Raw genomic sequence first — 57,347 nt, 5'->3', positions numbered from 1 at the left:
GCTCAGCGAGGTGAACAGGACGTTGTCCGCCTCCGTCATGGTGCGCCCCGGGGAGTGCACGTAGACCGCGTCGGCATCCAATTCCTCGAAGTACAGGCCCCGCTCGTGGATTTCCTTGACGTCGTCTCGCTCCGACATGTCCCTCACGCCCCTTGTCCTTGTGTGGGAATTTCCCCGCCGCCCGCCTCCCCTTCACGGGAGCGGTGCGGCGGAGAAAGCGGCCCACGAAGATCCTTGTTCTCGTATCCTACAAACTTTCGGGGCGTTCGCCCCCGAAATGCCTAAAGACCCAGCGAGCGGGCGATCAGCAGCAGCTGGACCTCGGTGGTGCCCTCGCCGATTTCCAGGATCTTCGAGTCCCGGTAGTGCCGGGCCACCAGGGACTCGTTCATGAACCCGTAGCCGCCGAAGATCTGCGTGGCGTCGCGGGCGTTGTCCATGGCGGCCTCGCCGGCCACCAGCTTCGCGATGGCCGCCTCGGTCTTGAAGTCCTGGCCCGCCAGCATCTTCGCCGCGGCCGCATAGTAGGCCAGGCGGGAGGTGTGCACGCGCGCGGCCATCCGGGCGATCTTGAAGGAGATCCCCTGGTTTGAGCCGATCGGGCTGCCGAAGGTCTTCCGCGTCTTGGCATAGGCAGTGGCCTCGTCCAGGCAGCCCTGGGCCGCCCCGGTTCCCAGCGCGGCAATCGCGATGCGGCCCTCGTCGAGGATGGACAGGAAGTTGGCGTAGCCGCGCCCGCGCTCCCCCAGCAGGTTTTCCTCGGGGACTGACGCATTCTCGAACCTCAGCGGGTGGGTGTCCGAGGCGCGCCAGCCGACCTTGTCATAGGCGGGGTCCACGGTGTATCCCGGGGTGTCCCGCGGCACCAGGATCGTGGAGATCTCCTTGGCGATCGAGCCGTCGGCCTTGGTCCGGGTGCCGGTGACGGCGGTGACGGTGACCAGCGTGGAGATGTCGGTGCCGGAATTGGTGATGAATTCCTTGGACCCGTTGACCACCCACTGCCCGTCCTGCAGCGCGGCGGTGGTGGCGGTGCCGCCGGCATCCGAGCCGGCGCCGGACTCGGTCAGCCCGAATCCCGCAAGTTCCGCCCCGGAGCACAGCGCCGGAAGCCAGCGCTCCTTTTGCGCCTGGGTGCCGAAGCGGTGGATGGGCATGGCCCCCAGGCTGACGCCGGCTTCCAGGGTGATGGCCACCGACTGGTCGACCCGGGCCAGTTCCTCGATGGCCAGGGACAGCGCGAAATAGTCCCCGCCCATGCCGCCGAAGTCCTCGTCAAAGGGCAGGCCGAAAAGCCCCATCCCGCCCATCTGGGCGATGACGTCGTAGGGGAAGGAATGCGCCGCGTCGTGCTTGGCCGACACCGGCGCCACGACCTCGTTGGCGAACTCCCGCACCGTCTTGGCGAGTTCCAGGTAGTCGTCGTTGAGTTCCAGGTTGATCATTTTTCCCTGTGCACCTTTCACTGGTTGCCGGGGCCGCCCGATGGCCGCGGGCCGGGTGGGCCGCGAGGCCAAACGTTGCTTGGTTGCGCTTCGCTTGGGCTTTGCCGGTTGACCACGTATTGTTAGTGATCATTAACTGAGTCCGAGGCTAGTGGCGCGCGCCACACTTGTCCAGCCTCCGGGAGAAAGTTGCACCGGCGGTCCTGTGGCGGCCGCCGGGCCGAGACACGAAGGAACGGTGGAGGGTGAACGACATTCCCAAGGACCCTGCATCGACCGACCGCGAACGCGCCAAGGCACAGCGACGCGAGGACCTGCTGACCGAGGCCACCAGGCTCTTCGCCATCCACGGCTATGCCGGGGTTTCGCTGGAGGACCTCGGGGCCGCCTGCGGCATCAGCGGGCCGGCGGTGTACCGGCACTTCTCCGGCAAGTCGGCGGTGCTCATCGCCCTGCTGGTGGGCATGAGCCAGGACCTGCTGGACGGCGGCCAGAAGGTTGTCGGCGCCGGCGGCACCGCCGACGAGACGTTGAAGCGGCTGATCGCCTTCCACACCGACTTCGCCCTGGCCCGCCCGGACATCATCCAGGTCCAGGACCGCAACCTGGAGACCCTGCCGGCGGCCGAACTGCAATTGGTTCGCAAGCTGCAACGCGCCTACATCGCCCTGTGGACCGAGCAGCTGCACCTGATCCACCCGCAGGAAACCAACGCCGTCATCCGGTTCCGCGCCCACGCGGCCTTCGGCCTGCTCAACTCAACCGCCCATTCGGCGCACTCCCCGCGCACCTCCAAGGCGGGATTGCGGCGGCTGCTGAACCAGATGGCCGCATCCGCCCTGTTCACCCCGGTAGGCTAGGGCCTAGACGTTGACCACAAAGAGAGAGGCAGTGACCGTGCATCTACGGCCTTTGCAGCCCGAAGACCTGGATCAGTTCTTCGAACACCAGCAGGATCCCGAAGCCAACCTCATGGCTGCCTTCACGGCCCGGAACCCGGCGGACCGCGGGGTCTTCGACCACCACTGGGGTTCGATCATCAACGACCCCAAGGTCATTGTGCGCACCATCGAGCACGACGGCGAAGTCGCAGGCTCGATCCTGGTCTTCGAGAACGAGACGATCCCGGAGATCAGTTTCTGGACCGCCAGCCGCTACTGGGGCCAGGGCATCACCACCTCGGCCGTTGACGCGTTCCTGGCCGAGTACACGGCCCGCCCGCTGCGCGCCCGCGTGCCGCAGGACAACATCGGCTCCATCAAGGTCCTGGAACGACGTGGTTTCAAGGTCATCGAGGAGTCGGCCGATTTCTCCAACGCCCGCGCCGCGGTCGTGAAGGAATTCATCATGGAGCTCAGCTAGCTCCCTTCTGCAGACTTCGCCCCCTGGGGGCATGACAGAGGCCGGGATCCCCGCGGGGATCCCGGCCTCTGTTGTGTCCAGCGCGGATCAGCCCTCCGGCGTCTCCAATTCGAGCAGCAGGCGGCGCGCCTCGCGGCGCACTGCCTGTTCGCGGGGCTCGGGCACCGGGGCCGCCGCCAGCAGCCGGCGGGTGTAGTCGTGTTGCGGGGCGTGCAGCACGTCCGAGACCCTGCCCTGCTCCACCGACTTGCCGTCCTTCATGACCACCACGTGGTGCGCCAGCAGGTCCACCACGGCCAGGTCGTGGCTGACGAACAGGCAGGCGAACTCGTAGCGGGCCTGCAGCTCCTGGATCATTTCCAGCACCGCCGCCTGCACCGAAACGTCCAGCGCGCTGGTCGGCTCGTCGGCAATCAGCAGTTCCGGGTCAAGGGTCAGCGCGCGGGCGATGCACACGCGCTGGCGCTGGCCGCCGGAGAGCTCGTGCGGGTAGCGGTTGAGCACCGAGCGCGGCAGGTGCACCGCTTCCAGCAGCTCCCCGGCCCGCCGGATGCGCTCGGCGCGGCTGCCGACCTTGTGCACCACCATCGGCTCGGTGATGCAGTCGCCGATCGGGAAGCGCGGGTTCAGCGACGCCGCGGGGTCCTGGAAGATCACCCCGATCTTGGCGCGGACGGCCCGGGCAGCCTTGGGCCGCAGCGTGGCCAGGTTGGTGCCGTGGACCGCCAGCACGCCCGAGGCCACGGGCAGCAGCCCCAGCACGGCCTTGGCCACGGTCGACTTGCCGGAGCCCGACTCCCCCACGATGCCCAGGATCTGCCCGCGGGCCAGTTCGAAGGACAGGTCATCGACCGCCCGGAACTTGGTGCCGCGCATGTCGTATTCGAGCACCAGGTTCCTGGCTTCGAGGACCAACGTGCGGTTCGGGTCCACCGGGGCGACGGGCTCGGGCGTCCAGCCCCCGGTCACGTCCACGGCCTTAAGCCGGGGCACCGAGGCCAGCAGCTTCTGCGTGTAGGGATGTTCGGGGTGGTTGAGCACCTGCTCCACGGTGCCGGTTTCCACCAGCGAGCCGTGGAACATCACCGCGACGCGGTCGGCCAGATCGGCGACCACGCCCATGTTGTGGGTGATGAGCAGGATGCCGGTGTTCAGCTTGTCCTTCAGCTCGCGCAAAAGGTCAAGGATCTCGGCCTGCACCGTGACGTCCAGCGCGGTGGTCGGCTCGTCGGCGATGATGACCTTCGGGTCGCAGGAGATCGCCATGGCGATCACGATGCGCTGGCGCTGGCCGCCGGAGAACTGGTGCGGGTACTGCCTGATGCGCTTGGCCGGGTCGGGGATGCCGACCATGTCCAGCAGCTCGATGGCCCGCCTGGTGGCATCCTTGCCGTAGGCAAGGCCGTGCAGTTCCAGGGACTCGGTGAGCTGGCGCTCAATGGTGAGCACCGGGTTCAGCGCAGTCATGGGTTCCTGGAAGACCATGGCAATGTCGGTGGCGCGCATCTTGCGCATCCTGTTCTCCGCCATGCCCACCACGTTGACCCCGCCGACCAGCGCCTTGCCGGTGATGTAGGCATTGGAGGGCAGCAACCCAATGGCGGCGGTGGAGGTCACCGACTTGCCGGAGCCCGATTCGCCCACCAGGGCCACCACTTCGCCGGGGTACACCTCCAGTGACAGGCCCTTGACCGCGTGCACGTCGGAAAACTCGGTCTCGAAGGAGACCGACAGGTTCTCGAAGCTCAGCGCCGTTCCCCTGTCATTTGCCGGGGGTGAGGTGATGCTCATTCGGAAACCTCTTCCTTCTTGCTGCGGCGCCTGGCCTTGCGGGTCTGGCGCGGGTCGAAGGCGTCGCGCAACCCGTCGCCCAGGAAGTTGACGCTCAATGCGATCGCCAGGATGATCATGCCCGGCCACCAGAACAGCCAGGGCCGGTTGGTGAAGGCGTTTTGGTATTGGCTGATGAGCAGGCCCAGGGACGAATCCGGGGCCTTGACCCCGAAGCCGAGGTAGGACAGCGAGGTCTCCAGCAGGATGGCCCCGGCGATCGCGAACGTCGCATTCACCACGATGACGCCAATGGTGTTGGGCAGCAGGTGCTTGAGGATCACCCGGCTGGTCTTTGCGCCCATGGACTGGGCTGCCGCAACGTATTCGCGTTCGCGCAGCGAGAGCACCTCGCCGCGCACCAGCCTGGCCAGGCCGGTCCAGGTGACCAGGCCAAGCACCAGCGCCAACACCACGGTGGTGTTGCCGGTGCGCGAGGCAATTTGCCCGAGCACCGCGGCCAGGACCAGCAGCGGAATCACGATGAACAGGTCGGTCATGCGCATCAGCACCGCATCGACCCAGCCGCGGTAGTAGCCGGCGACGGCCCCGACGACGGCCCCGATCACGGTGGCCACAATCCCGACGATCACCGCGATGATGATCGACTGCTGGGTGCCGCGCATCACCAGGGCGAAGTAGTCCTTGCCCGTGGAGTCCTGGCCGAAGGGGTGTTCGCCCCAGGCAAGTCCCGTGCCGCCCAGCCAGGTGGGCAGCAGCGAGAACGTGGGCCGTCCCCCGTCGATGACGCTCCCGGCCATCGTGTAGTCCTTGTCCCACCAGCCCGGGATGCCCGCATAGCCGATGGAAGAGAAGGCCATCACGGCGATGAAGGCCAGCGCGACGGTGGAGATCATGGCCGCCCGGTGCGCGAGGAAGCGTCGGCGGACCAGTTGGCCCTGGCTCAGCGAAACGCTGTCCTTGCGTGCCAGCGCCGCGTCCTCGGCCTCGGCCAGCAGGACGGCGGGGACCTCGGTGGGTTCCTTTTCGATGGTCATGCCCGGCCCTCCCGTGCGCTTGCGTGGTTCGTGTACTTGTTCATACCCTGATCCTCGGGTCCAGAATGGCGTAGAAAATGTCGGCCAACATGTTGAACAGGACCGCGGCGGTGCCCGTCACCAGGAAGAAGGCCATCACCGGGGCGGGGTCAACCTGCATCAGGCCCGTTCGGAACAGCTCGCCCATGCCCTTCCAGCCGAAGACCGACTCGGTGATCACCGCTCCGCCGATCAGGCCGGCGAAGTCGAAGGCCGCGATGGTGGCAATGGGGATCATCGCGTTGCGGAAGGCATGGCGGAAGATCACCGTGCGTTCGCTCAGCCCCTTGGATCGGGCCGTGCGGATGTAGTCCTGCTGTCCGACCTCCAGCATCGAGGAGCGGGTGTAGCGGCTGTAGCTGGCCAGCGAAATGATCGCCAGCAGGATGGTGGGCAGCAGCAGCTGGGTGCCCTTGTCCAGGAAATCCTCCCAGAAGGTCCCGACGAAGTTCGGCGTTTGCGACCCGATGGTCGCGATCGGCCGGGGTTTGAGCGCCAGGAATCCGGGCCAGGCCCGGAAGATGTGGTCAAGGGTAGTCAGCCCGGCCATGACGATGCCGGTGGCGATTCCCACGCCCATCGCCGGGACGGCCAGGTGCCCGCCCAGGTACTTGCCCAACAGCGCCGGAATAACCACGGCGAGGACGGCTCCGATGGCCAGGACGAACCAGTTCGGGTTCTCCAGCAGGCCGAAGGACGCGAAGTAGACGATCGCGCCCAGGGCAACGGTGGCCAGCGCCGGGTAAAGCACCTTGGTGTTTCGCAGGCCCACCGACATGGCGGTGCCGCTCAGGGCCACGCCGAGCCCGAGCACCAGCACCCCGCCGAAGCCCAGCTGTGGGAAGCGGAAGAAGTTCAGCCAAGTGAGGTAGGGGATGACTATCGCCACGAAGGCGGCCGCCACGGCGAAGGTGGCAATGCGCCGTCTGGGCGTGCCACCCAGGAAGACCTGCATGAGGAAGCCGACAAGGACCGCGATGGCCGCAATCTGCGGCACCGAGAAGGCAGGGTCCTTCATCCAGTCGTTATAGCCGATGGCGAGGTATTCCTTGAGCAGCACTGCGGCCCAGAAGACCGGAAGCGAGAAGAACATGAACGTCAGGAACGTAACGCCGTAGTCGAGGCCCGAGTACTGGCGCACAGCAGTCAAGACGCCGATGGCGATCCCGAGGATCGCGGCGAGCACCGTGGCCAGCAGGACCAGGCGCAGGGTGGAACTGGCCGCCAGGCCGAGCAGCGCACTGACTTCCACGCCTTGGCGGCTGGTGCCCAGGTCGCACTGGAGCGCGAAGCACTTGCCGACGCCGACCAGCCAGGTCCAGTAGCGCTGGTACCAGGGCATGTCCAGGTTCATGAACTCGATGCGCCGTTGCATCAGGTTTTCGCGGTTTTCCGCATTGCTTTCCCGCAACTCCGCCAGCGGGTCGCCGGAGTTGATCACGAGGACGTAGAGCAGGAGCGAGGCCGCGAATAGGATCCCTATCGACGCGCCCAGCCTGCGGAGAATGAATCTCAACACTGCAAGTAGCTACCTTTCTAGCCGATGTGCCCGCGGCCCGGGGCCAACGGACACGTGGGGCCCGACGCTGGTTGCGCCAGGCCCCACGTTCTTACCGTTTTACCGTCGATCGGCTATTCGGCGCGGACCCACTGTTCCGCGTTCCAGACCAGCCCGTTCTGGGTGGCCGTCTTGCGGACGTTGAGCACGTCCGCGGCGGATGCCCCCAGGCCCGGGTGGGCGAAGACCGGGATGCCGAAGAGGTCATCCCACAGGAGCTTTTCGATCTTCTTGGTTTCCTCCGCGTGGACGTTGGTGTCCAAGGTGGTGGTCAGACGCTCCCAGGCCGCGTCGACCTCGGTGTTGGAGTACTGGCCGTAGTTCTGCGGCTTGTCCGTGCCGTAGATGTTCTCGCCGGAGGTGATCTGGCCGGATCCGGCCCAGGCGAACAGGGCAACCTCGTAGTCGCCGCGTTCCATGGTGCCGCCGGGTGCGAAGAAGTCCGCGTTGCCTGCGTCGACGACCTCGAAGCCCGCTTGGTCGCAGGAGGACTTGATCATGGCGACTTCCTCGGCACGGCGCGGGTTCGGCGCGGAGTACCCGATACGGACCTTGGGCTTGTCGACGCCTTCGGTCTCGAGGATCTTCTTGGCTCCCTCGATGTCGACGTTGTCGTACTGGCCGGCGTAGGCGGCGGCCACGACATCGTCGTAGCTGTCCTGGAACGGGAAGACCTCGCGGGCGTTCATGACCTCGGCCTCCGGGTTCAGCGGCTTGATCAGGTTATCCACGATCTGCTGGCGCGGAACGCACATGGCGAAGGCCTTGCGCAGTTCCAGGTTGTCCGAGAAGAGCGCGCCCTTGGCGAAGTTGAAGTCGAGGTGCTCCCATGTCAGGGTGTCGCCCTGGTGGATCTGGACCGAGTCGCCCAGTGCCGTCAGCTGCGCGAGCGTGTCGACGGTTGCCTGTGGCTCGATGACATCGATGTCGCTGTTCTGCAGCGCCTGGACCATGGTGTCGGGCGCCGCGAAGCGGATGACCAGTTCCTTGGTTGCCGCCGGGGTGCCGTAGTAGTTCTCGTTGGCCACCAGGGTCACGGACTGGCCGGCTTCCCAGCTGCCCAGCTTGTACGGTCCGGAGACCGGGATGAGGTCGGCCGCGGGCAGCTTGCCCGGCGAGGTGTTCCAGCCGGTGTTCCAGAAGGAAGCGGCCTTCTTCAGCGCGGCGGAGTCCCCCGAGCGAATGGCCTCAACCATTTCCTCGGTGCTCATGCCGGCCTGCTTCGCCACGACGTGGGCCGGGCTGTAGATCATGGTCTGGATGGCGTAGTCCGGATCCGGGTTGGCGTAGGTGACGGTGAATTCCTTGCCGGCCGCGTCGCCCTCGGGACCCTTGGGGATGGTCTGTCCGAGGTCCTGTGACACCGAGTTGAACAGCGGCTTCTTGCCGTCGGCGAGGTTGGTGTTCTGCACGCCCCAGGCCAGCACTGCGTCGGCAACCGTGATGTCAGTGCCGTCTGACCACTTGGCCTCGGGGTTGATGGTGTACTTGATGGTCATCGGGTCTTCGCTGACGACCTCGTATTTGCCCAGGTCCTCGTTCGGGTAGACCTTTCCGTCCGTGCCGAAGTAGTAGAAGCTGGCAAAGAGCCTGTCGGTGATGGCGGAGTTGTAGGTGCTGTAGGACTCGGGGGTCAACCCGTTGTAGCTGATGAAGTCCTCGGCGCCGACCGAGTAGCTGACCGAGTCGTCCTTGGTCGTGATGTCGCCGAGGTCGGCCAGGCCGGTGTTCGCCGGTTCGACGCTGAACTTGCCGCTCGAAGCGGCCGGCGACGACTCCGAAGGCGTTGCGTTCTGGCCGCCGGGGGCACATGCACTGAGCGCCAGTGCGAGCGCAGCACCCACCGCAACAGCCTTGGAAATACGTTGGAAACGCATTTCTCCTCCTAATTAGCTTGATCCAAATGAAGCCGGGATTCCACCCGGATGCGGTCCATGCAGTGTGCGATGCCCCACAATTTAGAACCATAGCGCCGATTTCGCCGGTTGGATATAAAAACACCGCTTCATATTTTTGGGGCAATCGGCGCTCCACTTGGTGACCCGCGTCACCACCGACGCCCGCAACAAACGTGACGGGCGCTACAACCGCTAAAAATCAAGGATCTACTTCACATTGAGTTTTGCCAATTACTACCGGCAAGTAGTCGGGTTGGCGCTCGGGCAATTTATAACAGTTTGGAAACATGGCCCGAACGGGCCTTCGCCGCCCGTGAATCGGCCTGTCGGGCGGGATCCCGGCTTAAGCAACCGGAGGGGCAAACCTTCCGGTTTGCCCCTCCACCTGCGTTCTTTTATTGCGGAAACCTTACCGACTCCTCACATCCATTTACAGCCTCAACGTGGCACCGGGGATGGAGCGGAGCAGGTTCTTGGTGTACTCGCTCTGCGGGTTGTTGAACACCTCGTCGGTGGTGGCATACTCCACGACACGGCCATGCTGCATCACGCAGACGTCGTCCGCGATCTGGCGCACCACGGCCAGGTCGTGGGTGATGAACAGGTAGGTGAGGTTCAGTTCCTCCTGCAGCTTGTTGAGCAGGTTCAGGATCTGGGCCTGCACCAACACGTCCAGGGCAGAGACCGCCTCGTCGCAGATGATCACCTCCGGGTTCAGCGCCAGGGCACGCGCAATGGCAATGCGCTGGCGCTGGCCTCCGGAGAGCTCATTGGGGAAGCGATGCATCGTGGAAGATGGCATCGAGACGTGTTCCAGCAGCTCCTTCACCCGGGTCTGCCGGGACTTGGCATTGCCGATCCCGTGGATCCTCAGCGGTTCCTCGATGGTCCGGTAGATGCTGTACATCGGGTCCAGGGAACCGTAGGGATCCTGGAAGATCGGCTGGACGCGCCGGCGGAACTTGAACAGGTCCTTTTCGCTCCTGTTGCTCATTTCCTGCCCATCGAAGATGACGGACCCCGACGTTGGCTCCAGGAGGCTCAGCACCATTTGGGCCACGGTGGACTTGCCCGAGCCGGACTCCCCCACAATCGCCGTGGTGGTGCCGCGCTTGACCGAGAGGGACACGTTGTCCACAGCGGTGAAGTCCTCGCTGCGTCCCAGGCCCTTGCGGATCTTGAAGACCTTGGTCAGGTCCTTGATCTGCAGGACATCGTCGTCGGTGATTTCGTGTTCGGCCTTCACCACGGCGTTGATTTCCTCAGCGACCTCCGTCCGCTGCGACTGCAGCCGCTTGGAGGCCAGCGAGGGTGCCGCCGCAACGAGGCGCTGGGTGTAGGGGTGCACCGGGTTGCGCAGGATCTCCAGTGCCGGGCCGGACTCGACGACCTGGCCCTTGTACATGACCACGATCTTCTCGGCGCGCTCGGCGGCAAGACCCAGGTCGTGGGTGATCAGCAGCACCGCGGTGCCCAGTTCGCTGGTCATGGTGTCCAAGTGGTCCAGGATTTGCTGCTGCACCGTGACGTCCAGCGCGCTCGTGGGCTCGTCGGCGATCAGCAGGCGGGGCCGGCAGGCCAGCCCGATCGCGATCAGCGCGCGCTGGCGCATGCCGCCGGAGAACTCGTGCGGGTACTGCCCGGCGCGCTTTGCCGCGTCGGGCAGCCCCGCGTCGGACAGGACCTGGGCGACGCGTTCCTTGGAGTTGCTTCCCGCCAGGCCGTTGGCCTTCAGGGTTTCCTGGACCTGGAAGCCGATCTTCCACACCGGGTTGAGGTTGGACATCGGGTCCTGGGGAACCATGCCGATCGAGCTGCCGCGAAGCTCGATGATGCGCTTCTCGTCGGCGTGGGTGATGTCCTCGCCGTCAAAGATGATCTGGCCGGCGGTGACCTTGCCGTTGCCGGGCAGCAGGCCGATGGCCGACAGCGCGGTGGTGGACTTTCCGGACCCCGACTCCCCCACGATCGCCACGGTCTCCCCGGGCATCACCGTCAGGTGGGCTTTGCGCACCGCGTTGACCGGCCCCTCGGGAGTGGTGAAGGTGATGGCCAGGTCCCTGATTTCCAGCAGCGGAAGGTCGTCCTGCGCCGAGTCGAACATGGTGGGTTTCTTCAATAATTCGCTCATGGTGCTAGCCCTTACGTGACTTTGGATCGAGTGCGTCGCGCACGGCGTCCCCGAGCATGATGAAGCTCAACACCGTGATGGACAGTGCCAGTGCCGGCCACATGAGGATCTCGGGGTTGTTGCGCACGGAGATCTGCGCCGAGGCAATGTCATTGCCCCAACTCATGATGCTCGGTGGCAGCCCGAGTCCCAGGAACGACAGCGTCGCCTCGGCGACGATGTAGATGCCCAGCGAGATGGTCGAAACCACGATGACCGGTGCCAGGGAGTTCGGCACCACGTGCTTGACCAGGGTCTTGAACTTGGACAGGCCAAGCGAGCGCGAGGCCATGACGTAGTCCGAGCTCTTGGCCTCGATGACCGCACCGCGGGTGATGCGGGCCATTTGTGGCCAGCCGAAGATTGCCAGGGTGATGATGACGGTCCAGATGCTGCGGTTCTCCCGGAATGCCGGCAGCTGCATGATGATGATCGCACCAAGGATCAGCGGCAGGGCAAAGAAGATGTCGGCCAGTCGGGCCAGGATCGCGTCGAGCCAGCCGCCGTAGTAGCCTGCCAGCGCGCCGAGGATGCCGCCAAAGACGACCACTGCGATGGTCGTGAACAATCCGACCAGCACCGAGGCCTGGGCACCGTACATGATGCGCGCATAGATGTCGCAGCCCTGGAACGTGAAGCCCAGGGGGTGTCCGGCCGAGGGGCCCTGGCGCGCAAACTCGAGGCTGCAGCTGGTCGGGCTGGTGCTGGTGAACAGCCCGGGGAAGGCGGCCACGGCGATCACCAGGAGGATGAGCGCCGCGGAGATGATGAACAGCGGCTGGGTGCGCAACGAGCGCCAGGCCTGGGCCCACATGCTCAGTGGCGTAGCCGTTTCGTCGACCTTATCCACTGACTGCAGCGGGGTTTCCTCAAGCGGTGCCACATAGTGCTCTATCCGGCGGCTGGAGATCTTTCCGGCGCGGACACGTGGAGCCGACGCGGTCGGTTCGATGATTTCGGGAGTTGGATTCTCAGACAAGGCGGATCCTTGGGTCAAGCCACGCGTAGAGCAAATCAACGACGAGGTTAGCGATAACAAAAACAACCACGAGGACGCTGACGACTGCCACGACGGTTGGGGTTTCACCCTTGAGTACGGCCTGGTAAACCAGGTTGCCGATACCCGGGACGTTGAAGATGCCTTCGGTGACGATCGCGCCGCCCATGAGGGTGCCAAGGTCGGCCCCGAGGAACGTGACCACCGGGATCAGCGAGTTGCGCAGGATGTGGACCATGACCACCCGGCGGCGGCTCAGGCCCTTCGCAGTTGCGGTGCGCACATAGTCTGCCTGCTTGTTCTCGATGATCGAGGTGCGGGTCAGTCGCAGCACATAGGCCAGCGAGACCAGTCCCAGGACGGTGGCTGGCAGTATCAGGTCGCCCCAGGGCGCAGTCGAACCAACGGTGGGTTTTGCCCAGTCGAGTTTTACCCCGACGATAAACTGCAGCACGAAACCCAGGACGAAGGTGGGAACGGCGATGACGATCAACGAGGCAACCAGCACCGTGGAGTCAAAGAGCTTGCCCTTCTTCAGCCCGGCGATGACGCCGAAGATGATGCCGAAAAAGGCCTCAATGGCCAGCGCCATCACAGCGAGGCGTGCAGTCACCGGCATCGCCCGGGCAATGACGTCTGCCACGGGTTGGCCCGAGAATGTCTGGCCCAGATCGAAGGTCACCAGGTTCTTGAGGTAGAGGAAATACTGGACCCAGAACGGCTGGTCCAGGTTGTACTGGGCGCGCAGGGCGGATTCAACGGCCGGGCTCATCGGCTTGCCGCCGGATAGGGCGGCGATGGGGTCTCCCGGTGTGGCAAAGACCAAGAAATACACCAGCAGCGTTGCCCCGAAGAATACAGGGATCAACTGCAGGAATCTCTTGAAGGTAAACAAAATCATGGAACTGCCACCGTGGGTGTTGTGGGGGTGATCGATTCGATCAAGGGACTACTCCTTGTAAGGAATTTTGGGTTGGCGGGCGGGGATGCCTTGCCGGTTCACGCAAGTAAGGGGGACCCAGGTCGGGTCCCCCTTTCTCGCGTTTTGGAGCTGTGGTAGGACGCTTTACTTGCCGACAATGGCGTTGTAAACCGGTACCCCGTTCCAGCCGAACTTCACATCGGTGACCTGATCGCTCCAGCCACCCTGGACAGCCTGGTACCACAGCGGGATCACCGGCAGGTCCTTGAGCAGGATCTGCTGGGCCTCGTTGAAGATCTTGTTGCCTTCCTCGACGGAGGTGGCGGCAAGGCCCTCGGCCAGCTTCTGGTCGAATTCCTTGCTCGAGTAGTCGCCGTCGTTGGAACCGGCACCGGTGCCGTACAGCGGGCCAAGGAAGTTGTAGAGCGACGGGTAGTCTGCCTGCCAGCCGGCGCGCGAGGCCCCGGTGAGCTTCTTGGAGACCACCAGTTCGCGCATTTCCTTGAACGTCGGGATCGGGTTCAGCTCGGCCTTGATTCCCAGGGTGTTGGAAATCTGGTTGGCCATTGCCTCGATGTATTCCTTGTTGCCCGCACCATCGATGTTTGAGGTCATGGTGAAGGTCTTGTCGGCCGGCCACGGATCAATCTTGTCGGCCTCGGCCCACAGTTCCTTGGCCTTCTCGGCGTTAAAAGTCAGCACCTCGTTGCCCGGGAGGGCATCGGAGTAGCCGTCGAGGACCGGGGAGGTGAAGTCCTTGGCGATCTGCTTGCCGCCGAAGAAGATGTTGTCGATGATTTCCTGGCGGTTGATGGACATCGAGATGGCCTGTCGGCGCAGCTCGCCGGCCTCGCCCTTGAACTCGGGCAGGTAGCTGGCAATCGTCATGGTGGCGTTGCCCGCGTATGCCTGGTTGACCCAGCGGTCGCCGAGGTCGTCCTGGTAGTTCTGCAGAGCGCTCGGCGGGATCTGGTCGAGCACATCGAGGTTGTTGGCCAACAGGTCCTGGTAGGCGGCATCGAAGGTGCTGTAGATCTTGAACGAAACGCCGCCATTGGCCGCGGTTCGCGGGCCGGAGTAGTCGGCGTTCGGGACCAGGTCGATCTGAACGTTGTGCTTCCAGCCGTCTTCGGCCAGCTTGTACGGGCCGTTGCCTGCAGGCTTTTCGCCGAAGGCCTTCGGGTCCTCGAATGCGGCGGCGGGCAGCGGGTAGAAGGCGGTGTAGCCCAGGCGCAGCGGGAAGTCGGACTCCGCGCGCTTGAGTTCAACGGTGAAGGTGGTGTCGTCCACGACCTTCAGGCCCTCCATGGTCTCCTCGGTGGCACCCTCGGCGCTAACCGTGTCGTAGCCCTTGATGGACTCGAAGAAGTACGAGTTCAGCTGCGCGTTCTTGGCTGCGGCGCCAAAGTTCCAGGCGTCCACGAACGACTTGGCCGTGACGGCCTCGCCGTTGGTGAACTTCTGGCCGGTCTTGATCTTGATGGTGTAGGTCTTGGCGTCGGTGGTCTCAATGGACTCCGCCAGTTCATTGACCGGCTTGCCGTCGATGTCGTAGCTGACCAGCCCGGTGAAGAGCAGATCCATCACGCGTCCGCCACCAACCTCGTTGGTGTTGGCCGGCAACAGGCCGTTCTGCGGTTCGGTCGAGTTCGCCGTGATGACCTTCGACGGATCTCCGCCGGTGGTTTCGTCGGCTTCCTCTGCGCCGCCGCCACCACAGGCGGTCAGGGTAAGGGCCAGGGCTGCGGAAAGCACAAGGGCCTTCGAGGTGCGGTTGTAACGCATTCTTTCTCCTCAACGAGTTTGTTTGGTTGGCGTGAGCGAGTGTTTTGTGCAGCGCCAACCATGGTGAGTCTCATCACTCACAAGTGACACTACTCATAAATCTCTGAAACAACCAATGAACGACTGCTTCGAAACAGAATCTTAATGATTCTGCAACTTATGACAGGACAACTTTCCGTAGGCTTTGTTGTCATCTCCTCACATCGGTCGGGTGACGTTATACCAGCCCCATCAACATGGCGGGATCTTCGAGAACGCTGCCGATTTCGGCAAGGAACCTGGCTCCTTGTTCCCCGTCGACAACGCGGTGGTCGAAGGACAGCGAGAGCACCATGACCTGCCGCAGGGCGATCTCGCCCAGGTGCTCCCACGGCATCTTGCGGACCTGCCCCATGGCGAGGATCCCGGCCTGTCCGGGAGGCAGGATCGGCGTGCCGCCGTCCACTCCGAAGACCCCCACGTTGCTGATGCTGAAGGTGCCTCCGGAGAGCTGGGCCGGGGTGATGGTCCCGGTGCGTGCCGCAACTGTCAGCTCCCCCATTTCCCCGGCCAGGGCGGCCAGGTCCATGCGCTGGGCGCCGTGCACGACGGGCACCATGAGACCGCGATCCGTCGCCGCGGCGATTCCCAGGTTCACGTGGCCGAATTCGACGATTTCCCCGCTCTCCCCGTCCCATCGCGAGTTCAGGGTGCGGTGCCGGGCCAGGGCCAGGGTCACCACCTTGGCCACCAGGGTGGTCAGGGTGATTTTCTGCTCGGCCAACTGCCGGGAGGTGCGCAGCCTTTGAAGCAGCGCCATGGTTTCGGTGACATCGACGCTCAGGAACTCGGTGACATGCGGCGCGGTGAAGGCACTGGCGACCATCGCCGCGGCCGTCGCCTTCCGCACTCCCTTCACGGGCGTGCGGGTCTCTTCCCAGGAGTCTTCGCTGTCGCGGGGCGCCGGGGCCTTGGTGTCGGTGGCCCCGCTGCCCGCACCCTCCGAGGCCCGCAGGACGTCTTCGCGTGTGATCAGCCCGTCGGTGCCGGTGCCCTTGAGCGATCCCAGGTCGATGTTGTGGTCCCGGGCGAGCTTTCGCACCGGTGGCCTGGCCCGCAGGTGGCCGATCCCCCGCGGTTCCCCGTCGCCGCTTCCGACGATCCTCAGCCCCGGCTTCGGGGAATCCAATCCGGCATCCGGGGCGGGGGCGGAAGCAGGTGCGGAAGCCACCGCCGGTGCCTGCTCGGGTGCACTCCGGGGTGCCCGGGAACTGCGCGCCCTGCGTGTCGGGTGCCCGTTGGATTCGACCGCGGCGCCGTAGCCGACCAGCGTCGGCTGTCGCTTGGCGGGGGCTTCTCCCCCGTCCGACGGGCTCGGGGCGGAGGCGCCCGAGTTGTCCGGCACATCGAAGGAAATGAGGGGGTTGCCGACCTCGACGACTGCGCCGACCGGCTCGTAGACCTTTTTCACGACCCCGCTGAACGGCGAGGGAAGTTCCACAACGGCCTTGGCGGTCTCCACCTCGGCGATCACCTGGTTCAGTTCCACGGCGTCGCCCTCGGCAACGCGCCAGGACAGGATCTCGGATTCGGTCAGGCCCTCGCCGAGGTCAGGCAGCTTGAAGAGTTTCTCCATGGTGGCGTTCATCCTTCCTCTCCCAGCAGTTCCGGCGTCCGGCGCATGGCGCGATCGACCCCGTCCAGGATCCGGTCGAGGTCGGGCAGGTGGTGGCTTTCGAGCTTCGAGGGCGGGTAGGGGATGTCGAACCCGGTGACCCTGACCGGGGCGTGGTCCAGGTGGTCGAAGCAGCGCTCGGTCAGGCTTGCCGCCAGTTCCGCGCCGATCCCGCCGAACTTGCCCGCCTCGTGGGTGATGAGCACCCGCCCGGTCTTGCGCACGGAGGCCGAAAGGGTCCCGAAGTCCACCGGCTCGATGCTGCGCAGGTCGATGACCTCGATGTCGATGCCCTCGTCCCGGGCCGCGGCCGCGGCATCCATGGCGGTCTTTACCAGCGGCCCGTAGGCCACCAGCGTCAGGTCCGTGCCCTCGCGCACCACCTGCGCGCGGTAGAGCGAACCGGGGTCCGGGACCAGGTCCGTGTCCACCTCCCCGCGCACGTGGTAGCGGCGCTTGGGTTCGAGGAAGATCACCGGGTCGTCGTCCGCGATTGCCTGCTGCAGCATGGTGTAGGCATCCTGCGGGTTCGAGGGGGAAACCACGCGCAGCCCGGCGGTGTGGGCGAAGTAGGCCTCCGGGGATTCGGAGTGGTGCTCCGGCGAGCCGATGCCGCCGCCGAAGGGGATGCGGATGGTCACCGGCAGCTTGACGTTGCCGCGGGAGCGGAAATGCATCTTGGCCAGCTGGGAGACGATCTGGTCGAAGGCCGGGTAGACGAATCCGTCGAACTGGATCTCAACCACCGGGCGGTAGCCGCGGAAGGCCAGCCCGATGGCGGTTCCCACGATGCCGGATTCGGCCAGCGGGGTGTCGATGACCCGGTGCGCACCGAAGTCTTTTTGCAGTCCGTCGGTGATCCGGAAGACGCCGCCGAGCTTTCCGATGTCCTCGCCCATGAGCACGACCTTGGAATCGCGTTCCATGGAGACGCGCAACGAGGTGTTCAGGGCCTGTGAGAAGGTGAGGGTTTTCATTTGGTTCCCTGCGCTTCCGCGGCAAAGCCGGCGAGGTAGGTGGCGTAGTTTTCGCGCTGTTCCTCCAGCCCCGGGTGGGGATGGCTGTAGACGTGGGTGAAGAGGTCCTCGACCGAGGGGTCGGGCATCGTGGTGATGGCCTCGCGGAGCCCTGCAGCCAGCTCGTCGGCCGCGGCCCCGGAGCGCTTCTTCAGCTCCTCCAGGTCAGCGCCGAGGGTGTCGAGGTGCGCGGCGATCCGGTCCAGCGGGTCCTTCGCCGCCCATTCCTCCAGCTCCAGCGCATCGCGGTAGCGGGTGGGGTCATCGGCCGTGGTGTGTGCGCCCATCCGGTAGGTGACGGCCTCGATGAAGGCCGGTCCGCTGCCGGTGCGCACGTGGGCCAGGGCGGCGCGGGTTGCCGCCATGACGGCCAGGACGTCGTTGCCGTCCACTCGCCAGGTGGCCAGGCCGAAGCCGGCGGCACGGTCGGCGATGTGGCCGGTGGTTTGCCGGGCCACGGGTTCGGAGATGGCCCAGTGGTTGTTCTGGCAGAAGAACACCAGCGGCGCCTGGTAGCTGGCGGCGAAGACCATGGCCTCGCTGACATCCCCCTGGCTGGTGGCCCCGTCCCCGAAGTAGGTGATGGCAGCTGCCGAGGAGCCGTCGAATTTCAGTCCCATGGCATAGCCGGCCGCATGCAGGGTCTGTGCCCCGATGACGATCTGCTGGTTGGCCATGTTGACCTCGTAGGGGTTCCATCCGCTGGGGGCTGCCCCGCGCCACATGCGCAGCAAATCGTGCGGGTTCACCCCGCGGCAGTAGGCCACCCCGTGCTCGCGGTAGGAGGGGAAGATGAAGTCGTCGTTTTCCAGCGCGCGGCCGGATCCGATCTGGGCGGCTTCCTGGCCCAGCAGCGGGGCCCAGAGGCCAAGCTCTCCCTGGCGCTGCAGCGCGGTGCCTTCGGAGTCCAGCCGGCGGATGCAGGCCATGTCGATGTAGAGCTTTTCCAGGGCCGGGACGTCGATGTCCCTCACCCATTCATCGAGCTCTTCACAGCGATTGCGGGTGCCGTCGGGGGCGATCACCTGGAGGTAGGTATCGGGGCCCTCGGGGGCGGAAGGGTCAAACGTGGGGGACACGGTCAGCATCCTTTGCGTCGATTGCGAATCAGGTTCGGCATTCCGGTGGGACGTGCCGTTCCTGCGGGTGCGGCCTCGTCGCCGCCACCTATCTGTGATGCTACTCACGTAATGCAGTGCGCACAATCCTTGTTCAATCCATTGCGCAGCTTGCACTATTCGGCGAGGTCACACGGTGCTAATCTTGCGCATTATGCAACAACTAGATGCAACTGACCTTCGGATCCTCTCCGCGCTGAGCCACCGCCCCAAGGCCAGCGCCGTGGCGCTGGCCACCGAGCTGGGCCTGAGCCGCAACACCGTCCAGGCGCGCCTGGTGCGACTGGAAACCAGCGGCGCCCTGCTGCCCTTCGAGCAGCGCGTGAACCCGGCGGCCCTGGGATTCGGGCTGGTCAGCTTCGTGCACATCCACGTGCGGCAGCGGCTGCTGGAAAGCATCGTGGAGCGGCTGCGGGGCATCCCGGAAATCATCGAGGCGCACGGGGTGACCGGCTCGGCCGACATCCTGGCCCGCGTGGTGGCCGGCAGCGCGGAGGAGCTCTTCCGGGTCAACGGGCAGATCCTCGCCATCGAGGGCGTGGAGCGCGCCGACACCTCGCTGTCGATGGCCGAGCTGATCCCGCACCGCACCACCGCCCTGATGGAGATGAGGCTCGGATCCCTTTCGGGCGCCGCGGCCCCGCCCGGGAAAACGGCTCCCCCGCCGCCGGCTGACTTGCCTTAGGCGGCGCACGGGAAAACCCTGGGACACGACAAAGGCGGTGCCGTTTCCCTATGGGGGAAGAAAACGACACCGCCCATGCGCCTCGGTGGAAGCGGGGCACTGCCCGCCTTCACCGTGGATCTTGCATCGCCGCTAGTGGTCGACGGCCTTTTCGGCACCGACACCTGTCAGCGAGCGGACCTCCATTTCCGCGGACTTGATCGGGTCCTCGGTGTGCTTGTCGAGCACCGAGCCGAGCCAGCCGAGGAAGAAGGCCAGCGGGATCGAGACGATGCCGGGGTTCGCCAGCGGGAAGATCGAGAAGTCGGCGCCCGGGATCATGGAGGTCGGCAGGCCCGACATGACCGGGGAGAAGACGATCAGCAGGATGGCCGAGGCCAGGCCGCCAACCATGGACCAGACAGCGCCCTGGGTGGTGAACTTCTTCCAGAACAGCGAGTACAGGATGGTGGGCAGGTTGGCCGATGCGGCGACCGCGAAGGCCAGGGCCACCAGGAAGGCGACGTTCTGCCCCTGGGCGCCGATGCCGCCGACGATGGCGAAGATGCCGATGACGATGACGGTGCGGCGTGCCACCTTCATTTCCTTCTCCGGGGTGCTCTTGCCCTTGGCGATGACCGAGGCGTAGACGTCGTGGGCGAAGGATGCCGCCGCGGTGATGGTCAATCCTGCCACCACCGCAAGGATCGTGGCGAAGGCGACCGCGGAGATCAATCCCAGCAGCAGCGGGCCGCCGAGTTCGAAGGCCAACAGCGGTGCCGCGGAGTTCACGCCGCCCGGTGCCGCCTTGATCTTGTCGGCGCCGATCATGGCTCCGGCACCGTAGCCAAGCACCAGTGTGAAGAGGTAGAAGGCGCCGATGAGCCAGATGGCCCAGACCACCGAGCGGCGGGCTTCCTTGGCGGTGGGAACCGTGTAGAAGCGCATCAGCACGTGCGGCAGGCCGGCGGTGCCAAGCACCAGGGCCAGGGCCAGGGAGATGAAGTCGATCTTCGAGGTCTCCGACTTGCCGTACTGCAGTCCCGGGTTCAGGATGTCCGGGGTGCCGGCGGATTCAACCGCGGCACCGAGCAGTGCGGAGAAGTTGAAGCCGTAGGCGGCCAGCACCATGATGGTCATAATGAAGGCTCCGGCAATCAGCAGGCAGGCCTTGATGATCTGCACCCAGGTGGTGCCCTTCATGCCGCCGATCAGCACGTACACGATCATCAGTGCGCCGACGACCACGATGACCAGGGACTGGCCCAGCCGGTCGTCGATGCCCAGCAGCAGGGACACCAGCGCGCCGGCGCCGGCCATCTGGGCCAGCAGGTAGAAGACGCAGACCGCGAGGGTCGAGATCGCCGCGGCGATGCGCACCGGGCGCTGCTTGAGGCGGAAGGAGAGCACGTCGGCCATGGTGAACTTGCCGGTGTTGCGCAGCAGCTCGGCGACCAGCAGCAGGGCCACCAGCCAGGCAACCAGGAAGCCGATGGAGTAGAGGAAACCGTCATAGCCGTTGATGGCGATGGCCCCGACGATGCCCAGGAACGATGCGGCCGAGAGGTAGTCCCCGGCGATCGCGGTGCCGTTCTGCGTCCCGGTGAAGGAACGCCCGCCGGCGTAGTAGTCGGCGGCGGTCTTGTTGTTGCTCGAGGCCTTGAGCACCACGATCAGGGTGATGCCGACGAAGAGTCCGAAGATCCCGATGTTGACCCACGGGTTGCCGACCTTGGTCGATTCTTCGGCCGCGGCGAGGACCGATGAAGTAAGGACGTTCATGGCCTACTCCCCTTCCTGTGCTTCGAGGCGCTTGCGGATCGCGGTGGCCTTCGGGTCGAGCTTCTTGTTGCTGTAGGAAACGTAGGCGGCGGTGATGCCGAAGGTGGAAACAAATTGCAGCAGGCCCAGCAGCAGGCCGACGTTGAAGTTGCCCCACACCTTGATGGACATGAATTCGTGCGCATAGTCGGCCAACAGGACGTAGGCGAAGTACCACAGCAGGAAAATGGCTGCCATGGGGAAAACAAAGCTGCGGTGCGTCTTGCGCAGTTCGCGGAACTCTTCCGAATCCTGCTCTTTCTCAAAATCGATGCCGGTCCCAAGGTCCGACTCTTCGGTGGTGCTCATGACTCCTCCTTCACAAGGGGCTCAAGGCGCCAGGAGCGGTACCTTGCCCGATGCGGCCGATCCGGGCCGGACTGTGGGGTACGCCACCTGGCAGGGTGACTGAGATCACTCTGCGCCATTGGCCCGCCACACGGGAAGGGGGCCGGGCACGGCAACCGCCAAACGGTCCCCCGGGTGCGCCAAGCGGCACCCGCCGGCGACGAACGGCACGCCGCTCCGCGCTCCGCGTAGGCTTGGGAACATGCTCTCCACCGCACTGCAGATGACCCTGATTGTCGCCACCGTCGTGGTCGGCGGCGCCCTGGTGGGATTCCTCGGGTTCAGGATCGCGCGCTCCACCCGCGACCTGGGAACCGACGCCGAGAAGGCCACCTTCGAAACCCTGCACCGGGTCTCGGTCGCGGCCCCGCACCTGGCCCAGGGCCTCACCCCGGAGGGCGCCGCCACGGCCGGCAAGCACCTGCGCGCCCTGCTGGCCGCCCAGGGGCTGGTCATCACCGACACCTCCGCGGTGCTCGCGGTGGACGGCACGATCCCGGACTCCGGGGAACAGGGCACCGCCGCGGCGTTGGAGCTTGCCGCCGCAGCGCTGTCGGCCACCCGCACCCAGGTGCGGCGCTCGGATGCCGGGGACATGGTCTGCGCCCCGATCATGGTCGGGGACGTCCCGGTGGGCACCGTCTGCGCGTACATCCCGCGGGCCGGGGCCGGGTTCGTGCGCGCGGTGGCCGAGGTCGCGGCCTGGGTTGCCGCGCAGGTGGGCCTGGCCGAGCTTGACGCCTCCCGCGCCCTGCTCATGGAGGCGGAGGTCAGGGCGCTGCGCGCGCAGATCAGCCCGCACTTCATCTACAATTCGCTGAACGCGATCGCCTCGTTCATCAACACCGACCCGGCCCGGGCCCGGGAGCTGGTGGTGGAGTTCGCCGACTTCACCCGCTACTCCTTCCGCCGGCACGGGGACTTCACCACGCTGGCCGAGGAACTCACCGCCATCGACAGGTACCTGCTGCTGGAAAAGGCGCGCTTTGGCGAGCGCATCAAGGTCTCCCTGGCCATTGCCCCGGAGGTGCTGGCCACCGCCATCCCGTTCCTGAGCCTGCAGCCGCTGGTGGAAAACGCCGTGCGCCACGGCCTGGAATCCAAGCCCGGCGGCGGAAGGATCACCATCAGCGCCTCGGATTCGGGCGAGTACGCGCTGATCACCGTGGAGGACGACGGGGTGGGCATCGACCCGGTGGCGCTGGCGGCGGTGCTCGCCGGAACCACCGAATCCATCCACGTGGGCCTGCGCAACGTGGACGTGCGGCTGCGCCAGGTCTACGGGGACGCCCACGGGCTGGTCATCGACACCGCCCCGGGCGCCGGCACCCTGATCACCATGCGCATCCCCAAGTTCCGCCCCGGCGTGGAGCCCACCGCCCCGGGCCTGTCCGCGCACTAGCGCGCCGGGGCCGGTTCGGCGAGGCGTGCGGGTAAAATGACGTGCATGATAAACGTGGTCGTCGCCGACGATGAACTGCCTGCCGTGGAGGAACTGGCATATTTGTTGTCGCTCGATTCACGGGTGGGCACCATCCACCGGGCCAACTCCGGGGCCGAGGCGCTCAAGGCCCTGGAGGAATTCGAGGTCGACGCCCTCTTCCTGGACATCCACATGCCCGCGCTGTCGGGGCTGGACATCGCCCGGGTCATCTCCCGCTTCACCCGTCCCCCGGCCGTGGTCTTCGTGACCGCCGACGAGGACCAGGCGCTGGAGGCCTTCGAGCTGGCGGCGGTGGACTACGTGCTCAAGCCCGTGCGCCCCGAACGCCTGGCCGAGTCGGTCCGCCGCATCTGCGAGCTGGCCGAGGAGGACACCGCGAAGCCGGACATGGTCACGGTGGAAAAGGGCGGGATCACCAAGATGATCCGCCGCGACGAGATCCGCTACGTGCAGGCGCAGGGCGACTACGCCCGGCTGCACACCGCGGACGCCAGCTACCTGATCCGGGTCCCGCTCAACGACCTGGAACAACAGTGGGGACCGGCCGGCTACGTGCGCATCCACCGCTCCTACCTGGTGGCCATGGACAAGATCGACACCGTCAAGCTCGCCACCGGCAAGGCCGTGGTGGTCATCGGCGGCACCGAACTGCCGGTCAGCCGCCGCGCCCTGCCCTACCTGCGCGAGAAGCTGGCGGCGAACCGAGTCCGGCCGCTGTGAGCGAGACCGGCGCAGCCGCCCCGGGCCCGCGCGGGGCCCCCGGGCCCCGCCAGGGCCCGGCACCCGATGGCACGCTGCCGGCGCCCAGCGGCGCCCGCGTGCGGGTCAGCGCCCCCGCCGGCACCATGTTGAACATCGTCCGCCGCTCCGCCCCGGATGCCGCAGACACCTTCTACGTCCACTCGCTCATCCGCTCGCAGCTGCGCCTGGCCGCATCGGTTGCCCTGGGCTTCCTGCTGCTGCTGGTGGGCCTGGCCGTCATGGTGTTCACCTGGCCGCAGATCAACGACATCCGCCTGGCCACGATCCCGCTGCCCTGGTGGATCCTGGGCGTGGGGGTGTACCCGCTGATCATGCTCTGCGCGTTCCTCTTCAACCGGGCCGCTGCCCGCAACGAGGCAAAGTACCGGAGCATCGCCAAGAAATGATCAATCCCGCGGTTGCCCTGCTTTCGGTGTTGCTGGTGTCCCTGGCGACGGTGCTCATCGCCGTCAACGGGCTGCGTCTCTCGCGCACCACCGGGGACTTCTATGTGGCCTCGCGCACCGTCAAGCCCTGGTGGAACGCCAGCGCCATCGGCGGGGAATACCTTTCCGCGGCATCGTTCCTGGGCATTGCCGGTCTGATCGTGGTCTCCGGGCAGGACGGGCTGTGGTTCCCCATCGGGTACACGGCCGGCTACCTGATGCTGCTGCTTTTCGTGGCGGCACCGTTGCGCCGCTCGCGTGCCTACACGATCCCGGACTTCGCGCAGATCCGGCTCGGATCCATGAAATTGCGCCGGCTCACCAGCTTCCTGGTGGTGGTCATCTGCTGGCTGTACATCGTCCCGCAGCTGCACGGGGCCGCACTGACCCTGGGCATCAGCACCGGGCTGCCGGGCTGGCTCGGTTCGCTGCTGGTGATGGGGGTCGTGTGCCTCACGGTGCTGGCCGGCGGCATGCGCTCGATCACCTTCGTCCAGGCCTTCCAGTACTGGCTCAAGCTCGCGGCACTGGCGATCCCCGCGGTCTTCTTGCTGCTGCACCTGGGGCTGGCCGGGGAATCGGCGACCCTGGGCGGCGCGGTCTTTGACCGGGCGGCCGACCCGGCGGCGAACCAGGGCCTGTACTACAACATCTCCCTGCTGGTGGCCCTGCTCTTCGGCACGCTGGGCCTGCCGCATGTGCTGGTGCGTTTCTACACCAACCCGGACGGGCCCTCTGCGCGCAAGACCACCGCGATCGTGCTGGGCCTGCTGGCCCTGTTCTACCTCTTCCCCACGGTGCTGGGAATCCTGGGCCGCGCCTACACGCCCGAGCTGGCCACCAGCGGCAACGCCGATGCCACGGTGTTGCTGCTGCCCGGGCGCATCGTGGGCGGGACCGCCGGGGATGCGCTGACCGCGATCATCATCGGCGGGGCCTTCGCCGCGTTCCTTTCCACCTCCTCGGGGCTGGTGGTGTCCCTGGCCGGGACCATCTCGCAGGACCTTTTCCGCGGCACGGTGCGCGGATTCAGGATCTCCACGCTCATCGCCACCGCCGTCCCCCTGCTGCTGGCCATGGGCACCTCCAGCCTGGCCCTGGCCGGGGCCATCGGCTCGGTCTTCGCCTTCACCGCCGCGACCATCTGCCCGCTGCTGCTGCTGGGCATCTGGTGGCGCGGGCTCACCGTCGCCGGGGCCATTTCCGGCATGGTGACCGGCGCCGTGGCCTGCGCGACCTCGCTGATCCTGGCGGCAGCGCTGCCCAACGAGGCGCAGTCGTTCCACGCGCTGCTCGCCCAGCCCGCCGGCTGGTGCGTGCCGCTGGCGTTCCTGGTCATGTTCTTCGTGTCCCTGGCCACCAGGCGCCGTGCCCCGGTGCGCATCGACGAGGTCATGGCCCGGCTGCATGTGCCCGAGCCGCAGGCCGGCCCGCTGCCCTGAGCCGCCGGCCGGGCAAGCCGGCGCCGGGGCACAAAAAAATGCGGCTGGCCCGGTGTCCGACACCAAGCCAACCGCATTGAATCCTTCGGCGACCGCCGAGGCTAGTCGATCGAGGCCATGAGCTCCACGACGCGGTCCAGGAACGCATCGACCTGCGACTCCTCGTAGCCGTGTTCGCCCTCTGCCCGGCGGAACTCCGCGCGGCGCACCGCGTCCACGCTCATCGGGACATCCTTCTCGAAGTAGTCGATCAGCTGGGCGCAGAGCTTGTCCACATCCTGCACGTTGTAGCTCGAGGCACTGGTGCGCGAGGGCCGGCGGAAGCGTTCCCCCGGGGACCGGTGCAGGCGTCCGCGCAGGATCGCCGAGAGCCGGCCGACCTGCTGCAGCCAGGCGTCCTCGCCGTTGGACTGGATCAGGGCGTCGCGTTCCCGCTGGGCAAAGACGTCCTCGAGCCGGTCCAGGGCGCCGTCGACCTCGCGGGCGCTGTAGCCGCCGCGCTGGGCCGGGAAGACGGTGCGGCGCACCATGTGGCTGGTGACAATCGAATCATCGTCGCCGTCGCCGTTGAAAGTGGCTCGGGCGCGGGCGAGGAACACATCCACCTGTTTGGTGTTGTAGCCGAATTCCTTTTCCCCCACGCGCTCAAAGGGGCTGGGGGCCGGCTGTGCCTTGTCCTGACTCACAATTCTTTCCTTGATCTCGGTATTGCGTACCGGAAAACCGGCACCTTGGTGCTGCGGGTGGTGCGATGGACCGGATCCGACCGCGGAGCGGTCGCACCTGCCTGCATATCCATCTTAGGGATGCATTGGCACCGGCGCCCTACAGCGCGCCGGGCATCAGCAAAATGGTGAGGATGTACGTCGCCGGAATCGCGAAAACCACCGAATCGAGCCGGTCCATGACTCCGCCATGGCCGGGCAGGATGTTGCTCATGTCCTTGATGCCCAGCTCCCGCTTGACCATGGACTCGGCCAGGTCCCCGGCCGTCGCGGCAACAACCGTCGCCACCGCCAGCGGGATGCCGACCCACCAGGGAGCGTCCAACAGGAACACCGCCGCGGCAATGCCCACCACGGTGGCCCCGGCGACCGACCCGGCAAAGCCCTCCCAGGACTTCTTGGGGCTGATCTTCGGGGCCATCGGGCGTTTTCCGAACAGCACGCCCACCAGGTACCCGAACGTGTCGTTGGAGACCACCAGCAACAACATGGTTGTCACCAACAAGTGCCCGTCCGGAGCGTTCAGCAGCAGCACCGCGAAGCTCAGCAACAGCGGCACCCACGTCAGGACGAAGATGCTTGCAACGATCGAGGCCACGGACTTGGCCGGGCCCTCGATGATGCGCCACAGGAAGACCAGCAGCGCGCTGGCGGTGAACGCCATGCCCAGGGCCTCGAGGCCGCCGTAGTACGCGGAGAACGGCAGGGCAACCCCGGCAACGGCCAGGGGAACCAACGGGGTGTCGACTCCCCCGCCGTTCAGCGCGCGGGAAACCTCCCAACTGCCAACGACGCCGAAGATGGCCACCGTGGCGACGAACGCCAGCGGCAGCCAAAACAGCCCCGTCAACACCACGGCCAGCAGCACGAGGCCGACGACGATGGCCGCGGGCAGGTCGCGCCCTGCCCGCGATGGCTTGGTCCGCTTGGCCTTGCGGCCTCGCCGGGTCAATGGTTCAAGCCCGCCGGGTTCCGGCGTCGGCTCCGGAAGGGATCCTGCGGATCCTTCGCTCGGCTCGGTGGGATTGGACATTAGACTTCCAGCAGCTCGGCTTCCTTGCGCTTGAGCAGGTCGTCGATGCCGTCGGTGTGGGACTTGGTCAGTGCGTCGAGGTCCTTTTCGGCGCGTGCGCCTTCGTCCTCGCCGACTTCGCCGTCCTTGACCAGCTTGTCAATGGCGTCCTTGGCCTTGCGGCGCAGGTTGCGCAGCGCGACCTTGGCGTCCTCGCCCTTGACGCGCACGACCTTGACGTACTCCTTGCGGCGTTCCTCGGTCAGCACCGGCATGATCACGCGGATGGACTTGCCGTCGTTGGACGGGTTGGCGCCGACCTCGGAATCGCCCAGGGCCTTTTCGATCTCGCGCAGTGCGCTGACGTCGTACGGGCTGATCATGATGGTGCGTGCGTCCGGGGTGGCGAAGGATGCCAGCTGCTGCAGCGGGGTCGGGGTGCCGTAGTAGTCCACCATGACCTTGGCGTACATTCCCGGGTGGGCGCGGCCCGTGCGAATCGCCGAGAAATCCTCCTTGGCGGATTCGATGGTGCGGTCCATCTTGTCGGCAACTTCGGCGAGTGTTTCCTCAATCACGGTCTACTCCTTTGAATCGGCTCCCAGTACATGGGCTGCCGGGTAATTTTGGGCTTGTGAACAATCCTATGCCACGCAAGCGCATGGCGAGGGGCACCTAGATGGTGACGCGGGTGCCGATCTTTTCGCCAAGGATCGCGCGGGTGACGTTTCCGTCGCCTTCCATGCCGAAGACCATCATCTCCAGCTTGTTGTCCTTGCACATGGTCATAGCGGTCTGGTCCATGACGCGGATGTCCTTGATGAGCGCCTCCTCGTAGGTGAGGTGCTCGAGCTTGGTGGCGGTGGGGTCCTTCTTCGGGTCCGCGGTGTAGACGCCGTCGACCCCGCTCTTGGCCATCAGCACCACGTCGGCGTCGACCTCGAGGGCACGCTGGGCCGCCACGGTGTCGGTGGAGAAGTACGGCAGGCCGGCACCGGCGCCGAAGATGACGACGCGGTCCTTTTCCATGTGGCGGATGGCGCGTCGCGGGATGTAGGTCTCGGCGACCTGGGCCATGGAGATCGCGGACTGGACGCGGGTGTCGACGCCGGCCTGCTCCAGGAAGTCCTGCAGGGCCAGGCAGTTCATGACGGTGCCCAGCATGCCCATGTAGTCGGCTCGCGAGCGGTCCATGCCGGAGGCCGAGAGCTCGGCGCCGCGGAAGAAGTTTCCGCCGCCGACGACGATGGCGACCTCGACCTTGCCCACGGTCGCGGCGATCTGCTCGGCAATGCCGCGCACGGTGACCGGGTCCACGCCCAGCTTGCCGCCGCCGAAGACCTCTCCGGAAAGCTTCAGCAAGACCCTGCGGCGACGCGGGGCCTGGGTGTGTTCATGCGATTCGGGGGTTGCTTCCATGGGTGTCATTCCTCCTGCGTGCGGGTCGGTGCGGGCCCACGTTGTAGCTGTTGGGGGTGTTGCCGGCCCCCGGGCCTCAATGGCCCGGGAGCTGGCAGGAAAAAGGGGCGGCCACCTTCAAGTGGCCACCCCCTTTACCTTGGTGTGAAGCAAATGGTTGCCGGTGCCGGGGCGCCGAGTACCAATTTACCTGCTGTTGAAGCTAATTAGGCTCCGACGCGGAAACGTGCGAAGGCGGTGGCGTTGACGCCGGCTTCTTCCAGCACCTTGCCCACGGTCTTCTTGGCGTCCTTGGCGAATGCCTGGTCGACCAGCACCTGCTCCTTGAAGAAGCCGGTCAGGCGTCCTTCAACGATCTTGGTCATGGCGGCTTCCGGCTTGCCCTCGGCGACAGCGGTCTCCTGGGCGATGCGGCGCTCGGATTCGACGATCTCGGCGTCGATGTCGTCGCGGGAAAGCACGGTCGGTGCCATTGCAGCGGTGTGCACTGCAACGTCGTGTGCAACGGTGGCAGCGGCTTCGCCGGCGCCGTCCACTGCGACGAGAACGCCAACCTGTGCCGGCAAGTCCTTGGAGGTCTTGTGCAGGTAGGCATCAACCGATGCGCCCTCAATGCGGGACAGGCGACGGACGATGACCTTTTCGCCCAGGACTGCGCCCTCTTCGGTGACGACGTCGGCAAGGGTCTTGCCGTCGACGTCGACTGCCAGCAGGGTCTCCAGGTCGGCTGCGGCCGAGGAAACGGCAACTTCCAGGACCCGGGCAGCCAGTGCGATGAACTTGTCGTTCTTGGCGACGAAGTCGGTCTCGCAGGAAAGCTCGATCATGACGCCGACGGTGCCGTCGACGACCTTGGCGGCAACGAGGCCTTCCGAGGTCGAGCGGCCTTCGCGCTTGGTGGCGCCCTTGAGGCCCTTGATGCGGATGAGCTCCATGGCCTTTTCGGCGTCGCCGTTGGCCTCGTCGAGGGCCTTCTTGACGTCCATCATGCCAGCGCCGGTGCGCTCGCGCAGTGCCTTAATGTCAGCAGCGGTGTAGTTTGCCACGTGCAACCCCATTCATAAGTGGTTTTGAGCTTTTTCGCCGAAGGACGGGCCGATAGTGGCCCGTCCCGCGGTTTGTCCCGGGCTGCCGGCGCTCCCCCGCAAAGGGAGGAGCGCCGGCAGCCCGGGACCTTGGTTTGTGACTACTCGGCCGAAGCGGCCGGTGCTTCCTCGGCTGCCGGGGCAGCCTCAGCGGCAGGTGCTTCTTCAGCAGCCGGAGCGGCTTCAGCAGCAGCTTCGGCGGCAGGTGCCTCGGCCTTGCCGGCCTCGAGCAGTTCGCGCTCCCACTCGGCCAACGGCTCGGCCGGAGCTTCGGTGTTGCCTGCAGCCTTGTTGTTGCGGGCGATGAGGCCAGCGGCAACGGCGTCGGCAACGACGCGGGTGAGCAGGTTGACGGAGCGGATGGCGTCGTCGTTGCCCGGGATCGGGTACTGGACTTCATCCGGGTCGCAGTTGGTGTCGAGGATGGCAACAACCGGGATGCCCAGCTTGCGTGCCTCGTCGATGGCCAAGTGCTCCTTCTTGGTGTCAACAACCCAGAGGACCGAAGGGGTCTTCGTCAGGTTGCGGATACCGCCAAGGTTGGTCTGAAGCTTGGTCAGCTCGCGCTTGAGCAGCAGCAGCTCCTTCTTGGTGTGGCCCGAACCGGCAACATCCTCGAAGTTGATCTCTTCCAGTTCCTTCATGCGCGAGATGCGCTTGGAAACGGTCTGGAAGTTGGTGAGCATGCCACCGAGCCAGCGCTGGTTGACGAAGGGCTGGCCAACGCGGGTAGCCTGCTCCGAAATTGCTTCCTGAGCCTGCTTCTTGGTGCCAACGAACAGAACGGTGCCGCCGTGGGCAACGGTCTGCTTGACGAACTCGTAGGCGCGGTCGATGTACGACAGCGACTGCTGCAAGTCAATGATGTAGATGCCGTTGCGCTCCGTGAAGATGAAACGCTTCATCTTCGGGTTCCAACGACGGGTCTGGTGTCCAAAGTGAACGCCGCTGTCGAGCAGCTGGCGCATGGTTACGACTGGCATGTCGCAACTCCTTCCGGCAGTAGCTGGCCGGCCCATCACTGGGCCGCGGTAACTGCCATTGTTATCGGTTGATGGTGCGCATCCGGAATTGGACGCGACCCCTGGCATGAGCAGAACGGCAATTCGTTCCTTGCCCGGCCCCTCCCGAAGTAATTCGGACCGCGGGCCTGGAAGTCGCACACACAACCAATCGCCACGAAAGCGGGATTTTCAGGTGTGGATGACTCATACGCGAAGTCAGTTCCTTGCCTTCCCCCCGTCAGCGCAGGCGTCAAGAGGGCACAGGGAACCGCATGCTCAAGTGTACTACAGGCGGGCGGCCCGAAATTTGACCCGTCCGCACAGGAACAGGGGACGTGCATCACACCGCTGAGCCCTCCACAGGGCAGCGGGCAGCGGCCGGCGGGCCGGCCCGGCCGAAGCATGCTGGGGGCATGAAAACAGTTTCAGCCCTGGCAGGCTTCGCGATCGGCACCGTGGTGCTGCTGGCCCCGGCCAGCGGGCTTCCGCCAGCCCCCGGCCCGGCCAGCCAACGCGCCGCCCCGGCGGGCGCGTGGAGCTGGCCGCTGCCACCGATTCCGCGGGTGGTGGGCGGATTCGACCCGCCGGCCCAGCGTTGGCTTAGCGGCCACCGGGGCGCCGATCTGGAGGCGGGGCCCGGCGACACCGTCAGCGCGCCCGCCGACGGCATCGTGTCCTTCTCCGGAACCATCGTGGATCGTCCCGTCATTGTCATCAACCACGGATCTGGACTGCTTTCCAGCTTCGAGCCGGTGCGCAGCACCCTGGCCGTCGGTGCCATCGTCTCCGCCAAGGATGAGATCGGTGTGGTCGGAACCGGTGCTCACTGCGATGCTCGCTGCCTGCACTGGGGCCTGCGGCTGGACGGGGAGTACATCGATCCGTTGCTCACGATCATCGACACCCGTCCCTCGATCCTTCTGCCGCTGGATTAGCCTTGGGGCTGGCCCTGGGACCTGAATTCGCGATCCGCCGCCGCATAGACCTCAACCATGAGTTGGGTCTGCCGGCTTTGCAGGAACGACGCCGGGTCGAAGGAAGAGGTCTGTGGTCCGCGGCCCGACCGCAGTTCATCGACGCACCTGCCCAGGGCGTCGGCCAGTCCGCCGATTGAGGCGTCCTCGGTGAGCCAATAGACCCCCTCCGGCAGGTCGTCGGCGATGCTTCGGTCGCTGAGCAGTGACGGTGTGCCGAGGGCAGCAGCCTCATAGACCGTCATGCCCTGGGTCTCGAATCCCTGGGACGTCTGGACCAAGGCGTCGGCCCGACGCAGCTCGTCAAGCATTTTCCCGTAGGGAACCTTGCCGCGGATGACCACTGTCGGCTTGTCCATTGACTTGGCCTTGGCTTCCGCCTTGGCCCGGTCCGCGCCGTCGCCAAAGACATGGATCTCCGCGTCGATGTTGGACATGGCAACCGCGTCCAGGAATGGAAGCAGGCGCTTCTCCGCGCTGAACCGCCCCACCCACGCCAGCCTCGGTCGGGGGCCGGGTTCGGCCGGCGGCCGGGCCAGCAGCCCTGCCGCTATTCCGTCGTCCATGCCGTTGGGGACGACATCGACGTGTGCAAAGACGTGTTCGTCCTGCAGCAGCCGGGCGAAATGGCTGGAGGGGGCCGTTACGCGTTGGGCACGGTCGGTGAACCTTCGCAGGTATGTCCATGCGTTGGCAGCCACTGGCAGGCCGGTGTGCAGGAAAGCCTTCTGCGCGAGGCCGAACCCGCGCTGGACCAGGCCCGGCAGCGGCATCGTTGCGGCGATTCCCACATCGAGCCGGTTGTGCATGGTGTGGACGACCGGAAGGTTGTTGTCCCTGGCGAAGCGGTAGCCGATGATGGCCTGCCAGAAGTCCGCCTGGACGTGCACGACGTCGATTGGCCCGCGGGCGGCCATGGCGGCGGCCAGCTTCCTGTCGCTGACCTTGCCGGGGATGGTCATGGAATACTCCCCCGGCCCCAGCGGCACGGAGGGGAGCTCGATGACCGCCGGGTCACTTGCATGGTTGCCCCGGTATCTGGGCGAAACAATCGTCACCCGGTGCCCCGCCAGCTCGAGGAACCTCCGCTGCAGCCGCACGGAGGTTTGCATTCCCCCCAGGGTGTCGGGGTGCTGGTCGACAAACATGACGCAATGCATTTACCGGGCGCGTCCTTTCGGTGCGTAAAGAAGAATGTTCGGCGTGCGGTGCCTGCCCGGGCCAATGGCCGAAGGTTTCACCTCGATGCCGCAAATCGAGCCTAACGGAGATGCGTCGACCACTGGGCAAGCCACGTCGGGCTTCACGCGGGAACGCGGAGGATCAGGCGTCTTTGCGCGAAACCAACCCCGCAAAGCATGAGCCAACGAAAAAAGGCCCGGCCAAATTCCCTTGACGGAGATCTCGGCTAGGCCTTTTGCGTGTAGGGCGGGTGGGGCTTGAACCCACGACCAAGGGATTATGAGTCCCCTGCTCTGACCAACTGAGCTACCGCCCCAACATCGGAATGAACCATCAATTCCCCGCCACTGGCGGGATTCGGTGAAACATCCCCAGCCATCCTAATGGATTCCCCCGCGGCTTTTCATCTTTCCCTGCCAAAAACCCATGGCCAGCACCGATATTAGGGAAGGAAGTCCTCGGCCACGGCACCGCGGTAGATCGCCTCGAAGGTATCCATGGTCTTGCTGTGGCTGTGCACAGAGACCTTTGCGTGCCCGGCCTTGCCCATGACGGCTCGTTCCTCGGGTGCCAGCGCAAGGATCGAGTCCAGCTTGGCAGCCAGTTCGGCGCGGTCCCCCGGTTCGAACAGGTGCCCGTTGACCCCGTCATCGACCAGGTGCGGCAACGCCATCGCGTTGGCCAGCACCACGGGCTTGGAGGCAGACAGGGCTTCCAATGTCACCAGGGACTGGAGTTCCGCGGTGCCGGGCTGGCAAAACACGTCGCAGCGCAGGTAGGCGCTGCGGAGTTCCTCGTCATCGACGTGGCCAAGGAAGTGCACGCGGCTCGCAACCCCGTTTTCCCGGGCCAGCTTTTCCAGCGGGCCCCGCTGTTCGCCGCCGCCAATGACTTCCAGGTGGGCGTCGGGCACGGTCTTCATCAGCGACAGGGCGTCAATGATTTCATTGACGTTCTTCTCCACCGCCAACCTGCCAACGAACAGGATCGTGGGGTACGGGTTGCGGTCGATCGTCTCCGTGGCCCCGAGTTCATAGTTGCTGGATTCGATGCCGTTGGACAGCGGGAGGACCTTGCCCAAACGCGCATACTGCGTCATGGCCCGGGCCGCCAGCGGGGTCGGCGTGGTGACGACGTTCGCCTTGCCCATGATCTTGCCCATGTCGCGCCAGGAGTTGCGGGCCACGATCCGCTTGAACCACTGGGGGAAGGGCAGGAACGGATCGAGGTTCTCCGGCATGAAGTGGTTGGTCGCAACCGTCCGGATGCCCTGCTTCTTGCCGAAGGCCAGCGCGCCCTGGCCGATCATGTAGTGGCACTGTGCGTGGACGACGTCCGGCTTGATCTCGTTGAGCAGCGCCTTGATTTCCGGGTTCACTTCCCAGGGGAAACAAATGCGGAAGTACTCGTGGGTCGGCACCGCATGCGAGCGCAACCGGTGGACTGTGGCCTCGGGCAGGACCTCGGTGACCGTGGGTCCCTTGTCCGGCCGGGTGGCCATGACATGCACCTCGTGCCCGCGCTCGGTCATGGCCGTGGCCAACCGGTAGCAAAAGACTGCTGCCCCGTTGACGTCCGGATGATAGGTATCCGCCGCAATCACGATCTTCAATGGTTTCTCGCCCGTCACGGGGTGTGTTCACTCCTTGACATGACCGCATTTCGAGGCCACGGTTGTCGTTTCATTGTCTTGGTTGGGCAATAACAGGGGTTTGTCATCGACTATTTGCCATCGGCAACCCTGGTGCGCCGCTTGGCCTCGGCCTTGCGTTCAAGCACGTCCGGGTGATGGCGCGATAGCGCGATTACCCCAACGATAGCAATGCATCCGGCGCCCACCATGCTAAGCGCCATGGCGGGTTGGACATTGGGATCCAATTCACCCAAGATCACAATCCCGATGGAGATCCCCACGATGGGGTCGATCACCGTCAGCCCGGCAATGACCAGGTCCGGTGGGCCCTTCGAATAGGCATTCTGCACGAAGTAGGAACCCAACAGTCCCGCAACGGCCACGGCTATAAGGGAATACCAGGAAACGTTGGCCAGGAATCGGCCGTTGGGATCAAGCAGGGACACGGATATGGTGCGCACCAACACCGCCACGAACCCGAAAAGGACCCCGGCGCCCAGGATGTAGAAGAACGCTCCAAGCCGATGCGGCAACAGCACCACCGCTCCACCGAATACGGCCACGGCGATCGCCAGGATCAATATGGTGACCAACTCCTGGCCACTGGTGATCCGGTGTTCCTCGGCGCTGACCTCGATGGCCAGGAAGACGAACGCCGCGCTGCCCACCATGCAGGCAGTGATCGCCAGGATCGTGGGCCGGTTCATCTTGATGTGGTGCTCGCGGGCATTGACCACCGTGGTGATGACCAGCGCAATCGCACCAATGGGTTGGACCACCGTCAACGGTGCGCTTGCCAAGGCATACACATTCAGGCTCATCCCCATGGCGAGCAAAAGCAGCCCGAACACCCAGCGGGGCGACCTGAAAAGTCGGAGCAGCCCCCATCCTGTGACGTCCAGTCCGCCGGCGCTGGCACGCACCGCGCTCGATTGCCGCTGCGTTCCAAATGCCAGAAAGAACGCCCCGGCGATCGCGGCCGTGACCGCTAGCCAGACCATTCAGTTCCCGACCTGAGAGCCTTGGCCTTGCGCCGGGCCAGTAGGAAATACTGCACCGCCGCAATCACGTGGAGAACGCAGGCCAGTGCCAAGGCCCAGGTCGCGATGTCGCCCAGGATTGTTCCCCTGCCCCAGTTGGTGTTCCCCAGGAGCAACAACGGGGTTCCGACCAATAGCAGAGCGGTACGGAATTTCCCAAGGTTGCTGACCGGCAGGTTGGGGTTGCCATGAAAGAGCACCCACGCGTTGATGATCAATACGGCATCGGGAATCACAATGGAGAACACCAGCCAAGCAGGGGCGATCCCGGTGGCGACAAAGGTCGTGGCGATGACAATCAGGGCCACCCTGTCGGCGACGGGGTCCAGCCATTTGCCAACGGTGGATATCTGGTCGAGGCGCCGGGCAGCAAAGCCATCGATCCAGTCGGAGGAACCGAGGATTGCCAAGGTGAGTGTCGCCCAGCCGTAGTGCATGGTCAGCGTCTGCCAGACAAAGAGCGGTACCAGCAGGAATCTGAGGACAGTTATCAGGTTCGGAACCGTCCAGAATGTGGTGAGCTCGCGGTATTCAAAATTGTCGCGTGTTCCCGCTCCAAAGATGCGCATGCCCTCCTCTTTCATGGTCTGTTCCGGGGTCCGGGGCTGGTGGGCTAATCAAGGGCATTTGTTTTCCTCAGGTGTCGCTCGTCCTGCTTCGAAACTGCTGCAGGAACGGCGTCCGGGGGTGGAACGGTTCAGGAATTTCAGCCTGACCGCACCGGGGCATTGCCTACTTGCGCACCAACTTGCGCAGGAAAACAAAGAACATCGTCACCGATCCGGCCATGATGGCCAACGGCCGCCACCGTTCGCGCAGGGCCTCCTTGGCATTGTCGCCTTCGAGACCGCTGAGCGAGGCAAGCTTTCCGGTTGCCCGTTCCGCCCCTTCGGAGAATTTTTCCGAAGCGGTGTCCGCCAGGTGCCTGGCCTTGCCGGCGGCCTTGGTCACCGCATCGCCGGCGGCCTGCCCGGCGTCCGAGAACTTTTCTCCCAGATGAAGGGGAGCCTCAAGTTTTTGTCCCAGGCCATCGCGATGCAGGGCAATCTCCTCGCGACGTTCACGGGTACGGATGATCAACTCGTTGTGCGTGGGCTTCTCGGCCTTTGCCTCGTGGGCATCGTCCTTCTTGGCGTCCTTCTCATCCTTCTTCTTCGATGGCTTCGGCTCATCGAGCGTCGAAACATCGAAGGCGCTGCCGTCCTTGACCACCCCGAGGTCGTGCCGGATTCCCCGGATCGCTTCCTCCGGCACCAGCGGCATGGACTTCTTGATCTTGAAGAAGGCGAATGCCGCAAAGATTAGTGCAAGGACCAGGAAGCCGGCCGCCACGAGCAGCGCTGCCAGCCACGGATCGATGACGGTACCGATGCCCATGATCAGGGCCACGGCCAAGGCAATCACCATCAAGCCAAGCAATGCCAGCGCCACGATTCCGGCGCCTGCCGCAATGCCGACGCTGATGCCCTTTGACTTGAGGACGATGGCGGCAATGCGCGCTTCGTCAGCCAATTGGTTTGGAATCAGGTGGCTTAGTCCGCCCACCTGTCCCTTGATGGTTCGTGGCGTTGACTGGTATTGGGTTCCAGTCGATTCCGATCCAGACATGGTGTCTCCATTTCATGCGGCCTAGGCCCGGCCCGCTCCACCCAAAACTATCACCCGGACGTGCCTAAACGGCTCAACCTGAAGAGGTACACCCAGGGTATGAGATCGCGTGAAGACAAGAAAACCCCGCCCTCCAATGGAGAACGGGGTTTCTCATGTACGCTCCTCCGACTGGACTTGAACCAGTAACCCTTCGATTAACAGTCGAATGCTCTGCCAATTGAGCTACGGAGGAATGAAGCAGGTAAAACACTACCAGAGCCCCGATTGGAAACCCAAATCGGAATCGCCCCATGCGCCCCTTTCGCCCCCAACCACGGGGGCGGCCGCCGCTACCGCTGGCGTTGGACCCGGCCCTCGTCCCAGACCGGTTCCGCGGACTCATAGACCTTCCCGTCGGAGCCGAACACCAGGAACCTGTCAAAGGAGCGGGCGAACCAGCGGTCGTGGGTCACGGCCAGCACGGTTCCCACGAACGATTCGATGGCACGTTCCAGGGCCTCCCCCGAGTGCAGGTCGAGGTTGTCGGTGGGTTCATCGAGCAGCAGCAGCGTTGCGCCCGAGAGCTGCAGCAGCAGGATCTGGAAACGTGCCTGCTGTCCGCCGGAGAGGGAATCGTATTTCTGCTCCGCCTGGCCGGCCAGGCCGTAGCCGTCGAGCGCCCCGGAGGCTGCCTCCCGGGCCATGCCCGAGCGGTGTTCGTCGCCCCGGTGCAGGATATCCAGCAGTGTCCGGCCCATGAGGTCGGGTCGGCTGTGGGTCTGGGCAAAGAAGCCGGGGCGGATGCGCGCACCGAGCTTCACGGTTCCGTTGTGCGGGACCTCGGCGATCTCGACCTCCGAGACGGGCAGGTGTTCGCGTTCCGGGTCCGTTCCCCCGGCCGCCAGCAGCCGCAGGAAGTGGGACTTGCCCGAACCGTTTGATCCCAGGATCGCCACGCGGTCCCCAAACCAAATCTCGTTGCTGAAGGGCTTCATCAGGCCCGTGAGTTCAAGTTTCTCGGCCACGATCGCGCGCTTGGCGGTTCGGCCGCCCTTGAGCCGCATGTTGACGTTCTGCTCCAACGGGATGGCCTGGGGCGGGCCCGCCTCGAGGAACTTCGCAAGGCGGGTTTGCGCGGCGTGGTACCTGTTGGCCATGTCGGAGCGGAAGGCCGCCTTGTTCTTGTACATGTTCACCAGCTCCTTGAGCTTGGCGTGTTCCTCGTCCCAGCGCTTGCGCAGTTCCTCAAAGCGCTCGTTGCGTTCGCGCCGTGCTTCCACATAGGAGCCGAACGCCCCGCCGTGGATCCACGCGGTGGCCCCGGAGTGGCCGGGCTCGAGGGTGACGATGCGGTTCGCTGCGTTGTTCAGCAATTCTCGGTCGTGGCTGATGAACAGGACGGTTTTCGGCGAGTCGTTGAGCATCGCCTCGAGCCAGCGCTTGCCTGGGACGTCGAGGTAGTTGTCCGGCTCGTCGAGCAGCAGCAACTCGTCGGGACCTTCGAAGAGGGCCTCGAGCACCAGGCGCTTTTGCTCTCCGCCGGAGAGCGTCGAGGCAAGGCGGTGGGCGGCGCGGTCGAAGGGCACCCCGAGGGCCGCCATGCAGACCTTGTCCCACGCGGTTTCCAGTTCGTAGCCGCCGGCGTCCCCCCAGTCGATGATGGCCTGGGCGTAGCGCATCTGGACCTTTTCGTCGTCGGACTCCATCATCAGCAGCTCGGTCTCGTCCACGGCCTTCGCCGCAGCCGCCAGGTCCGCCGAGGCGGTGGAGACCAGCAGGTCGCGCACGGTGGATTCGTCGCGCACCTGGCCAACGAACTGCCGCATGATGCCCATGCCGCCGGAACGGCTGACCGCACCTTCATCCGATTTGAGGTCGCCGGCGATGATCTTGAAAAGCGTCGTCTTTCCTGCCCCGTTGGGGCCGATGAGAGCAGTCTTGGATCCCGAGGTGACCTTGAACGTCACGCCGCCCAGGAGCTGGGTTCCGTCGGAGAGGAAGTAATGGATGTCGGATACGTCGATATGAGCCACCGTCCCATCCTACTGACCTCCCGGCGCGGTCTCCCCACCGTCTCGCGCAGGGCCGGGCGGCGCCTCATTGCCGGAGCACGGGACCAATCACCAGCAGCCGCCGGTCGCGCACCCAAACGGCGCCGGTGCTTCGATGCTCCGCGGCGGTCGCGAAACGGTAGCGATAGGTCAGCACGCGCACGAAGCGCGGCGGCCTTCCGGAGAACGGGTCATGGCGCAACAACGCCAGGGTCCGGGCGTCGGCCTCCAAAAGCCTGGACAGCAGCGCGTGGAACCAGCGCTGGTGGATGGAGTCAAAGGGCAGGAACCACATCATCCAGTCCAGGCGCAGGTGGTAGGGCGCGAATTGGCGCGGCCGGCGGTCCACGTCCCCCGGTTTCCCCTTGAACCCGTATTCCCGCCAGGACGCTTCGTCGGGAGCCTCGTCCTCGGTGCCCTCGATGACGACCTCGATCCGTTCCCGGGTCACCGTGCCGAACGCACCATAGGCATTGCCCAATTGCCACCGGTTAAAGGATGCATTCATGCGCTGGTGTGGGGAGAACAGGTTGCGCAGCGCCGGAATCGAAGCCACGGCCAAGAGCACCGTGCCGGCCAGCACCACCACCGTCCACCACACCGGAGCCTCGGCGGTCGGCACACCTTCCGGTGGTAGCCAGGGAATGATCCGGTGCAGCACCGGATCACTGACCCGGCAGAAGGCCAGCACAATGGTGATCCAGTTCAACCAGGCGAAGTTGCCGGTCGCCACCAGCCAGAGCTGTGTGGCAATGACAATGCCGGCGGCGATGGAGGCGATCGGCTGGGGCGCAAACAGAAGGAACGGAACCACCAATTGTGCCCCGTGGTTTCCCGCCGTCTCGCAGCGATGCCACCATCGCGGGGCCAAGTGCGCCAGGCGGCTGAACGGTCCGGGCATTGGCTGGGTCTGGTGGTGGTAGTACATGGCCGTGAGGTTGCGCCAGGCCTGATCGCCACGCCACTTGATCATGCCTGCCCCGAATTCCAACCGGAACACCAGCCAAGCAATCAGCAGCAGGATGGTTTGCGGCGGCGGGACCTGCCGGGAACCGAGCAGGCCCACGGTGAACCCGGCCTCGAGCAAAAGCATTTCCCAGCCGAAACCGTAGAAGATCTGTCCGACATTGACGATCGACATGTACAGGCCCCACAGCGCCAGGAATCCGGCCAAGGGCAGCCAAGGGGGCCCCATTTGGGGAAGACTGAGGACCAGCACCCCCGACATGACGCACCCGGCGATACACACGGTCGACAGTTTCCTGTCCGAGTACCCCATCCGGCTGAACAGCGACGGTCCACGGGCACCGCGGCCGCGCAGCAGCCGGGGCACGGGAAGCAATCCGTGCTCGCCGGCGAGGGCGCGGAACTGGTTCAGCGTGGAAATGAAGGCGATCAGGTAGATCAACGCGACGCCGCGTTGCAGGATTTCCCGGGCCATGCCGTAGTCGGTAGCCGCCAGCCATTCCATGGAACCAGACTAGATTCACCGGGACTGTACGACCATGCCGGAGGGAACCGGTTTCCGGCATTCTCGCCGAGCCGGTCACCGACATTCGGCGAAGCAGGCAGTTCTCGAGGGGGTTTCCCGTTCGCCTGTAGGACAGCGCGATGAATGCCTGGCCGCCATGTCGAGGGCGGGAGCGGCCCCGGCTGCCCGGGCACCTTCTAAATGCAAAAGAATCCGCATTTTCTTTGAAGAAAATACGGATTCCTTTGATTTGGCTCCTCCGACTGGACTTGAACCAGTAACCCTTCGATTAACAGTCGAATGCTCTGCCAATTGAGCTACGGAGGAATGCAACGAGAAATACTCTACACAAGGTTCCGGGAAAACAAAAATCGTCCCGGACCCGTACCGCGCTTAGTCCTGGCGCAGCGCCCTGCGGCGCAATTCCAGCTCCAAAAGCTCCCGATTGATGCGCTGGAAGCCCTCCGGATCGCCCGCGGGATCCATGCGTTGCAGCTCCCCCATCTTCTCTGCCTTCAGGTGTGTGATTTGCAACTCGAAAAGGCGATTGATGATGTCGTTGCAATAGCGCAGCAATGCCTCGTTGCTGTTGGCCGGCAACGGAGTCACTGCCAGCTCGGAAACGAATGAGCGCAGCGGTTCGGGGACTTCCTGGCGGATGGCCTCGACCCACTGTGACGGGGTGGCGCCGGCCAGCCCGGCGGCGCGGACGGCATCGTGGACCGCGGCGTGGGCAGGTGCCATGAACCGGGCATCGTAGAATGCCTGCCACTGTTCGGGTGTCAGCTGCGCCGGCTGCTGCAGCACAACCTCGAGCGCCTCGCGCTCCATTCGTGAGACCGGGTCGCGCGGATCGGGACGGGAGTAGACGGGGGCGGCAGGCTGCTCCGGTGCCGCATGGCCGGCGTTGCCGTGGACAGGTTCCGCCGACTTGGGCATCCGGTTGCGGCGCACCGAGGCCCCCACGGCGCGGTTGACGTCCTCCATGTCCATGCCCAGCCACCCGGCCAGTTCACGGGCGTAGGCCGGGCGAATGGCCGAATCGCGGATCTCCGCCACGATGGGGGCACTGACGCGCAGCGCCTGAACCCGCCCCTCGACGGTGTTGAGGTTGAAGTTCTTCAGGCCGGCCTTGATGGCAAACTCGAAGAGCGGGCGCTTGGAGTCGATGAGCTCGCGCACCGCCTCCGGGCCACGGGTCTGGCGCAGGTCGCACGGGTCCGCCCCGCTCGGCTCCACCGCGACGTAGGTTTGGGCAATGAACTTTTGGTCTTCCTCAAAGGCCCGCAGGGCGGCCTTCTGGCCGGCGGCGTCGCCGTCGAAGGTGAAGACCACCTCGCCGCCGGATCCGTCGTCGCGCAACAGCCGGCGGGCAATCTTGATGTGGTCCGCGCCAAAGGCGGTGCCGCAGGTTGCCACCGCGGTCCCGATGCCCGACAGGTGGCAGGCCATCACATCGGTGTAGCCCTCGACGACGACCAACTGGCGGGTCTTGGTGATTTCCTTCTTGGCCAGGTCGACCCCGTAAAGGACCTGGGACTTCTTGTAGAGCTGGGTCTCGGGGGTGTTCAGGTACTTGGGGCCCTGGTCGTCCTCGTAGAGCTTGCGCGCACCGAACCCGATGGTGGCACCGGTGAGGTCGCGGATGGGCCAGATCAACCGGCCGCGGAACCTGTCGTAGATCCCGCGGTTGCCCTCGGAAAAGATGCCGGTGAGCTTGAGTTCCTCGTCGTGGAAGCCGCGGCCACGCAAGTGCTTGAGCAGGGCGTCCCAGCCCTGGGGTGCGTAGCCGACGCCGAAGTGCGCGGCGGCCTCCGCATCGAAGTCGCGCTCGGAGAGGAACTTCCGGGCGGTTTCGGCACCGGGGGTGGTGAGCTGCTCGCGGAAGAACTCCTCGGAGATCTTGTGCGCGTCGAGCAGGCGCTGGCGGCGGCCGGTGTCCTCGCGGCGCGGGCCGGTGCCGCCGTCTTCGTAGTGAAGCTCGACGCCGACGCGGGCGGCCAGCTGTTCGACGGTCTCGGAGAAGGTGCCGTGGTCCATCTTCTGCATGAAGGCGATCACGTCGCCGGACTCGCCGCAGCCAAAGCAGTGGAAGGAGCCGACCTGCGGGCGCACGTGGAAGGACGGGGAACGCTCGTCGTGGAAGGGGCACAGGCCCTTCCACGAGCCGACACCGGCGGATTTCAGCGTCACATACCCGTCGATGACTTCCTTGATGTCCGTGCGGTTGCGGACTTCGTCGATATCTTCACGCTTAATCAGGCCTGCCATACCACCCAGTCTAGTGACGAAACGGGAGCGCATGCGCCGTTTCGCCGCGGGGTGTGGATCGGGCGGCGGAGCTAGAAGAGGCGTTCGTTGAAGCTCTTGCCCAGCACCAGGGTGGCGTGCCATTCGATGGCCGAGGCGTCGGTGAGCGAGGCCACCTGGTCGATGACGGTGCGCAGCCGCCCCGCGTCATCGGCGGCGTCGCGCCAGTCCGCGGCGAAGAGCGGCTCGAGGTACTTGTCCCCGGTCTCGGCCAGCAGGGTCACCAGCTCGCCCAGGATCTCGTTTTGCCGCGCGTAGATGGGCTTGCGCTCGTCGCTGGTCATCACGTAGGCGGTGGCCAGGCCCTTCATCGCGGCGATCTCGTGCTCGGTGGACTCGGGGACGATGAGCGCCGCGTTGAAGCGGGTCAGTTCCCCGGGCCCGAACTGCTCGCGGGTCGCGTCGATGGCGGATTGGCAGAAGCGCCCGATGAACTGGCTGGTCATGTCCTTCAGCGCCGCCATGGAACGGCGCGAGCCGTCGGCGTGCGGCACCCATTCGTTGGTGGCCTCGAGGCGGGAGAAGGCGGCATCGATGACGTCGTCCTCCACGTGTGGCAAGTACCACTGCCGGGTGAAGGTGATGGCCCTGGCGCGCTCGGCCTTGTCCTTGATCCATCGCAGCTGGAAGCGCCCGGCGTTGATCGCGTCCTCCACGTCGTGCACCGAGTAGGAGATGTCGTCGGCCAGGTCCATGACCTGGGCCTCGATGCAGGTCTGCCGCGGCCGGGCGCCGGAGCCGGCGCGCAGCCAGTCAAAGACCGGGGCGTCATCGACGTAGACGCCGAATTTCTTGGTCTTCTTGCCGTTCTTTTCCGGGGCGTCGGCCCGCAGCCACGGGTACTTGCAGGCGGCATCCAGCGAGGCGCGGGTGAGGTTCAGCCCGGCGGAGGCACCGGTGTGCCGGAAGGTCTTGGTCTCGATACGGGTGAGCAGGCGCAGGGTCTGCGCGTTGCCCTCGAAGCCGCCGATGTCGCCGGCTAGTTCGTTGAGCGTGTTCTCCCCGTTGTGCCCGAACGGCGGGTGTCCCAGGTCGTGGGCCAGGCAGGCGGTGTCAACCACGTCCGGGTCGCAACCCAGGGTGGCGCCGAGCTCGCGGCCCACCTGGGCCACCTCCAGGGAATGGGTGAGCCGGGTGCGCACGAAGTCGTCGGAGGACGGGGCCACAACCTGGGTCTTGGCGCCCAGCCGGCGCAGCGCCGAGGAATGGAGCACCCGGGCGCGGTCGCGCTCGAACGCGGTCCGGTACGCCTTCTTGGGCGGTTCGGGTACCCAGCGATCCTGGTCCGCCTCGGTGTATCCGGGAATCTGCAACATTGGGCTCCTTAGCCGCCGGAAACGTCTAGTTCGGCCGCGGAAATCATGGCCTTGTGCTTTTCGTCCATCTCGCGCGTGGCAAGCCAGCCGTCGGGCAGGTGCGTCTTCTTCGGGGAGCCGGCGCGTCCGCGCTGGCCCTCGGCGTCCTTGCCCGGGTACGGCATGGAGAGGTCCAGCTGGGCCAGCAGCTCGCGCAGCACCTCGAGGGTGGGCACCTGGGCCAGGGCGGAGCGGATGTCCCCGCCGACCGGGTAGCCCTTGAAGTACCAGGCCATGTGCTTGCGGATGTCGCGCAGGCCCTTGAACTCGTCCTCGAAGTACTCGGTGAGCAGTTCCGCGTGGCGGTAGACGGTCTCGGCGACCTTGGCCAGTCCGGGGGTGTAGCGCGTGTCGGTGCCCTCGAAGGCAGCCTGCAGGTCCCCGAAGAGCCAGGGCCGTCCCATGCAACCGCGGCCCACGACGATGCCGTCGACGCCGGTCTGCTTGACCATCGCCACCGCGTCCTCGGCGCTCCAGATATCTCCGTTGCCCAGCACCGGCATGTCCGGCAGGGACTCGCGCAGCTTGGCAATCGCGTCCCAGTCGGCCTTGCCGGAGTAGTACTGGCTGGCGGTGCGCCCGTGCAGGGCGACGGCCGCGACGCCGTGGTCGCGGGCGATCTTGCCCGATTCAATGTAGGTGAGGTGGTCCTCGTTGATGCCCTTGCGCATCTTGATGGTCAAGGGCACGTCCCCGCGGGCGGCCTCGGTGGTGGCCGCCTTGATGATGGAGGTGAAGAGGTCGGTCTTCCAGGGCAGCGCCGCTCCCCCGCCCTTGCGGGTGACCTTGGGCACCGGGCAGCCGAAGTTCAGGTCAATGTGGTCCGCGCGGTCTTCCTCGACGATCAGGCGCACGGCGGCACCAACGGTCTTGGGGTCCACGCCGTAGAGCTGCACCGAGCGCAGTTCCTCATCCGGATCATGGGAGATGATGCGCATGGACTCGGCGTTGCGCTCCACCAGGGCCCGGGAGGTGACCATCTCGGTGACGTACACCCCGCCGCCGTATTCGCGGCAGAGCCGGCGGAAGGCCTTGTTGGTGATGCCTGCCATGGGGGCAAGGATCACCGGGGTGTCAATGGTGTGCTTGCCCAGCTGGAGCGGGGGCAGCTCAAGTTTCGCCGTCGAGGGCGCGCCGGTCTGGGTTACGTCGGAAATTGCAGTCACTAACCCATTCTCTCAAATAGATCCAAATCCGTGGCGGCCGGGGGCCAACTTGTGCATCACACCGGGAATGGCACCAGGCGCAGCCGTGCAGCATCGTGGGCGGCTGGACTTGAAGGCGGCCAAGAGGATCGTCTCCTCGGAGGCGAAGCTGGAGACCCGTCAGCTCTGGTCGGCGGCCGGCGCGATGTGCCTCGTCCTCCTGCCGGTGGCCGCGGTCGTGTGCGCCGCCGTCGCGCGGCGAAACTCACTTCGCCCGTCGATAGTGCACGGCGATTGCGCCGTTGCCCAGCGGCTGCGCCGAGATCAGCTCGAGGCGTCGGGTGCCGGGCAGCCCGCCCTGGTACAGGGTCGGGCCGTGGCCGGCGATCATGGGATGGACGAGGAACTTGTACTCGTCGATCAGATCCAGTCGGTCCAGCCCCGTCGCGAGTTTGCCGCTTCCGACGAGCACTCCCCCGGGGGTCCGATCCTTGAGCTCCTGCACCGACGTGCGCAGATCGCCGGCGACGTGGTGGCTGTTGGCCCACGGGAAGTCGCTTCGCGTCGAGGACACAACGTACTTCGGCTTGGCCTCCAGCTTGAGCGCCCACTCGCGCATCGCCGGCGGCGCACCGACGTCGCCGCGGGCGACCGCCGGCCAATGGCTCTCCATCATCTCGTAGGTGGTGCGGCCCCAGAGCATTGCGCCGCTCTCGTCCAGCAGGCGAGTGTAGTGGGCGTGCGTCTCGTCGTCGGCAATACCCTCCTCGTGGTCTACGCAACCATCCAGGGTGAGGTTGATGATGAACGTTAGAAGGCCCATGCGACGATTCCTCCTCTGCCATCGGCTCCCGCCACGAACGCAGCGGGCCGTTATGCACACGGCGTGTACATCGACCGTAGAAGTGGCATGTGTCACGCGTCAAGGAGGTCGGGGCGCGGCGCGAGGCGGAGGCGCAGACGCAATACGTCCGTGGGAGGCCACGCGCAGGACCCTGCGCGCAAGGCCCCTCCGCCCCGGCAAGGCCTCCTGACCGCCCTCGTCGCCACCGCATGCTATGGATCACAATTTTGCACCTTCTCAACAGGGCGCAAAAGCAAGGAATTCGAGAAATACCTTTACCAACAAGAGTGGGCCGTGTCACACTATGGTTGTTATCCATAACATATCTGTACGGTTTGGCACCGCGCTGGGTGGGGACGTCGTGTGGGCCTGGATCGCTCGCAACTAACAAGGAGCACGATGCGAAGTTCACCACGCAAGACTCGAAGAGCCATCAGCCTCACGGCAATCGGAGCCCTCACGGCGTCCGCACTGGTCCCCCTCGGGATGGCCGGCGCGAGCGCCATGCCCGAAGCACCCGAGGGGGCAACGGGCACCATTTCCTCACCCGAACTCAAGGTCACGGTCTCCCGCGACTTCCCGCAGGTGCTCAGGTACACCGATGCCTCGACCTCGGCATCCCTTGAGGCAAGCACCAAGGCGATCGATGCAATCAAGGTCAACGGCGAGACCCACAAGGTCGTGGTGACCTCGGAGCCGGTGGACGGCTCGGCGATGGACTACCGCCTCACCGTTCCCGGCATTCCCGGTGCCGCCATCGACGCACGGATCAGCGTCGAGGACTCCGTCATGACCTTCCGCGTCACCGGCATCAAGGACGGCACCGACACCAAGGTCCGCACCCTGGGCATCCCCGGGAACAATCTGGTCAGCGTGTCCTCGGCCGGCGCCGGCGCCCAGGTCGCCACCGCCAACATCTCCGTGGACCGCGCGAAGTCCGGTGACACCTTCACGAACGTCACGGACTCCACGCCCGTCGACGCCGAACCACGCGGGTCGGCATTCGCGCTGGCCAACTCCGGCGATCTCGCCGCCGCGCTCGAGTCGAACTCGCTGCACGACACCTCGGCGGGCCCCGGCTACCGCAGCCAGGGCCGCTTCGAGCGCCAGGCCGTGAAGGACGGCGAGCATGTGCGCGTGGGCATCTCCAGCGGCGACTGGCTCTACCGCGCCAACGAATCGAACGAGACCGAGGAGTTGCCGTGGTCCAAGGTGAAGATCACCGCCGACGCCAACGGCGATCACACCGTCAACTGGCAGGACGCGGCCATCGCGTTGCGCGACATTGCGGTGCTCCCCCACAAGGGCGGCGACGTCAAGGACAAGGTGGTGCAGCGGATCCCGTTCAACTTCGCCTCCCAGGCCACGCACCCGTTCCTGCGCACGCTCGATGACACCAAGCGCATCGCGCTGGCCACCGACGGGCTGGGCCAGTCTGCCATCCTCAAGGGGTTCGGCAGCGAGGGCCACGACTCGGCCAACACCGACTTCGCCGACAACTACAACACCCGCGCCGGAGGACTTGAGGACCTGAACCAGCTCCTGAAGGCCAGCAAGAAGTGGAACGCCTCCTACGGCGTGCACATCAACCAGACCGAGGCCTACCCCGAATCGAAGTTCTTCTCCGAGGACCTCGTGGACCCGAAGGCCAAGGGCTGGAGCTGGCTGGACCAGTCGTACTACATCAACCAGCGAAAGGACATCCTCACCGGAAACCTGGCCGAGCGCATCAAGAAGTTCCGCGAGCAGACCGACGAGAACCTGGACATGGTCTACGTCGACGTCTACTACCAGTACGGCTGGCTGGCCGACCGCCTGCAGAAGGAACTGGTCAAGAACGGCTTCCGCGTCAGCTCCGAGTGGGCCTATTCGCTGGACAGGCACAACACCTGGTCGCACTGGGCCACGGACGAGAACTACGGCGGATCCAACAACAAGGGCGTCAACTCGGAGATCATCCGCTTTGCACTCAATTCGCAGAAGGACACCTGGAACCCGCACCCGCTGCTGGGCAACGCGAACATCGTCGAATGGGAAGGCTGGACGGGGCAGACCGACTACAACGCCTTCTACCAAAACATCTGGAAGAAGAACCTTCCGGCCAAGTACCTGCAGCAGCAGGAGATCATGAAGTGGGAAAAGGACCGGATCGACCTCACCGGCGGCGTGACCGTCACCGGCACCTCGGCGGCCGAAAGGGTCATCACCGACTCGGGAACCGAGGTCCTGCGCGGGGACACCTACCTGCTGCCCTGGGCCGCCGACGGCACCTACGAGGCCGACACGAGCGAACCTTCCAAGTTCTACCACTACAGCGCCAAGGGCGGCACCAGCACCTGGACGCTGCCCGAACGCTTCCGCCAGAACGGCGACTACAAGCTGTACCGACTCACCGACACCGGGCGCGAACTGGCGGGCGAGCCGACGGCGCGCCGGGGCAAGCTCACCCTGACCGCCAAGGCCGGGCAACCCTACGTGCTGGTCGGCGACGACCGGCCGGTCCTGCCCCAGGCCCCGGGCTTCGGCCAGGGCACCCCCGTCGCCGACCCCGGCTTCAACGCCGCCACCCTCACGGCCTGGAACCCCTCCGGCGCCGCCGCCACCGAACGCAACGCCAAGGGCCACCGCTACGCCGTCCTGGGCGAGGGCCCCGCGGCGATCACCCAGCGGCTGGGCGAGCTGAAACCGGGAACCTACTCGGTCAGCGCCTGGGTCGAGGTGGAGCAGGGACAAACGCGCGAGACGACCCTCTCCGTCACGGGCGAGGACATGCAATCGGCATCCAACACCATCTCCAGCTCCCGGGCCACCAACTACGTCGCCGCGGATGAAAAGCACGGCACCAACTTCCAGCGGCTGCGCGTGCTCGTGGACGTGAAGGCAACGGGCAACCCCACGCTGCGGATCTCCGCCGGGCAGGGTGCAGCCAAGGTGCGCATCGACGACGTGCGGGTCGTTTCAACCTCCAAGGTCCCCACCAGCGGCGTGATCTCTGAGGACTTCGAGGACATCGACCAGGGCTGGGGGCCGTTCGTGAAGGGCAACGCCGGCGGGTCCACCGACCCCCGCACCCACCTGGCCGAACTCAACGCCCCCTACACGCAGTCCGGCTGGAACGGGAAGAAGACCGACGACGTCATCGACGGCAGCTGGTCGCTGAAGTCCCATGCCGAGAACAAGGCGCCGGGCGGGGGCCCGGGCCTGGTGTACCGGACCAGCAACTACACGCTCCCGCTGAAGCCAGGCCACGAGTACCGGGTCAGCTTCGACTACCAGAACGCGCTGGCCGGCGAATACAACTGGGTCGGCGGCTATGCCGCGGCCAGCGGCACGGTCAAGACCCAGACCACCGCCCTGCCCAGCCAGCTGGAGACCGCCCGCTTCCAGGACACCATCGTCGCCGGCGGTTGCGGCGACACCTGGGTGGGCCTGGAACGGGTCGGCGGCAGCTCGGAGGCCGACTTCTCGCTGGACAACCTGCTCATCGAGGACCTCGGCGAGGCGGCAGGCATCCCCGCCTGCGCGCAGGTCGGCGTCGCGCTTCAGGGAGACGTGATCAAGCAGGACCAGGAGAACACGTTCACCACGACGTTCACCAGCGACGAGCCGGCGGACATCAAGGACCTCGAGGTGGGACTCGAACTCCCCGAGGGCTGGACCGCCACCGCCCGGGACGCGGCGTCCGCGCACACGCTGGCACCGGGTGCGACGCTGAAGACCACCTGGAAGGTGGTTCCCCCGGCATCCGCCGACGGCGACTACACCGTCGGCACGCGGGCGACCTACACCACCACCGCCGACCCGGTGGGGGCGCGCACCGTGTCCGACAACGTGTCCGTGTACACGCTGCCGGCACCTCCCTCAGGCACCGTCTACGCCAGCGACCACCAGTGGGTCAGCGCCGAGAACGGCTGGGGCCCGGTGGAGAAGGACAGGGCCAACGGCGAAAACGGGCAGGGCGACGGTCCTGCCCTGACACTCAACGGCGTCGTCTACGCCAAGGGCCTGGGTGCCCACGCACCGAGCACCGTGCGCTACTTCACGGGCGGAAAGTGCTCATCCTTCACCGCCGACGTCGGCATCGACGACGCGCAGAAGACCCTGGGCTCGGTCGGCTTCACCGTGCTGGCCGACGGCAAGTCAGTCGCCGCCTCCCCGGTGATGCGCGCCAGCAGTGCGACCCACGCGCTGAGCGCCGACATCACCGGGGCGCAGTACGTGGACCTGGTGGCCGACGTTGCCGGTGACGGCAACGGGAACGACCACGCCGACTGGGCCGACGCGAAGTTCACCTGCTCGTAGGCACCCACCTGCCAAACGCCGATGGCGCCGGATGCCCCCGTAAAACGGGGGCATCCGGCGCCATCGGCGTTGTTGCGGTGCGGCTACGCGGTGGCCACGATGTGCGTGGTCGCGATGACGGTGGCCTGGCCGGCGGCGACCAGGATGTCGATGAGCGAGGAGAGCACGGGCATGGAGCCGTCGACCTCCAGCTTCACCGGGTGCTGGTGCGCCAGCATGGCCAGCATCCCGCGGATGGGCTCCGCGGACTCGTCCTGGCTGAGTTCCGGGTTCCAGCCCAGCAGCACGTCCGCCGGCGCATCGGCGCGCGCCGGGGTGTAGCTGATGGCAAAGGTCAGGATCTTCCCGCCCTGCGCCTTGGGCCTGTCGCGCAGCACGATCACGCCCTGGGCGCCGGTGGCGTCGTCGAGCAACATCTTCTGCGCACTGCCGAGGGTCATGTTGGCCGGATCCCACTCGTGGGTCGAGTTGTAGAAGTCCATGACCAGGCGGGTCAGCTCCACGCTGCCGGTGGCGATGTCGTCCAGGGTCAGCCCGTCGTCATGGAAAACCGGCAGCTGCAGGCCGCCGGGCTCCACCACGACGTCGCGGGCGACCTGGATTTCCGCCATGCCCAGCGACGCGCAGAACCCGGCGGCCGTGGCCGCATCGGTTCCGGGCGTCACAGTGTAGCGGGCCTTGAGCTCGGCGGGTTGCCCTGCAGGGACCAGGGCGCGCAAGCGTGCCACCAGTTCGGTGCCGACCCCGGTGCGCCGGTGTTCGCGCGCCACCTCGACGTAGAGCCACAGCCGCGTGGGGTGCAGCGTCGAGGCGAACACCACGCCCGCCGCCACGGCGATGCCCTGGTCGGTGGCCACCAGCGCGCGGCTGAACGGCGCGTTGGAATCTTTCCGGAACATCGTGCGGTCCTGGTGGGCGTGCGGGGACGCGGGGTCGCCGAAGATCTCCAGCAGCGCCAGGTCGTCCCCGTCCCGCCAGGGCCGGAATTCGAGTGTCGACATGTTCCTAGGCTCCGTTGAGGCGCTCGGACAGGTAGGTGCGCACCTTGTCCAGTGCCACGCGTTCCTGGGTCATGGTGTCGCGGTCGCGGATGGTCACTGCCTGGTCCTCGAGGGTGTCGAAGTCCACCGTGATGCAGAACGGGGTGCCGATCTCGTCCTGGCGGCGGTAGCGGCGGCCAATGGCACCCGCGTCGTCGAAGTCGATGTTCCAGGTCTTGCGCAGCTCGGCGGCCAGCGCCTTGGCCTTCGGGGACAGGTCCTCGTTGCGCGAGAGCGGAAGCACCGCGGCCTTGACCGGGGCCAGGCGCGGGTCGAGCTTGAGCACGGTGCGCTTGTCCACCCCGCCCTTGGCGTTCGGGGCCTCGTCCTCGACGTAGGCGTCGACCAGGAAGGCCATCATCGAACGGGTCAGGCCGAAGGACGGCTCGATCACGTACGGGGTGTAGCGTTCGCCGGTGGCCTGGTTGAAGTAGCTCAACTCGGTGCCCGAGCCCTTGGAGTGAGACGTCAGGTCGTAGTCGGTGCGGTTGGCGACGCCCATGAGCTCGCCCCACTCCGAGCCCTGGAAGCCGAAGCGGTACTCGAAGTCGATGGTGCCGGCCGAGTAGTGGGCGCGCTCGTCCTCCGGGACGTCGAAGCGGCGCAGGTTCTCCTCGTTGATGCCCAGGTCCAGGAACCAGGCCCAGCAGTCCTCGACCCACTTGTCGAAGAACGCCGGGGCGTCCTCGGGCGCGGTGAAGAACTCGATTTCCATCTGCTCGAACTCGCGGGTGCGGAAGATGAAGTTGCCCGGCGTGATTTCGTTGCGGAACGCCTTGCCGATCTGGCCGATGCCGAACGGGGGCTTCTTGCGCGAAGCGGTGAGCACGTTGTTGAAGTTCACGAAGATGCCCTGGGCGGTTTCCGGGCGCATGTAGGCCATGCCGGCGGCGGTGTCGACCGGGCCCAGGAACGTCTTCATCAGCCCGGAGAACATCTGCGGCTCGGTGAACTGGCCCTTGGTGCCGCAGTCGGGGCAGGCGATTTCGCTCATGCCGTCGACCGGCTTGCGCTTCTTCTTGGCCTCGAAGGCCTCGAGGAGGTGGTCCTGGCGGTGGCGCTTGTGGCAGGAGGTGCACTCGACCAGCGGGTCGGTGAACGTGGCGACGTGGCCCGAGGCCTCCCAGACGGCCTTGGGCAGGATGATGGAGGAGTCGAGTCCCACCATGTCCTCGCGCCCGCGCACGAAGGTCTGCCACCATTCGCGCTTGATGTTTTCCTTCAATTCGGTGCCCAGGGGTCCGTAGTCCCATGCGGAGCGGGATCCGCCGTAGATTTCACCGGCCTGAAAGACGAAGCCGCGCCGCTTGGCGAGGGAGATGACTTGATCGAGCTTGGACTGAGGCGCCATAACAACTCCAATGGTTCACGAGGCCGCTGGTTGCGGTCCGTTGGGCGAAAACATACTCGCCCAGCCTAACGTGTTTGGGTTGTGAAGTTCGAGCGTCCCGGTGGCCCGTGGCCGTGAGGCGGACCACCCCCTGGCTCCCGCCCCGGGTGAGGTCCGGGACCCCTTGGGCGCGGGGGCACCCAGCGAATCCCCGGCAGCGGATCCCCGGCGTCAAGGTCCCTCCGGCGGGCACGGATCAGTCGGCGACCGCCGGAAGGGCATCGAGCGGGTCCAGAAGGGCGCCGCGCATCTCCTCGCCGAGCTTCGGCGGCACGTCGACGTCCACGTCCAGGGCCTGCAGGATCCGGCTGAGGTAGTTCCGGGCCGCCGCCGCCAGTGCGATGTCGACGATTTCCCGGTCGGAGAAGCCGAGATCGCGCAGTCGCCGGCTGTCGGTCTCCCCCATGGCGGCCGAATCGGTACTCAGCCTCACGGCGAAGTCCATCATGGCGACCTCGGCCTCCTCCAGGCCGGCGGTGTGGTAGTCCCTGGCGATGCGCAGCAGTTCCTGCTCATCGAAGTACTTCAGGGACTTGTTTCCGTGGGCCAGCCGGCAGTGCCGGGACCCGATCCCGAGCGCCGCGGCCAGGGTCACCAGTTCGTATCTGCGCATGCCCAGCGAGCCGGCGATCGACCCCTGCAGGGCCTTCCATGCCTCGAAGGCCTCGGGATTGATGGCCAGCACCTTGGTGTGGCTGGGGACGTACCCCAGGGCCGCCCGGTCGGCGGCATACGCGGCGGCGACGGCGCCCTGCGCCTCGCCCTCGCCGGCGGTGTGGAGAATACTCATGGCGTGGCGCCTCCCGGTTCCCATCGACAGGGATTCGGCCGCGCTTCCATGCCCGTTCTCTTTTCCCTGTTGGCGCGATCCTAGGCCAGTCGGGCCCGCAGGTACATGGGGCCGATGCCCCAAATCTCCGGGCATCCTTGTCCGGTCCCCCACCGTCCGGGGACGGCGGCTGCGGCTATTTCCGCGTCCGGCGCATCCTGCCAAAGGGGATCGAGGCCAGCGCGACGGCCGCAAGCGTCAACAGCGTCCCGGCGATCGTCGCACCGTTGACGACGGCTCCGGGGGCGGGGACGACCACGTCGATGAGCAGCGACCCAACGAGTTGGCCGCAGATCATGCCCAATCCGGTCAGCAGCACGCCCAGGTGCTTGACCAGGAACGCCGAAAGCCCGATGAACACGCATCCCAGCGGGCCGCCCAGGTAGTACCACCACTGGGCGGGCAGGGACTCCGGGAGCCCGACCAGCGGCAGGCGCACCAGCAGCAGGAGCGCGAGCATGAGCCCGCCGACGAAGAAGTTCACCAGCGTTGCCGCCACCGGCGTCCCGTAGGCCTGCGCCTGGACGCCGTTGGCCGCGGATTGGAATCCCATGAGGAAGCCCACCACCAGCGGGATGGCCATCGGCAGCAGCAGGACGGCGATGGACGCGGCCGACCCCATCCTGGGGCTCACGGCCCAGATGACGCCGGCAATGGTCAATCCGGCACCGAGCGCGCGGAGCGTGCTGATGCGCCGCCGCCCGCCGGGCCCGAAGCCGATGCCGTCAACCAACAGGGAACCCAGTGTCTGGCCCGTGACGATGGAGACGGTGAACAGGGCGACGCCCAGCAGTGGCACCGTCAGCGTCTGGGAGATCACCACGAAAGCGCCGACGCAGCCGGCTGCCAGGTACCAGAGGGGGAAACGCCTCTCGCGCAGGGCGCGCGGGATCGCCATGGCCCCGGCGCGCGCACCGGGCAACAGCAGCGAGGCGATGGCCAGCACGATCAGTCCGGAGGTGAAGCTGACCAGCGAGGCGGCCACCGGATCCCCCAGCCGGAGCCCCAGGGCGCCGTTGATCCGGCTCTGGATTGGCATCGCCAACCCGGCCACCACGGCGGTCGCCACATAGAGGGGCGCCAGGGAGCGTTTCTTGCGCAGGGCGGGAGCCGGCGATGAAATCATGATGCCTTCCGTGTCTTCCAGCGTGGTTGCCCGTTGGGTTGCCACGAGGCCACCAGGACCGCCACCAGCGTGACCAGCGTTCCGACGATTTCGTTTGCACCCACCAATTCGGGCGAAATGACCAGGTCCATGACGAGGGAGCCGACCAATTGCCCCGTCACCAGCCCCATGCCCAAAAGCAGTGCCCCCAGCCGGGGAACCAGGGTGACACCCGTGACAACGAAGAGGATGCCCAGCGGCCCGGCAAAGTACATCCACCACAGAGGCGCGTGGGAGAACCCGAATGATTCAATCCGCAGCACGGCCGCCAGTGCCATGGCCAGCAGCAACCCGGCAGCGGCGGCCACGTAGTTGATGGCCGTTGCCGTGGTGGTGGAGCCATAGGCCTTCCCGGCACGGCCATTCATGGATTGCTGGAAGCTGACCAAAAGTCCTGCCCCGGCAGCGACGGCCAGGGCAATAAGGGCCCGGGGCGCTTCGGCCGCCTGCGCTCCCGTACCCCAGGCGGCAATCACCGCGCCAATGACCAATAGCCCCGCGCCGAGGAGTCGGATGCGGGTGACCGGCTGCTTCCCGGCCGGGCTGAACCCAATCATGTCGATGACGATGCTCGACAGGGTCCTGGCACCGACAACCGCGACGGCGAAGAGTGCCAAACCGATGCTGCCCACGCTCATGGCCTGGGCAACCATGTAATACGAGCCGACCAGTCCGGCCAACAGGAACCACCTCGGGATCGTGCGGTCGCGCCACACGGAACCGAATTGCCTCCACCCTGCACGGGCCCCGGGAATCGCCACGCTCGCCACCAGGAGGCAGGCCAGGGACGTGAGCGCGCTGAGAAACGCCGCCGAAAGGTACCCGCCGAGGAACCCCGCGCCCTCGGAGGTGATCAAGGCCTGCAGGGGCATCAGCATCCCGGCCGACGCGGCCAGCGCCAAGGGGACGGCATGTGCTTGCGATTCGGGGCGTGCCACTGATCTCCTTGGGGACGGGTTTCCTACTAGTGCAACCTACTGCGAAGCCCCCAAGGCATGGGCATTATGTCGCCAACAGCACAAAACCTGCCTCACGCCCTCCGCTCGTGCATATGCGGTCGGCCGATGCGCCATGATGGATACATGGCAAATTCCGAAACATTCCCCATCCAAATCCGCGACGAGTCGATTCGACTGGGTCAACTGCTGAAACTGGCATCGTTGGCCGACGACGGATTCCACGCCAAGCAGCTGATCGAGGATGGCCTGGTGCAGGTCAACGGCGAAATCGAGACGCGCCGCGGGGCCCAGATCCGCAATGGCGACACTGTGACGGTCCACGGCGAGACCATCCGCGTGGAGACCGCCTAGCAACTGTCCGCCCCCGGGGCGGGCGCCCGGAATCATGCGTTCCAGGTAACCGCCACGATCCCCTGCACATCATCCAAACTCATGCCCGCATTGCGCGCGGCTGCCACAAGACGTCGAACTTCCCTCAAGGCCGGGGCGTCGAGCAGCTGGCCGGGATTCACGCGAGTACCGTTTGCGCGTCCCGTGCGCACCAGTCCTGCGGCCTCCAGTTCCTTGTAGGCCTTGGCAACGGTTCCAGCGGCAACCCGCAAGTCGCCGGCCAACTGGCGCACCGACGGCAACCGGTCGTCGGCCTCCAGCTCCCCCGATTGGATCAGAGCCGTTATTTGCGCACGGATTTGTTCGGCAGGTCCGCTGGGATGCGATGCGTCCAGGGTGATCATGCAATGGCCCGGGCCGTCGCAGGGAACCGCAGCGGGCGCACAGTTGCCCCCACCCACCCCAGCAATCGCACCAGCAGAACGGCGCCGACAATCAGCAGCAACAACGCGACCACGGCCATGGCCAGCGCCAGCGCTGTCAGCAATGGATCCGCAGTCATGCCGGGCACGCCGCCCCCATCGAAGACCTGGCCCACGACGTAGGGCGCGTTCATTCCGGAACCGTGCAGGGCCGAGGCCGCGAACAGCAGCAAGGGCGCAACCTGGAAGCAGAGCATCGCGCTAAAGCCCGTGCTGACCACGTAGCCGACATTGGTTCGCACCGCATCGTCGAAGGCACGAAGCCGCATCCCGCGCATCCGCGGTCGACGGGCATTGGAGCTCAGTGCCCAC

At 65.8% G+C, this 57,347-nt stretch carries 49 protein-coding genes and 3 tRNA genes (2 of these 52 cut by a window edge); 10 read left to right on the top strand and 42 right to left on the bottom strand.

What is annotated here, in order from left to right:
- Together AC6CHY_RS05640 and AC6CHY_RS05635 are read right to left on the bottom strand one after the other, a co-directional pair.
- Window positions 1-138: the beginning of a MaoC family dehydratase gene (locus AC6CHY_RS05640; protein WP_217389636.1), read on the bottom strand. 393 nt of this gene lie to the left of the window's left edge; only the first 138 of its 531 coding nucleotides appear in the window; its start codon is at window positions 136-138; its stop codon lies off the left edge, out of view.
- Window positions 139-281: 143 nt separating this feature from the next.
- A complete protein-coding gene (locus tag AC6CHY_RS05635) occupies window positions 282-1,445 on the bottom strand; it encodes an acyl-CoA dehydrogenase family protein (RefSeq protein WP_217389637.1) in 1,164 nt (387 codons plus the stop codon).
- A 245-nt stretch (window positions 1,446-1,690) separates the two neighbouring features.
- Between AC6CHY_RS05635 and AC6CHY_RS05630 the strand changes: the two genes are divergently transcribed.
- Entirely contained in the window at window positions 1,691-2,305 is a 615-nt protein-coding gene (locus AC6CHY_RS05630) for a TetR/AcrR family transcriptional regulator (RefSeq protein WP_217389638.1), read from the top strand.
- A 37-nt stretch (window positions 2,306-2,342) separates the two neighbouring features.
- Window positions 2,343-2,807, top strand: a complete 465-nt coding sequence (locus AC6CHY_RS05625) for a GNAT family N-acetyltransferase (RefSeq protein ID WP_217389639.1) — start codon at window positions 2,343-2,345, stop codon at window positions 2,805-2,807.
- 87 nt (window positions 2,808-2,894) lie between these two features.
- On the opposite strand, the gene AC6CHY_RS05620 is transcribed toward AC6CHY_RS05625, so the two are convergent.
- The 11 genes from AC6CHY_RS05620 to pdhA all read right to left on the bottom strand — a co-directional run bounded on the left by AC6CHY_RS05620 (window position 2,895) and on the right by pdhA (window position 18,762).
- Window positions 2,895-4,598 (bottom strand): ABC transporter ATP-binding protein, encoded by a 1,704-nt coding sequence (locus tag AC6CHY_RS05620; protein WP_498225927.1) that lies wholly within the window; start codon window positions 4,596-4,598, stop codon window positions 2,895-2,897.
- Window positions 4,595-5,635 (bottom strand): ABC transporter permease, encoded by a 1,041-nt coding sequence (locus tag AC6CHY_RS05615; protein ID WP_498225925.1) that lies wholly within the window; start codon window positions 5,633-5,635, stop codon window positions 4,595-4,597. The genes AC6CHY_RS05620 and AC6CHY_RS05615 overlap by 4 nt, the downstream gene beginning before the upstream one ends.
- A 40-nt stretch (window positions 5,636-5,675) precedes the next feature.
- On the bottom strand, window positions 5,676-7,193 hold the full coding sequence (locus AC6CHY_RS05610; RefSeq protein ID WP_498225924.1) for an ABC transporter permease: 1,518 nt from the start codon (window positions 7,191-7,193) through the stop codon (window positions 5,676-5,678).
- Window positions 7,194-7,306: 113 nt separating this feature from the next.
- On the bottom strand, window positions 7,307-9,109 hold the full coding sequence (locus AC6CHY_RS05605) for an ABC transporter family substrate-binding protein (protein ID WP_498225923.1): 1,803 nt from the start codon (window positions 9,107-9,109) through the stop codon (window positions 7,307-7,309).
- Between the two features lie 451 nt (window positions 9,110-9,560).
- Window positions 9,561-11,261, bottom strand: a complete 1,701-nt coding sequence (locus AC6CHY_RS05600; protein ID WP_254456198.1) for a dipeptide ABC transporter ATP-binding protein — start codon at window positions 11,259-11,261, stop codon at window positions 9,561-9,563.
- Between the two features lie 4 nt (window positions 11,262-11,265).
- Window positions 11,266-12,252: an ABC transporter permease gene (locus tag AC6CHY_RS05595; RefSeq protein WP_336245126.1), complete on the bottom strand. Its 987-nt coding sequence runs from the start codon at window positions 12,250-12,252 to the stop codon at window positions 11,266-11,268.
- A gap of 19 nt (window positions 12,253-12,271) precedes the next feature.
- On the bottom strand, window positions 12,272-13,198 hold the full coding sequence (locus tag AC6CHY_RS05590; protein ID WP_217389645.1) for an ABC transporter permease: 927 nt from the start codon (window positions 13,196-13,198) through the stop codon (window positions 12,272-12,274).
- A 165-nt stretch (window positions 13,199-13,363) separates the two neighbouring features.
- A complete protein-coding gene (locus tag AC6CHY_RS05585; RefSeq protein WP_217389646.1) occupies window positions 13,364-15,004 on the bottom strand; it encodes a peptide ABC transporter substrate-binding protein in 1,641 nt (546 codons plus the stop codon).
- A 217-nt stretch (window positions 15,005-15,221) separates the two neighbouring features.
- Window positions 15,222-16,619: a dihydrolipoamide acetyltransferase family protein gene (locus AC6CHY_RS05580; RefSeq protein ID WP_498225920.1), complete on the bottom strand. Its 1,398-nt coding sequence runs from the start codon at window positions 16,617-16,619 to the stop codon at window positions 15,222-15,224.
- 8 nt (window positions 16,620-16,627) lie between these two features.
- Window positions 16,628-17,635 (bottom strand): alpha-ketoacid dehydrogenase subunit beta, encoded by a 1,008-nt coding sequence (locus tag AC6CHY_RS05575; protein WP_498225918.1) that lies wholly within the window; start codon window positions 17,633-17,635, stop codon window positions 16,628-16,630.
- Entirely contained in the window at window positions 17,632-18,762 is a 1,131-nt protein-coding gene (gene pdhA / locus AC6CHY_RS05570; protein WP_498225916.1) for a pyruvate dehydrogenase (acetyl-transferring) E1 component subunit alpha, read from the bottom strand. The genes AC6CHY_RS05575 and pdhA overlap by 4 nt, the downstream gene beginning before the upstream one ends.
- Before the next feature lie 184 nt (window positions 18,763-18,946).
- Here pdhA and AC6CHY_RS05565 point away from each other — a divergent pair, with 184 nt between their 5' ends.
- On the top strand, window positions 18,947-19,477 hold the full coding sequence (locus AC6CHY_RS05565; protein WP_498225914.1) for an Lrp/AsnC family transcriptional regulator: 531 nt from the start codon (window positions 18,947-18,949) through the stop codon (window positions 19,475-19,477).
- A gap of 132 nt (window positions 19,478-19,609) precedes the next feature.
- Here the strand turns inward: AC6CHY_RS05565 and AC6CHY_RS05560 are convergent, their stop codons facing one another.
- Together AC6CHY_RS05560 and AC6CHY_RS05555 are read right to left on the bottom strand one after the other, a co-directional pair.
- A complete protein-coding gene (locus AC6CHY_RS05560) occupies window positions 19,610-21,238 on the bottom strand; it encodes a monocarboxylic acid transporter (RefSeq protein ID WP_498225913.1) in 1,629 nt (542 codons plus the stop codon).
- Between the two features lie 3 nt (window positions 21,239-21,241).
- Window positions 21,242-21,586, bottom strand: a complete 345-nt coding sequence (locus tag AC6CHY_RS05555) for a DUF485 domain-containing protein (RefSeq protein WP_217389652.1) — start codon at window positions 21,584-21,586, stop codon at window positions 21,242-21,244.
- A 241-nt stretch (window positions 21,587-21,827) separates the two neighbouring features.
- Between AC6CHY_RS05555 and AC6CHY_RS05550 the strand changes: the two genes are divergently transcribed.
- Genes AC6CHY_RS05550 through AC6CHY_RS05535 form a run of 4 tightly spaced genes read left to right on the top strand, consistent with a single transcriptional unit; the run spans window position 21,828 to window position 25,698 of the window.
- The gene (locus AC6CHY_RS05550; protein ID WP_498225911.1) at window positions 21,828-23,027 is read left to right on the top strand and encodes a sensor histidine kinase; all 1,200 of its coding nucleotides are present in this window, start codon (window positions 21,828-21,830) and stop codon (window positions 23,025-23,027) included.
- 45 nt (window positions 23,028-23,072) lie between these two features.
- Complete coding sequence (locus tag AC6CHY_RS05545; protein ID WP_217389654.1) at window positions 23,073-23,789, top strand: LytR/AlgR family response regulator transcription factor; 717 nt, start codon at window positions 23,073-23,075, stop codon at window positions 23,787-23,789.
- A complete protein-coding gene (locus tag AC6CHY_RS05540; RefSeq protein ID WP_254456199.1) occupies window positions 23,786-24,217 on the top strand; it encodes a hypothetical protein in 432 nt (143 codons plus the stop codon). Before AC6CHY_RS05545 ends, AC6CHY_RS05540 begins: the two co-directional genes overlap by 4 nt.
- Entirely contained in the window at window positions 24,217-25,698 is a 1,482-nt protein-coding gene (locus tag AC6CHY_RS05535) for a sodium/solute symporter (RefSeq protein WP_217389781.1), read from the top strand. Before AC6CHY_RS05540 ends, AC6CHY_RS05535 begins: the two co-directional genes overlap by 1 nt.
- Window positions 25,699-25,799: 101 nt before the next feature.
- Here the strand turns inward: AC6CHY_RS05535 and AC6CHY_RS05530 are convergent, their stop codons facing one another.
- The 6 genes from AC6CHY_RS05530 to rpsB all read right to left on the bottom strand — a co-directional run bounded on the left by AC6CHY_RS05530 (window position 25,800) and on the right by rpsB (window position 30,922).
- Window positions 25,800-26,384, bottom strand: a complete 585-nt coding sequence (locus tag AC6CHY_RS05530) for a DivIVA domain-containing protein (RefSeq protein ID WP_336245119.1) — start codon at window positions 26,382-26,384, stop codon at window positions 25,800-25,802.
- Window positions 26,385-26,523: 139 nt separating this feature from the next.
- Window positions 26,524-27,456: a phosphatidate cytidylyltransferase gene (locus AC6CHY_RS05525; RefSeq protein ID WP_217389655.1), complete on the bottom strand. Its 933-nt coding sequence runs from the start codon at window positions 27,454-27,456 to the stop codon at window positions 26,524-26,526.
- Window positions 27,456-28,013, bottom strand: coding sequence for a ribosome recycling factor (gene frr / locus AC6CHY_RS05520; protein WP_217389656.1), 558 nt, complete (start codon window positions 28,011-28,013; stop codon window positions 27,456-27,458). Before frr ends, AC6CHY_RS05525 begins: the two co-directional genes overlap by 1 nt.
- Window positions 28,014-28,110: 97 nt before the next feature.
- Entirely contained in the window at window positions 28,111-28,854 is a 744-nt protein-coding gene (pyrH, locus tag AC6CHY_RS05515; protein ID WP_217389657.1) for a UMP kinase, read from the bottom strand.
- 206 nt (window positions 28,855-29,060) lie between these two features.
- Window positions 29,061-29,900 (bottom strand): translation elongation factor Ts, encoded by an 840-nt coding sequence (gene tsf / locus AC6CHY_RS05510; RefSeq protein WP_217389658.1) that lies wholly within the window; start codon window positions 29,898-29,900, stop codon window positions 29,061-29,063.
- Between the two features lie 140 nt (window positions 29,901-30,040).
- Window positions 30,041-30,922 (bottom strand): 30S ribosomal protein S2, encoded by an 882-nt coding sequence (gene rpsB, locus AC6CHY_RS05505; protein WP_217389659.1) that lies wholly within the window; start codon window positions 30,920-30,922, stop codon window positions 30,041-30,043.
- A gap of 434 nt (window positions 30,923-31,356) precedes the next feature.
- On the opposite strand from rpsB, the gene AC6CHY_RS05500 reads away from it, so the two are divergent.
- The gene (locus AC6CHY_RS05500) at window positions 31,357-31,878 is read left to right on the top strand and encodes a M23 family metallopeptidase (protein ID WP_498225907.1); all 522 of its coding nucleotides are present in this window, start codon (window positions 31,357-31,359) and stop codon (window positions 31,876-31,878) included.
- Here AC6CHY_RS05500 and AC6CHY_RS05495 read toward each other — a convergent pair.
- From AC6CHY_RS05495 to AC6CHY_RS05430, 14 genes are all read right to left on the bottom strand, one after another.
- A complete protein-coding gene (locus tag AC6CHY_RS05495; protein WP_498225905.1) occupies window positions 31,875-33,065 on the bottom strand; it encodes a glycosyltransferase in 1,191 nt (396 codons plus the stop codon). The genes AC6CHY_RS05500 and AC6CHY_RS05495 overlap by 4 nt on opposite strands.
- Window positions 33,066-33,341: 276 nt before the next feature.
- Window positions 33,342-33,415: transfer RNA gene (locus tag AC6CHY_RS05490), tRNA-Ile, on the bottom strand.
- 126 nt (window positions 33,416-33,541) lie between these two features.
- Entirely contained in the window at window positions 33,542-34,729 is a 1,188-nt protein-coding gene (locus AC6CHY_RS05485) for a glycosyltransferase (RefSeq protein WP_217389662.1), read from the bottom strand.
- A 92-nt stretch (window positions 34,730-34,821) separates the two neighbouring features.
- Window positions 34,822-35,733, bottom strand: a complete 912-nt coding sequence (locus AC6CHY_RS05480; RefSeq protein WP_217389663.1) for a DMT family transporter — start codon at window positions 35,731-35,733, stop codon at window positions 34,822-34,824.
- A complete protein-coding gene (locus AC6CHY_RS05475) occupies window positions 35,721-36,341 on the bottom strand; it encodes a CDP-alcohol phosphatidyltransferase family protein (protein WP_217389664.1) in 621 nt (206 codons plus the stop codon). Before AC6CHY_RS05475 ends, AC6CHY_RS05480 begins: the two co-directional genes overlap by 13 nt.
- 163 nt (window positions 36,342-36,504) lie before the next feature.
- On the bottom strand, window positions 36,505-37,380 hold the full coding sequence (locus AC6CHY_RS05470; protein ID WP_498225904.1) for a phage holin family protein: 876 nt from the start codon (window positions 37,378-37,380) through the stop codon (window positions 36,505-36,507).
- 162 nt (window positions 37,381-37,542) lie between these two features.
- A tRNA-Asn gene (locus AC6CHY_RS05465) sits at window positions 37,543-37,615 on the bottom strand.
- 97 nt (window positions 37,616-37,712) lie between these two features.
- Complete coding sequence (locus AC6CHY_RS05460; protein WP_217389666.1) at window positions 37,713-39,395, bottom strand: ABC-F family ATP-binding cassette domain-containing protein; 1,683 nt, start codon at window positions 39,393-39,395, stop codon at window positions 37,713-37,715.
- A 64-nt stretch (window positions 39,396-39,459) separates the two neighbouring features.
- The gene (locus tag AC6CHY_RS05455) at window positions 39,460-40,884 is read right to left on the bottom strand and encodes a lipase maturation factor family protein (protein ID WP_498225902.1); all 1,425 of its coding nucleotides are present in this window, start codon (window positions 40,882-40,884) and stop codon (window positions 39,460-39,462) included.
- Window positions 40,885-41,135: 251 nt separating this feature from the next.
- Window positions 41,136-41,211 (bottom strand) — tRNA-Asn (locus AC6CHY_RS05450).
- 66 nt (window positions 41,212-41,277) lie between these two features.
- Window positions 41,278-43,155: a DNA primase gene (gene dnaG / locus AC6CHY_RS05445; RefSeq protein ID WP_498225900.1), complete on the bottom strand. Its 1,878-nt coding sequence runs from the start codon at window positions 43,153-43,155 to the stop codon at window positions 41,278-41,280.
- A gap of 71 nt (window positions 43,156-43,226) precedes the next feature.
- Window positions 43,227-44,510: a deoxyguanosinetriphosphate triphosphohydrolase gene (locus AC6CHY_RS05440; RefSeq protein ID WP_498225898.1), complete on the bottom strand. Its 1,284-nt coding sequence runs from the start codon at window positions 44,508-44,510 to the stop codon at window positions 43,227-43,229.
- Between the two features lie 8 nt (window positions 44,511-44,518).
- Complete coding sequence (dusB, locus tag AC6CHY_RS05435) at window positions 44,519-45,715, bottom strand: tRNA dihydrouridine synthase DusB (RefSeq protein WP_498225896.1); 1,197 nt, start codon at window positions 45,713-45,715, stop codon at window positions 44,519-44,521.
- Window positions 45,716-45,959: 244 nt separating this feature from the next.
- Window positions 45,960-46,517, bottom strand: a complete 558-nt coding sequence (locus AC6CHY_RS05430) for a dihydrofolate reductase family protein (RefSeq protein ID WP_498225895.1) — start codon at window positions 46,515-46,517, stop codon at window positions 45,960-45,962.
- 420 nt (window positions 46,518-46,937) lie between these two features.
- Between AC6CHY_RS05430 and AC6CHY_RS05425 the strand changes: the two genes are divergently transcribed.
- On the top strand, window positions 46,938-50,840 hold the full coding sequence (locus tag AC6CHY_RS05425) for an endo-alpha-N-acetylgalactosaminidase family protein (protein ID WP_498225893.1): 3,903 nt from the start codon (window positions 46,938-46,940) through the stop codon (window positions 50,838-50,840).
- Window positions 50,841-50,923: 83 nt separating this feature from the next.
- Here AC6CHY_RS05425 and AC6CHY_RS05420 read toward each other — a convergent pair whose 3' ends face one another.
- From AC6CHY_RS05420 to AC6CHY_RS05400, 5 genes are all read right to left on the bottom strand, one after another.
- Complete coding sequence (locus AC6CHY_RS05420) at window positions 50,924-51,841, bottom strand: GNAT family N-acetyltransferase (protein WP_498225891.1); 918 nt, start codon at window positions 51,839-51,841, stop codon at window positions 50,924-50,926.
- A 4-nt stretch (window positions 51,842-51,845) separates the two neighbouring features.
- Window positions 51,846-53,231 (bottom strand): glycine--tRNA ligase, encoded by a 1,386-nt coding sequence (locus tag AC6CHY_RS05415; RefSeq protein WP_217389674.1) that lies wholly within the window; start codon window positions 53,229-53,231, stop codon window positions 51,846-51,848.
- 235 nt (window positions 53,232-53,466) lie between these two features.
- Entirely contained in the window at window positions 53,467-54,060 is a 594-nt protein-coding gene (locus AC6CHY_RS05410) for a carboxymuconolactone decarboxylase family protein (RefSeq protein ID WP_498225889.1), read from the bottom strand.
- Window positions 54,061-54,235: 175 nt separating this feature from the next.
- Entirely contained in the window at window positions 54,236-55,225 is a 990-nt protein-coding gene (locus tag AC6CHY_RS05405; RefSeq protein WP_217389676.1) for a DMT family transporter, read from the bottom strand.
- Window positions 55,222-56,202 carry a DMT family transporter gene (locus tag AC6CHY_RS05400; protein WP_498225887.1) on the bottom strand — a complete coding sequence of 327 codons (981 nt, stop codon included), beginning with the start codon at window positions 56,200-56,202 and terminating at the stop codon, window positions 55,222-55,224. The genes AC6CHY_RS05405 and AC6CHY_RS05400 overlap by 4 nt, the downstream gene beginning before the upstream one ends.
- A 144-nt stretch (window positions 56,203-56,346) precedes the next feature.
- Here AC6CHY_RS05400 and AC6CHY_RS05395 point away from each other — a divergent pair, with 144 nt between their 5' ends.
- Window positions 56,347-56,574, top strand: a complete 228-nt coding sequence (locus AC6CHY_RS05395) for an RNA-binding S4 domain-containing protein (protein WP_217389678.1) — start codon at window positions 56,347-56,349, stop codon at window positions 56,572-56,574.
- Between the two features lie 32 nt (window positions 56,575-56,606).
- Here the strand turns inward: AC6CHY_RS05395 and AC6CHY_RS05390 are convergent, their stop codons facing one another.
- Both AC6CHY_RS05390 and AC6CHY_RS05385 read right to left on the bottom strand, forming a co-directional pair.
- Window positions 56,607-56,957: a GntR family transcriptional regulator gene (locus AC6CHY_RS05390; protein WP_498225885.1), complete on the bottom strand. Its 351-nt coding sequence runs from the start codon at window positions 56,955-56,957 to the stop codon at window positions 56,607-56,609.
- Window positions 56,954-57,347, bottom strand: partial view of a hypothetical protein gene (locus AC6CHY_RS05385; protein WP_498225883.1) — the end only. 668 nt of this gene lie beyond the right edge of the window; the window shows 394 of its 1,062 coding nt (coding positions 669-1,062); its start codon lies off the right edge, out of view; it ends in the stop codon at window positions 56,954-56,956. Before AC6CHY_RS05385 ends, AC6CHY_RS05390 begins: the two co-directional genes overlap by 4 nt.

The sequence above is a fragment of the Paeniglutamicibacter sp. GQ140 genome, from assembly GCF_059759235.1.
Note: the sequence above shows the minus strand (reverse complement) of the source record. Positions and strands in the feature narration are given on the sequence as shown.

What these genes read in the sequence shown, in the direction of transcription:
- AC6CHY_RS05600 (WP_254456198.1), bottom strand. Translation starts at nt 11,261, where the DNA reads ATGAGCGAATTATTGAAGAAACCCACCATGTTCGACTCGGCGCAGGAC.
- AC6CHY_RS05580 (WP_498225920.1), bottom strand. Translation starts at nt 16,619, where the DNA reads ATGGAGAAACTCTTCAAGCTGCCTGACCTCGGCGAGGGCCTGACCGAA.
- AC6CHY_RS05430 (WP_498225895.1), bottom strand. Translation starts at nt 46,517, where the DNA reads ATGGGCCTTCTAACGTTCATCATCAACCTCACCCTGGATGGTTGCGTA.
- AC6CHY_RS05495 (WP_498225905.1), bottom strand. Translation starts at nt 33,065, where the DNA reads ATGTTTGTCGACCAGCACCCCGACACCCTGGGGGGAATGCAAACCTCC.
- rpsB (WP_217389659.1), bottom strand. Translation starts at nt 30,922, where the DNA reads ATGCCAGTCGTAACCATGCGCCAGCTGCTCGACAGCGGCGTTCACTTT.
- AC6CHY_RS05550 (WP_498225911.1), top strand. Translation starts at nt 21,828, where the DNA reads ATGCTCTCCACCGCACTGCAGATGACCCTGATTGTCGCCACCGTCGTG.
- AC6CHY_RS05575 (WP_498225918.1), bottom strand. Translation starts at nt 17,635, where the DNA reads ATGAAAACCCTCACCTTCTCACAGGCCCTGAACACCTCGTTGCGCGTC.
- AC6CHY_RS05440 (WP_498225898.1), bottom strand. Translation starts at nt 44,510, where the DNA reads ATGTTGCAGATTCCCGGATACACCGAGGCGGACCAGGATCGCTGGGTA.
- pyrH (WP_217389657.1), bottom strand. Translation starts at nt 28,854, where the DNA reads ATGGAAGCAACCCCCGAATCGCATGAACACACCCAGGCCCCGCGTCGC.
- AC6CHY_RS05555 (WP_217389652.1), bottom strand. Translation starts at nt 21,586, where the DNA reads ATGAGCACCACCGAAGAGTCGGACCTTGGGACCGGCATCGATTTTGAG.
- dnaG (WP_498225900.1), bottom strand. Translation starts at nt 43,155, where the DNA reads ATGGCAGGCCTGATTAAGCGTGAAGATATCGACGAAGTCCGCAACCGC.
- AC6CHY_RS05395 (WP_217389678.1), top strand. Translation starts at nt 56,347, where the DNA reads ATGGCAAATTCCGAAACATTCCCCATCCAAATCCGCGACGAGTCGATT.
- AC6CHY_RS05480 (WP_217389663.1), bottom strand. Translation starts at nt 35,733, where the DNA reads ATGGTCTGGCTAGCGGTCACGGCCGCGATCGCCGGGGCGTTCTTTCTG.
- AC6CHY_RS05410 (WP_498225889.1), bottom strand. Translation starts at nt 54,060, where the DNA reads ATGAGTATTCTCCACACCGCCGGCGAGGGCGAGGCGCAGGGCGCCGTC.
- AC6CHY_RS05420 (WP_498225891.1), bottom strand. Translation starts at nt 51,841, where the DNA reads ATGTCGACACTCGAATTCCGGCCCTGGCGGGACGGGGACGACCTGGCG.
- AC6CHY_RS05525 (WP_217389655.1), bottom strand. Translation starts at nt 27,456, where the DNA reads ATGTCCAATCCCACCGAGCCGAGCGAAGGATCCGCAGGATCCCTTCCG.
- AC6CHY_RS05405 (WP_217389676.1), bottom strand. Translation starts at nt 55,225, where the DNA reads ATGATTTCATCGCCGGCTCCCGCCCTGCGCAAGAAACGCTCCCTGGCG.
- AC6CHY_RS05545 (WP_217389654.1), top strand. Translation starts at nt 23,073, where the DNA reads ATGATAAACGTGGTCGTCGCCGACGATGAACTGCCTGCCGTGGAGGAA.
- AC6CHY_RS05415 (WP_217389674.1), bottom strand. Translation starts at nt 53,231, where the DNA reads ATGGCGCCTCAGTCCAAGCTCGATCAAGTCATCTCCCTCGCCAAGCGG.
- AC6CHY_RS05615 (WP_498225925.1), bottom strand. Translation starts at nt 5,635, where the DNA reads ATGACCATCGAAAAGGAACCCACCGAGGTCCCCGCCGTCCTGCTGGCC.
- AC6CHY_RS05620 (WP_498225927.1), bottom strand. Translation starts at nt 4,598, where the DNA reads ATGAGCATCACCTCACCCCCGGCAAATGACAGGGGAACGGCGCTGAGC.
- AC6CHY_RS05425 (WP_498225893.1), top strand. Translation starts at nt 46,938, where the DNA reads ATGCGAAGTTCACCACGCAAGACTCGAAGAGCCATCAGCCTCACGGCA.
- AC6CHY_RS05560 (WP_498225913.1), bottom strand. Translation starts at nt 21,238, where the DNA reads ATGAACGTCCTTACTTCATCGGTCCTCGCCGCGGCCGAAGAATCGACC.
- pdhA (WP_498225916.1), bottom strand. Translation starts at nt 18,762, where the DNA reads ATGCTGACCGTGTCCCCCACGTTTGACCCTTCCGCCCCCGAGGGCCCC.
- AC6CHY_RS05500 (WP_498225907.1), top strand. Translation starts at nt 31,357, where the DNA reads ATGAAAACAGTTTCAGCCCTGGCAGGCTTCGCGATCGGCACCGTGGTG.
- AC6CHY_RS05585 (WP_217389646.1), bottom strand. Translation starts at nt 15,004, where the DNA reads ATGCGTTACAACCGCACCTCGAAGGCCCTTGTGCTTTCCGCAGCCCTG.
- AC6CHY_RS05565 (WP_498225914.1), top strand. Translation starts at nt 18,947, where the DNA reads ATGCAACAACTAGATGCAACTGACCTTCGGATCCTCTCCGCGCTGAGC.
- AC6CHY_RS05390 (WP_498225885.1), bottom strand. Translation starts at nt 56,957, where the DNA reads ATGATCACCCTGGACGCATCGCATCCCAGCGGACCTGCCGAACAAATC.
- AC6CHY_RS05455 (WP_498225902.1), bottom strand. Translation starts at nt 40,884, where the DNA reads ATGGAATGGCTGGCGGCTACCGACTACGGCATGGCCCGGGAAATCCTG.
- AC6CHY_RS05475 (WP_217389664.1), bottom strand. Translation starts at nt 36,341, where the DNA reads ATGCGCATCTTTGGAGCGGGAACACGCGACAATTTTGAATACCGCGAG.
- AC6CHY_RS05605 (WP_498225923.1), bottom strand. Translation starts at nt 9,109, where the DNA reads ATGCGTTTCCAACGTATTTCCAAGGCTGTTGCGGTGGGTGCTGCGCTC.
- AC6CHY_RS05635 (WP_217389637.1), bottom strand. Translation starts at nt 1,445, where the DNA reads ATGATCAACCTGGAACTCAACGACGACTACCTGGAACTCGCCAAGACG.
- AC6CHY_RS05590 (WP_217389645.1), bottom strand. Translation starts at nt 13,198, where the DNA reads ATGATTTTGTTTACCTTCAAGAGATTCCTGCAGTTGATCCCTGTATTC.
- AC6CHY_RS05470 (WP_498225904.1), bottom strand. Translation starts at nt 37,380, where the DNA reads ATGTCTGGATCGGAATCGACTGGAACCCAATACCAGTCAACGCCACGA.